Source organism: Shewanella sp. GXUN23E, from assembly GCF_050865035.1.
Taxonomy (GTDB): Bacteria; Pseudomonadota; Gammaproteobacteria; order Enterobacterales; family Shewanellaceae; genus Shewanella.
Window position 1 is genome coordinate 1 of sequence record NZ_JBOZWP010000006.1, and the last position, 57,671, is coordinate 57,671.

At 52.1% G+C, this 57,671-nt stretch carries 51 protein-coding genes and 1 tRNA gene (1 of these 52 running past the window's edge); 38 read left to right on the plus strand and 14 right to left on the minus strand.

Annotated elements, in window-relative coordinates; all coding sequences use genetic code 11:
* Positions 1 to 116 precede the first annotated feature (116 nt).
* The 16 genes from ACRRUX_RS07475 to ACRRUX_RS07550 all read left to right on the plus strand — a co-directional run bounded on the left by ACRRUX_RS07475 (position 117) and on the right by ACRRUX_RS07550 (position 14,871).
* Positions 117 to 192: transfer RNA gene (locus ACRRUX_RS07475), tRNA-Gly, on the plus strand.
* Between the two features lie 177 nt (positions 193 to 369).
* Positions 370 to 819, plus strand: a complete 450-nt coding sequence (locus ACRRUX_RS07480) for a hypothetical protein (protein ID WP_432528778.1) — start codon at positions 370 to 372, stop codon at positions 817 to 819.
* 115 nt (positions 820 to 934) lie between these two features.
* Entirely contained in the window at positions 935 to 2,431 is a 1,497-nt protein-coding gene (locus ACRRUX_RS07485; RefSeq protein ID WP_432528780.1) for an NAD(P)H-hydrate dehydratase, read from the plus strand.
* Between the two features lie 7 nt (positions 2,432 to 2,438).
* On the plus strand, positions 2,439 to 2,897 hold the full coding sequence (gene tsaE / locus ACRRUX_RS07490) for a tRNA (adenosine(37)-N6)-threonylcarbamoyltransferase complex ATPase subunit type 1 TsaE (protein WP_432528782.1): 459 nt from the start codon (positions 2,439 to 2,441) through the stop codon (positions 2,895 to 2,897).
* Positions 2,898 to 2,899: 2 nt separating this feature from the next.
* The gene (locus ACRRUX_RS07495; protein ID WP_432528784.1) at positions 2,900 to 4,228 is read left to right on the plus strand and encodes an N-acetylmuramoyl-L-alanine amidase; all 1,329 of its coding nucleotides are present in this window, start codon (positions 2,900 to 2,902) and stop codon (positions 4,226 to 4,228) included.
* Between the two features lie 11 nt (positions 4,229 to 4,239).
* Positions 4,240 to 6,060 carry a DNA mismatch repair endonuclease MutL gene (mutL, locus tag ACRRUX_RS07500; RefSeq protein WP_432528786.1) on the plus strand — a complete coding sequence of 607 codons (1,821 nt, stop codon included), beginning with the start codon at positions 4,240 to 4,242 and terminating at the stop codon, positions 6,058 to 6,060.
* Positions 6,053 to 6,979, plus strand: coding sequence for a tRNA (adenosine(37)-N6)-dimethylallyltransferase MiaA (gene miaA / locus ACRRUX_RS07505; protein WP_432528788.1), 927 nt, complete (start codon positions 6,053 to 6,055; stop codon positions 6,977 to 6,979). Before mutL ends, miaA begins: the two co-directional genes overlap by 8 nt.
* A 98-nt stretch (positions 6,980 to 7,077) precedes the next feature.
* Positions 7,078 to 7,353, plus strand: coding sequence for an RNA chaperone Hfq (gene hfq, locus ACRRUX_RS07510; RefSeq protein WP_432528790.1), 276 nt, complete (start codon positions 7,078 to 7,080; stop codon positions 7,351 to 7,353).
* 18 nt (positions 7,354 to 7,371) lie between these two features.
* A complete protein-coding gene (hflX, locus tag ACRRUX_RS07515; protein ID WP_432528792.1) occupies positions 7,372 to 8,655 on the plus strand; it encodes a ribosome rescue GTPase HflX in 1,284 nt (427 codons plus the stop codon).
* Positions 8,656 to 8,716: 61 nt separating this feature from the next.
* A complete protein-coding gene (gene hflK / locus ACRRUX_RS07520) occupies positions 8,717 to 9,871 on the plus strand; it encodes an FtsH protease activity modulator HflK (RefSeq protein ID WP_432528794.1) in 1,155 nt (384 codons plus the stop codon).
* A gap of 3 nt (positions 9,872 to 9,874) precedes the next feature.
* The gene (gene hflC, locus ACRRUX_RS07525; RefSeq protein ID WP_432528796.1) at positions 9,875 to 10,756 is read left to right on the plus strand and encodes a protease modulator HflC; all 882 of its coding nucleotides are present in this window, start codon (positions 9,875 to 9,877) and stop codon (positions 10,754 to 10,756) included.
* A 463-nt stretch (positions 10,757 to 11,219) separates the two neighbouring features.
* Positions 11,220 to 11,810, plus strand: coding sequence for a ubiquinol-cytochrome c reductase iron-sulfur subunit (petA, locus tag ACRRUX_RS07530; RefSeq protein ID WP_432528798.1), 591 nt, complete (start codon positions 11,220 to 11,222; stop codon positions 11,808 to 11,810).
* Positions 11,810 to 13,027, plus strand: coding sequence for a cytochrome b (locus ACRRUX_RS07535; protein WP_432528800.1), 1,218 nt, complete (start codon positions 11,810 to 11,812; stop codon positions 13,025 to 13,027). Before petA ends, ACRRUX_RS07535 begins: the two co-directional genes overlap by 1 nt.
* Positions 13,024 to 13,719: a cytochrome c1 gene (locus tag ACRRUX_RS07540; protein WP_432528802.1), complete on the plus strand. Its 696-nt coding sequence runs from the start codon at positions 13,024 to 13,026 to the stop codon at positions 13,717 to 13,719. Before ACRRUX_RS07535 ends, ACRRUX_RS07540 begins: the two co-directional genes overlap by 4 nt.
* A 90-nt stretch (positions 13,720 to 13,809) precedes the next feature.
* Entirely contained in the window at positions 13,810 to 14,439 is a 630-nt protein-coding gene (sspA, locus tag ACRRUX_RS07545) for a stringent starvation protein SspA (protein ID WP_432528804.1), read from the plus strand.
* A complete protein-coding gene (locus ACRRUX_RS07550) occupies positions 14,440 to 14,871 on the plus strand; it encodes a ClpXP protease specificity-enhancing factor (protein ID WP_432528806.1) in 432 nt (143 codons plus the stop codon). It abuts the gene before it with no gap.
* Positions 14,872 to 14,896: 25 nt separating this feature from the next.
* Here the strand turns inward: ACRRUX_RS07550 and ACRRUX_RS07555 are convergent, their stop codons facing one another.
* Positions 14,897 to 15,979 (minus strand): GGDEF domain-containing protein, encoded by a 1,083-nt coding sequence (locus tag ACRRUX_RS07555; RefSeq protein ID WP_432528808.1) that lies wholly within the window; start codon positions 15,977 to 15,979, stop codon positions 14,897 to 14,899.
* Positions 15,980 to 16,171: 192 nt separating this feature from the next.
* Between ACRRUX_RS07555 and ACRRUX_RS07560 the strand changes: the two genes are divergently transcribed.
* Positions 16,172 to 16,771 (plus strand): anthranilate synthase component II, encoded by a 600-nt coding sequence (locus tag ACRRUX_RS07560; RefSeq protein ID WP_432528810.1) that lies wholly within the window; start codon positions 16,172 to 16,174, stop codon positions 16,769 to 16,771.
* Between the two features lie 25 nt (positions 16,772 to 16,796).
* Here the strand turns inward: ACRRUX_RS07560 and ACRRUX_RS07565 are convergent, their stop codons facing one another.
* On the minus strand, positions 16,797 to 19,910 hold the full coding sequence (locus ACRRUX_RS07565; protein WP_432528812.1) for a TonB-dependent receptor: 3,114 nt from the start codon (positions 19,908 to 19,910) through the stop codon (positions 16,797 to 16,799).
* A 13-nt stretch (positions 19,911 to 19,923) separates the two neighbouring features.
* Complete coding sequence (locus ACRRUX_RS07570) at positions 19,924 to 20,802, minus strand: S1/P1 nuclease (RefSeq protein WP_432528814.1); 879 nt, start codon at positions 20,800 to 20,802, stop codon at positions 19,924 to 19,926.
* 209 nt (positions 20,803 to 21,011) lie between these two features.
* Here ACRRUX_RS07570 and ACRRUX_RS07575 point away from each other — a divergent pair, with 209 nt between their 5' ends.
* From ACRRUX_RS07575 to ACRRUX_RS07610, 8 genes are all read left to right on the plus strand, one after another.
* On the plus strand, positions 21,012 to 21,884 hold the full coding sequence (locus ACRRUX_RS07575) for a PhnD/SsuA/transferrin family substrate-binding protein (protein ID WP_432528816.1): 873 nt from the start codon (positions 21,012 to 21,014) through the stop codon (positions 21,882 to 21,884).
* Positions 21,885 to 21,904: 20 nt separating this feature from the next.
* The gene (locus tag ACRRUX_RS07580) at positions 21,905 to 22,798 is read left to right on the plus strand and encodes a hypothetical protein (RefSeq protein ID WP_432528818.1); all 894 of its coding nucleotides are present in this window, start codon (positions 21,905 to 21,907) and stop codon (positions 22,796 to 22,798) included.
* Positions 22,799 to 22,902: 104 nt separating this feature from the next.
* Positions 22,903 to 25,368, plus strand: a complete 2,466-nt coding sequence (locus ACRRUX_RS07585; RefSeq protein WP_432528820.1) for a prolyl oligopeptidase family serine peptidase — start codon at positions 22,903 to 22,905, stop codon at positions 25,366 to 25,368.
* Between the two features lie 118 nt (positions 25,369 to 25,486).
* Positions 25,487 to 26,629, plus strand: coding sequence for an HDOD domain-containing protein (locus tag ACRRUX_RS07590; protein WP_432528822.1), 1,143 nt, complete (start codon positions 25,487 to 25,489; stop codon positions 26,627 to 26,629).
* 352 nt (positions 26,630 to 26,981) lie between these two features.
* The gene (locus ACRRUX_RS07595; protein ID WP_432528824.1) at positions 26,982 to 28,199 is read left to right on the plus strand and encodes an aspartate aminotransferase family protein; all 1,218 of its coding nucleotides are present in this window, start codon (positions 26,982 to 26,984) and stop codon (positions 28,197 to 28,199) included.
* A 51-nt stretch (positions 28,200 to 28,250) separates the two neighbouring features.
* Positions 28,251 to 29,270 carry an arginine N-succinyltransferase gene (gene astA, locus ACRRUX_RS07600; RefSeq protein WP_432528826.1) on the plus strand — a complete coding sequence of 340 codons (1,020 nt, stop codon included), beginning with the start codon at positions 28,251 to 28,253 and terminating at the stop codon, positions 29,268 to 29,270.
* A gap of 10 nt (positions 29,271 to 29,280) precedes the next feature.
* On the plus strand, positions 29,281 to 30,741 hold the full coding sequence (gene astD, locus ACRRUX_RS07605; protein ID WP_432528828.1) for a succinylglutamate-semialdehyde dehydrogenase: 1,461 nt from the start codon (positions 29,281 to 29,283) through the stop codon (positions 30,739 to 30,741).
* An 85-nt stretch (positions 30,742 to 30,826) separates the two neighbouring features.
* A complete protein-coding gene (locus ACRRUX_RS07610; protein ID WP_432528830.1) occupies positions 30,827 to 31,627 on the plus strand; it encodes a DUF1338 domain-containing protein in 801 nt (266 codons plus the stop codon).
* Positions 31,628 to 31,664: 37 nt separating this feature from the next.
* Here the strand turns inward: ACRRUX_RS07610 and ACRRUX_RS07615 are convergent, their stop codons facing one another.
* The 4 genes from ACRRUX_RS07615 to crp form a co-directional block, all read right to left on the minus strand.
* Positions 31,665 to 32,996, minus strand: a complete 1,332-nt coding sequence (locus ACRRUX_RS07615; RefSeq protein ID WP_432528832.1) for an ATP-binding protein — start codon at positions 32,994 to 32,996, stop codon at positions 31,665 to 31,667.
* The gene (locus ACRRUX_RS07620) at positions 32,993 to 33,667 is read right to left on the minus strand and encodes a response regulator transcription factor (RefSeq protein WP_432528834.1); all 675 of its coding nucleotides are present in this window, start codon (positions 33,665 to 33,667) and stop codon (positions 32,993 to 32,995) included. The genes ACRRUX_RS07615 and ACRRUX_RS07620 overlap by 4 nt, the downstream gene beginning before the upstream one ends.
* Entirely contained in the window at positions 33,648 to 33,995 is a 348-nt protein-coding gene (locus ACRRUX_RS07625) for a PepSY domain-containing protein (protein ID WP_432528836.1), read from the minus strand. The genes ACRRUX_RS07620 and ACRRUX_RS07625 overlap by 20 nt, the downstream gene beginning before the upstream one ends.
* Positions 33,996 to 34,102: 107 nt before the next feature.
* Positions 34,103 to 34,738, minus strand: a complete 636-nt coding sequence (gene crp, locus ACRRUX_RS07630; RefSeq protein WP_261922849.1) for a cAMP-activated global transcriptional regulator CRP — start codon at positions 34,736 to 34,738, stop codon at positions 34,103 to 34,105.
* Between the two features lie 372 nt (positions 34,739 to 35,110).
* Between crp and ACRRUX_RS07635 the strand changes: the two genes are divergently transcribed.
* Entirely contained in the window at positions 35,111 to 35,884 is a 774-nt protein-coding gene (locus tag ACRRUX_RS07635) for a sel1 repeat family protein (protein ID WP_432528838.1), read from the plus strand.
* A gap of 203 nt (positions 35,885 to 36,087) precedes the next feature.
* Here the strand turns inward: ACRRUX_RS07635 and ACRRUX_RS07640 are convergent, their stop codons facing one another.
* The 3 genes from ACRRUX_RS07640 to ACRRUX_RS07650 all read right to left on the minus strand — a co-directional run bounded on the left by ACRRUX_RS07640 (position 36,088) and on the right by ACRRUX_RS07650 (position 38,263).
* Entirely contained in the window at positions 36,088 to 36,975 is an 888-nt protein-coding gene (locus ACRRUX_RS07640) for a phosphoribulokinase (protein WP_432528840.1), read from the minus strand.
* A 68-nt stretch (positions 36,976 to 37,043) separates the two neighbouring features.
* Positions 37,044 to 37,292, minus strand: coding sequence for a YheU family protein (locus tag ACRRUX_RS07645; RefSeq protein ID WP_432528842.1), 249 nt, complete (start codon positions 37,290 to 37,292; stop codon positions 37,044 to 37,046).
* Positions 37,286 to 38,263, minus strand: a complete 978-nt coding sequence (locus tag ACRRUX_RS07650; RefSeq protein ID WP_432528844.1) for a hydrolase — start codon at positions 38,261 to 38,263, stop codon at positions 37,286 to 37,288. Before ACRRUX_RS07650 ends, ACRRUX_RS07645 begins: the two co-directional genes overlap by 7 nt.
* A 165-nt stretch (positions 38,264 to 38,428) precedes the next feature.
* On the opposite strand from ACRRUX_RS07650, the gene ACRRUX_RS07655 reads away from it, so the two are divergent.
* Positions 38,429 to 38,923 (plus strand): TAT leader-containing periplasmic protein, encoded by a 495-nt coding sequence (locus tag ACRRUX_RS07655; RefSeq protein ID WP_432528846.1) that lies wholly within the window; start codon positions 38,429 to 38,431, stop codon positions 38,921 to 38,923.
* A 13-nt stretch (positions 38,924 to 38,936) separates the two neighbouring features.
* Positions 38,937 to 40,559 carry a GMC family oxidoreductase N-terminal domain-containing protein gene (locus tag ACRRUX_RS07660; RefSeq protein ID WP_432528848.1) on the plus strand — a complete coding sequence of 541 codons (1,623 nt, stop codon included), beginning with the start codon at positions 38,937 to 38,939 and terminating at the stop codon, positions 40,557 to 40,559.
* Here the strand turns inward: ACRRUX_RS07660 and ACRRUX_RS07665 are convergent.
* On the minus strand, positions 40,538 to 40,984 hold the full coding sequence (locus ACRRUX_RS07665) for a TIGR02444 family protein (RefSeq protein ID WP_432528850.1): 447 nt from the start codon (positions 40,982 to 40,984) through the stop codon (positions 40,538 to 40,540). The two genes, ACRRUX_RS07660 and ACRRUX_RS07665, sit on opposite strands and share 22 nt — an antisense overlap.
* A 40-nt stretch (positions 40,985 to 41,024) precedes the next feature.
* Positions 41,025 to 42,947, minus strand: a complete 1,923-nt coding sequence (locus ACRRUX_RS07670) for an ABC transporter ATP-binding protein (protein WP_432528852.1) — start codon at positions 42,945 to 42,947, stop codon at positions 41,025 to 41,027.
* A gap of 219 nt (positions 42,948 to 43,166) precedes the next feature.
* Between ACRRUX_RS07670 and ACRRUX_RS07675 the strand changes: the two genes are divergently transcribed.
* From ACRRUX_RS07675 to ACRRUX_RS07695, 5 genes are all read left to right on the plus strand, one after another.
* Positions 43,167 to 43,361, plus strand: coding sequence for a YheV family putative zinc ribbon protein (locus tag ACRRUX_RS07675; RefSeq protein WP_432528854.1), 195 nt, complete (start codon positions 43,167 to 43,169; stop codon positions 43,359 to 43,361).
* A 792-nt stretch (positions 43,362 to 44,153) separates the two neighbouring features.
* Positions 44,154 to 45,677, plus strand: coding sequence for a hypothetical protein (locus ACRRUX_RS07680; RefSeq protein WP_432528856.1), 1,524 nt, complete (start codon positions 44,154 to 44,156; stop codon positions 45,675 to 45,677).
* Between the two features lie 165 nt (positions 45,678 to 45,842).
* Positions 45,843 to 46,985, plus strand: coding sequence for a membrane-bound lytic murein transglycosylase MltC (gene mltC, locus ACRRUX_RS07685; RefSeq protein WP_432528858.1), 1,143 nt, complete (start codon positions 45,843 to 45,845; stop codon positions 46,983 to 46,985).
* A gap of 488 nt (positions 46,986 to 47,473) precedes the next feature.
* Complete coding sequence (locus tag ACRRUX_RS07690) at positions 47,474 to 48,004, plus strand: YbhB/YbcL family Raf kinase inhibitor-like protein (protein WP_432528860.1); 531 nt, start codon at positions 47,474 to 47,476, stop codon at positions 48,002 to 48,004.
* A gap of 40 nt (positions 48,005 to 48,044) precedes the next feature.
* A complete protein-coding gene (locus ACRRUX_RS07695; RefSeq protein WP_432528862.1) occupies positions 48,045 to 48,803 on the plus strand; it encodes a helix-turn-helix domain-containing protein in 759 nt (252 codons plus the stop codon).
* 249 nt (positions 48,804 to 49,052) lie between these two features.
* Here the strand turns inward: ACRRUX_RS07695 and ACRRUX_RS07700 are convergent, their stop codons facing one another.
* Positions 49,053 to 51,176 (minus strand): FUSC family membrane protein, encoded by a 2,124-nt coding sequence (locus tag ACRRUX_RS07700; protein ID WP_432528864.1) that lies wholly within the window; start codon positions 51,174 to 51,176, stop codon positions 49,053 to 49,055.
* A 361-nt stretch (positions 51,177 to 51,537) separates the two neighbouring features.
* Here ACRRUX_RS07700 and codB point away from each other — a divergent pair, with 361 nt between their 5' ends.
* The 5 genes from codB (at position 51,538) to ACRRUX_RS07725 (ending at position 56,718) form a co-directional block, all read left to right on the plus strand.
* On the plus strand, positions 51,538 to 52,776 hold the full coding sequence (codB, locus tag ACRRUX_RS07705; protein WP_432528866.1) for a cytosine permease: 1,239 nt from the start codon (positions 51,538 to 51,540) through the stop codon (positions 52,774 to 52,776).
* 8 nt (positions 52,777 to 52,784) lie between these two features.
* Positions 52,785 to 54,062: a cytosine deaminase gene (locus tag ACRRUX_RS07710; protein ID WP_432528868.1), complete on the plus strand. Its 1,278-nt coding sequence runs from the start codon at positions 52,785 to 52,787 to the stop codon at positions 54,060 to 54,062.
* 404 nt (positions 54,063 to 54,466) lie between these two features.
* A complete protein-coding gene (bufA2, locus tag ACRRUX_RS07715) occupies positions 54,467 to 54,928 on the plus strand; it encodes a BufA2 family periplasmic bufferin-type metallophore (RefSeq protein WP_432528870.1) in 462 nt (153 codons plus the stop codon).
* A gap of 120 nt (positions 54,929 to 55,048) precedes the next feature.
* Positions 55,049 to 55,939 (plus strand): MNIO family bufferin maturase, encoded by an 891-nt coding sequence (bufB, locus tag ACRRUX_RS07720; protein ID WP_432528872.1) that lies wholly within the window; start codon positions 55,049 to 55,051, stop codon positions 55,937 to 55,939.
* Positions 55,927 to 56,718 (plus strand): HvfC/BufC family peptide modification chaperone, encoded by a 792-nt coding sequence (locus ACRRUX_RS07725; RefSeq protein WP_432528874.1) that lies wholly within the window; start codon positions 55,927 to 55,929, stop codon positions 56,716 to 56,718. Before bufB ends, ACRRUX_RS07725 begins: the two co-directional genes overlap by 13 nt.
* A 133-nt stretch (positions 56,719 to 56,851) precedes the next feature.
* Here the strand turns inward: ACRRUX_RS07725 and ACRRUX_RS07730 are convergent, their stop codons facing one another.
* Positions 56,852 to 57,671 carry the 3' end of a PilC/PilY family type IV pilus protein gene (locus ACRRUX_RS07730; RefSeq protein WP_432528876.1) on the minus strand. It continues 2,723 nt past the right edge of the window, so the window shows 820 of its 3,543 coding nt (coding positions 2,724-3,543); its start codon lies beyond the right edge, outside the window; the stop codon is at positions 56,852 to 56,854.

Genomic DNA, 57,671 nt, shown 5'->3' on the forward strand with positions numbered 1-57,671 from the left:
CCCGATATGTCGCTCCAAATTCTGCTGAAAAGCACTGCGACATTAGCTCGGTTGGCAGGGTGAAGAGACGATACCTCACATCTAATCCACTCGGTGAAGTCTTTAAAAACTGCGATGCGACATTAGCTCAGTTGGTAGAGCGATACCTTGCCAAGGTATAGGTCATCGGTTCGAACCCGATATGTCGCTCCAAACTCCCGCGCAGACCAACTTCCGTTTTCTTCTTGGTTACATTCAAGTTATTCATGTTTTAGCATTTTGCACGATTCCTGTACTGAATATGATGTTGCTCATATTTTTGCGCTGGAAATCGACCGATAATGACGTTAGGCGACGACTTGACCAATTATCGGAGGGAATCATATGCGGATGCAGCAACTGAGGGATGTGCTTGAACGAATTGCCGAATGTCACCTGGAGATGCAGGCTCTGTATCGCCGCTTGCACAATAATTGCGACTCAGCACGAACCCGACTTATGCTGGAATATTTGCAACAGCACCAGAAACATATTGCCGACACAATCGAATCCTATATCGATGATGCTCCCAGACGGATGATGGATACCTGGTATGAAAACCTGGAGATGGGCGGATTCAAGCAGGCCTGTGAAGCCATCGTTCCGGTAGCTGGTATGACCGAAGAAGAGTTGATGGACCTGCATCTCAAGCTGGATAACCGTGTGCTTGGCTATCTTGAACGTCTGGTTGAAATGGCCCCCACCGGTGAGATTGAAAGTGCGATGTCTGATTTGCTGCGGGTCAGCAAAACACAGCAGCAAAGGCTGGTTCACTCCGCAGCCAGAATGGAAGACATTTGAGTCGTTAACACTGTCAGTGTTGACAAAAACCGTGCCGGACGAGTGTACAATTCGCCCGGCACATTTGTATGCTGGCTGTGCATTTTGATCGGCTGTCATGATCCAAGGAGCTTCTATGTCGCTATCAGCACTTCCCTCACAGCTATATCTTTGCTCGCAAATTCGTCAGGCTGAGTTGGCGATGGTGCAGTCGACCGATGTTAGCCTGTTACAACTGGTTGAACGTGCGGCGCACTGCGCTGCAACAACTCTCAGTGCCTTGTGTTCATTGGATAAGGTGTTGTTGTTGGCTGGCAGTGGCAATAATGGCAGTGATGCACTGCTGATGGCATCTTTGCTGACCCGCCGGAATATCGATTGTCTGGTGCTCAGAGTGCAGGCCAATCGCTACAGTGATGAACACCTCGCTGTGATGGACATGTTGAGCAAAACCCAAGTCAGGGTCGATGAGCTCAACGAATCGACACTGACCAAGGCTCTGGGCGAATATGACATAGTGGTTGATGGTTTGCTCGGCAGTGGTATTCAGGGTATTCCCAGAAAAGACATGATGACCTATATCGATATGGTCAATCGCGCCGGGCGTTTTGTTTTCAGTTTGGATATTCCTTCCGGTATCGACGCTGATACAGGGCGAATTGTCGGCCGTGCAATTGCTGCTGATGCCACTCTGTGTCTGGGGGCGGTCAAACGTGGATTGCTGACCTGTGACGCCAGGGATTGCTGTGGTCAGTTGTATTTTGGTGATATTGGTCTTGCGCCATTTCTGCCGGATGCGGCGGCAGTGTCATGTGATTTGAATTTGCTGACGGAGAAGTTGCCGCCACGCCGCCGCAACTCCCATAAAGGCAGCCATGGCAAAGTCTGTGTGGTTGGCGGCGATCGTGGCATGGTTGGTGCCGTGCGGCTTGCCTCTGAAGCCTGTCTTCGCGCGGGTGCCGGATTGGTTTGCGTGATCAGTCGTCAGGAACATTTGCCTCTTGTTTGTGCAAGCAGACCTGAGCTGATGTTCCATGGCTGTGAGCTTGTGGATATGGAAGCCTATCACAAACTGGGGTGGGCCGACGTACTGGTGGTTGGGCCGGGGTTAGGGACTGACGACTGGGGATATAACCTGATGAAAGCAGTCGCGTTGGCCAATAAGCCCATACTGCTGGATGCGGATGGACTCAATCTGTTGGCATCTGAGGCTGATTATAGCGATATGAGGGTGATAACTCCTCATCCTGCCGAAGCGGCAAGGTTGCTTGACTGCTCGACTGCAGAGGTGCAGAACGACAGATTTGCCGCTGCTCAAAAACTGCAACAGATCTATGGTGGAGTTGTCGTGCTGAAAGGGGCGGGGACCATTATTTATGATGGCAACACGCTGTGCGTGGCACCGGTCGGTAATCCCGGACTTGCCAGTGGTGGTTGTGGTGATGTGCTTTCGGGTATTATAGGCGCGCTGATGGCACAGGGGCTTGATCTTATGTCTGCTGCCGTGGCAGGGGTTATTATTCATGGCGGTGCGGCAGATCTGGCTGCCGCCTCAGGAGAGCGGGGAATGCTGGCGACAGATCTGATGACTGGCATTCGTAAACTGGTTAATCCCTGCATGATCCAGGACTAAGGAATATATGAAAGAAGTATCTTTTTTTCTTGAGAATGAAAATGAAACCGTGGCGCTGGGACGACGTCTGGCAGAAGTTGTCCGCGCACCGCTGGTGATTTACCTGACCGGTGAGTTGGGGGCCGGAAAAACTACATTCAGCCGTGGACTGATTCAAAGCCTGGGGCATCAGGGCGCGGTAAAAAGTCCGACTTACACCCTGGTGGAACCTTATGAAATCAACGGTGTCGAAGTATATCATTTTGATTTATATCGCCTGGCAGATCCCGAAGAGTTGGAATTTATGGGGATTCGCGATTATTTTAGCGATAACAGTCTGTGTATTGTGGAATGGCCGGACCGTGGCCATGGATTATTGCCAGACGCCGATCTGCATTTGCATTTGAGTTATCAGGACAATGCGCGAAACCTGAAAATTTGCGCCCTTTCCACGCAAGGTGAAGCACTGCTTTCAAAACTAAAATAACGATGGCAAGTACTCGACATGGTTTACAATTTTGGCTGACAATCGGATGTTTATTGGTCAGCCTGGGCGTTGTCAGTCAGGCAATGGCCGCTGGCAACTCGCTGAATGGAGTGAGAATTTGGGCTGCGCCGGATTCAACCCGGGTCGTTTTTGATCTGACCAATTCTCCTGACTACAGCTATTTCACGCTGACCAAGCCGGAGCGGCTGGTCGTGGATTTCTCTTCGTCAACCACCAAGCTTGATCTGGCTAAAGTCGCCAACAACAGCAAACTGGTCAAGCGGGTGCGTCTCAGTAAGCCACCCCAAAAAGGTATTCTGCGGGTGGTTATAGACCTTAACCGGCCGGTTTCAGCCAATTTATTTGCGCTCAAGCCCACCGCTCCTTATGGGGACAGGCTGGTGGTGGACCTTACTGACACCCAGACACCATCAAAAACAGTTACGGCACCGGTTGAAGCAATGCGTGACGTGGTGGTAGCAATCGATGCCGGACATGGTGGTGATGACCCGGGCTCGATCGGTCCCAGCGGCATGTATGAGAAGAAAATTACCCTGGAGATTGCCAAAAGGGTGGCGGATAAAATCAATGCTACTCCCGGCATGCGGGCAGTCATGACCCGCAGTGGTGACTATTTCGTGAATTTAAATCGCCGTTCAGATCTGGCGCGCAAAAGTAAGGCGGACCTGCTGATTTCCATTCACGCTGATGCATTTACCTCTCCGCAGCCCTATGGCGCATCGGTTTGGGTGTTGTCCCGTCGTCGTGCCAACAGTGAAATCGGTCGCTGGCTGGAGCAGAAAGAGAAGCACTCGGAATTGCTTGGCGGCGCCGGTGAGATCATCCAGAGCGCCGACAGTGAACAGTATCTGGCGATGACCTTGCTCGATATGTCCATGGACAGATCCATGGCGATCAGTCACTCCATTGCCAATGATGTACTGTCGGATTTGGGGCGCATTACCAAGTTGCACAAGCCTCAGCCGGAGTCGGCCAGCTTTGCCGTGCTTAAATCGCCGGATATTCCATCCATTCTGGTTGAAACCGGTTTTATCTCCAATCCGGGGGAAGAGCGGTTGCTGAAAAATGCAACTCATCAGGATAAACTGGCCAAGGCGATTCATCGCGGAGTTATGCGCTATTTTGAAGCCAATCCGCCCGAAAATACGCTGCTGGCTTCCAAAGGCGCGCTGAAGCATAAGGTGCGCAGTGGAGAGTCTCTGTCGGTGATCGCTCAGCGATACGGCGTATCGGTAGCCAGTATCCGCAAGGCCAACAACCTCAGCTCGGATATGCTGCGTGTCGGTCAGCAGTTAACTATTCCCAGATAACAGGATATTCCATGGCAATCAGAATATTGCCTCCTCAGCTGGCAAACCAGATTGCGGCCGGTGAGGTAGTCGAACGGCCAGCGTCAGTGGTCAAAGAGCTGGTGGAAAACAGTATTGATGCCGGCGCCCGTCGTATTGACATTGAAATAGAAAAGGGTGGCGCCAAGCTCATCCGTATCCGCGACAATGGCTGCGGCATCCCTCAGCAAGAGTTGGCCCTGGCCCTGTCGCGCCATGCGACATCTAAGGTGGAAACCCTGGATGATCTGGAGGCGATTCTCAGCTTTGGCTTTCGGGGTGAGGCGTTGGCCAGTATTAGTTCGGTTTCCAGACTGACCTTGACGTCCCGTATAGCGTCACAGTCTGAAGCCTGGGCCGCTTATGCCGAAGGCAGTGAAATGGCGGTGCGGGTTATTCCTGCGGCTCATCCTGTCGGCACTACGATCGACGTGGTGGATCTGTTTTTCAATACGCCGGCCAGACGCCGTTTTTTAAAGAGTGACAAGACTGAGTTTGGCCATATCGATGAGTGGCTGAAGCGTATTGCACTGGTGCGCAGTGATGTGCATTTTACCTTGTCCCATAATGGCAAGACGGTTCGCAATTATCGTCCGGCAACCAATGAGCCACAGTATCTGCAACGGCTGGCGCAGATCAGTGGTAAAGCCTTTGCTGACAGTGCCCTGAAAGTTGATTGTCGCCATGACGATATGGCGCTGAGCGGTTATTTGCAATCGCCTGCGCAACCATCTCCGGCTGACGTTCACTATTTTTATGTCAATGGCCGTCTGGTCAGGGATCGTCTGGTGAATCATGCGGTCAGGCAGGCATTTGCTGAGCTCAGTGAGATGGAACAGCCAGGATATGTGCTGATGCTGGAGCTTGACCCCCATCAGGTTGATGTCAACGTACACCCAGCCAAGCATGAGGTGAGATTCCATCAAAGCCGTTATGTTCATGACTTTATCCTGCAGGCACTGCAGTCTGCGTTGTCGCAGGCCCGAGAGCTGGCTTTTGCGGATGAGGTTGATGAGCCGCTGGTACGTCAGGTTCGGGGAACCTATCAGGTTGCTGATGACTTTGTCTCTGAGCCGGAGTATTCAGCATCGCGCACGGCTGCGTTCGATGGCATGGTTGGAAGCAGTCAGTATTCGGGCAACTATCCTGTATCGGCAGGACGCGGCGCCTCCACTTCGCCTTGGGGGGCTGCCCGTGGTGGACAACAGACACCGGACAGAGCTGCAGTACACGCATATGGTCAGCTGATGCAAACGCCCGGGCAAGATAAGGTTTCACTGCCACAACCCGCGACAGATATGCCGCCGGTGCTGGGCGGACATTACTGGGTGATGTGCAGTGGCGATGCTCTGTCGCTGATTGATATCCGTTATGCTGCCCGAGCCTGCCACAAGCATGAGTTAATTGACAAGTTGGCTACCGGGCTCATTGGTCAACCTCTGCTGATGCCAGTTTCAGTTACGGCGGACAGCCAGTGGAATGAGCTGCTTGAGCTGCGTGAAAGCCTACTGCGGCGTTTGGGGATTGAACTGGCAATTCGTTACGGCCAGTTGATTATCAAGAAAGTGCCCCCATATCTCAGAGACTGTCAATTGGCGGTGATTATTCCTGAGTTGTTGCAGTGGATAACGATTGAAGAGCCGGCCTATGAAGCGTTGGCAGCATGGCTTGTCAAACAAACTAAAACGACTTTTGAATCGGCCATGACAGTTTGGCAACTGTTAGCGCAATATCCTGATTTAAAACAAGAGATTCTCGCCAAGGGACAATTGCTTCCCTGGCAAAAATGGTTGGAAGAACAATCGAGTGAGTAAACAACAACAGCCTGAAGTCATAATGCTGATGGGGCCGACAGCCTCAGGGAAAACTCAGCTCGCAATTGATCTGGCTACCCAACACAATTGTGAAATCGTCTCAGTGGATTCGGCACTGATCTATAAAAGCATGGATATCGGTACTGCCAAGCCTTCGGCTGCAGAGCTGGCATTGGCACCGCACCGGCTGATCGATATTCTTGACCCGGCAGAAAGTTATTCTGCCGCGGATTTTCGTGCTGATGCTATTGCCGCTATCGAGAATATTCTGGCCAGGGGTAAGACCCCTGTGCTGGTTGGTGGCACTATGATGTATTTCAAAACGCTGTTGGAAGGGCTTTCACCTTTACCCAGTGCCGATGAGACTGTACGGGCAGATATATTATCTGAAGCCGCCACTCTTGGTTGGGCTGCTCTGCATGAGCAATTAGCCGTTGTGGATCCTGTCTCTGCCGCGCGTATTCATCCCAATGATCCCCAACGATTATCACGGGCGCTGGAAGTATATCGGATAAGTGGTAAAACATTGACCGAATTAACGCAAACCAAAGCACCCGCTTTGCCTTTTGCTGTGGCACAATACGCGATTGCCCCGAAAGAGCGAAAAGTCCTGCATGACCTTATCGCCAAACGATTTGAGATCATGTTGCAACAGGGGTTTGTTGAAGAAGTGGCTCGTCTTCGGGACAGGGGAGACCTGAATCTTGAGATGCCGTCCATGCGCTGTGTAGGATATCGTCAATGCTGGCAATATCTGGATGGCGAATTTGACTATCAGACAATGGTCGAAAAAGCTGTCGCCGCAACTAGGCAATTGGCCAAGCGTCAATTAACATGGCTACGCGGTTGGCCAAATTTGGAATGGCTCGAAAGTGGCAATGAAGGAAATTTAAAGATAATTATGAGTCACAGTCACTAGATTATTGAACTGTGCTATATAATACTGAGCTCGAGATACAGTGTGATACAACTGTAATTCTTGATTTTGAAGATAAATTAAAAAAAGGAAAATACGAAATGGCTAAGGGGCAATCTTTACAAGACCCGTTTTTGAACGCACTGCGCCGCGAGCGCGTTCCAGTTTCTATTTATTTGGTTAACGGCATTAAACTGCAGGGCCAGGTAGAGTCTTTCGACCAGTTTGTTATTTTGCTGAAAAATACTGTCAGCCAAATGGTCTATAAGCATGCCATTTCTACTGTTGTTCCATCTCGCCCATTTAATGTTGGTAGTCACCAGCAAAATCAGGGTGGCTATGGTCACCAACAGGATGATGCCAATCACGGCGAATAATCTTTAGGGGTTTGTTCTTTGTTTGATCGTTATGAGGCGGGAGAGACAGCGGTACTTGTCCATATCGATTTTTCTGACGAAAACAGTCGGGAAGATCTTGTCGAACTTCAGTTATTGGTTGAATCGGCAGGTGCACGCTCTGTAGGCGTGATTACAGGTAGCCGCAGGGCGCCTGACCGCAAGTTTTTTGTTGGGTCCGGAAAAGCAGAAGAATTGGCCGCCATGGTGGCTGCGACTGATGCTAACGTGGTTATTTTCAACCATGCATTGTCACCTGCTCAGGAAAGAAACCTGGAAATGCTGTGTCAATGTCGGGTGCTGGATCGTACCACACTGATTCTGGATATTTTTGCCCAGCGAGCCCGTACCCATGAGGGTAAGTTGCAAGTGGAGCTAGCGCAGTTGCGCCACATGTCTACTCGACTGGTACGGGGCTGGACACACCTTGAACGTCAGAAAGGCGGGATTGGTCTGCGTGGGCCGGGGGAAACCCAGTTGGAAACCGACAGACGCCTGCTTCGCGGACGTATTAAGGCGATTAACCGCCGTCTGGAAAAAGTCGACAAACAGCGTGAGCAAAGTCGTCGAGCCAGACAGCGCAGTGATATGCCCACGGTGTCTCTTGTCGGCTACACCAACGCCGGAAAATCCACTCTGTTTAATGCGTTGACCAGTGCTGAAGTGTACGCTGCTGATCAATTGTTTGCGACTTTGGATCCAACGCTGCGCAAATTGTCTCTGGCTGATGGTGCGGTGTTTTTGGCAGACACTGTAGGCTTTATTCGTCATCTGCCACACGATTTGGTGGCCGCCTTTAAAGCAACCCTGCAGGAAACCCGTGAAGCAGATTTGCTGCTGCACGTGGTGGATTGTGCTGATGAAAACATGGCAGATAACTTTGAGCAGGTGCAAACTGTCCTCAAAGAAATCGGCGCTCATGAAATCCCGCAATTAATCATCTGTAACAAAATAGACCTGCTTGAAGAGGTTGAGCCTCGTATAGATTACAACGGCGAAGGTATACCAACCCGTGTATGGGTGTCAGCCCGACAACCGCTGGGGCTGGAGTTAATTATCCAGGCCATTGGCGAATTGGTTGGCAAGACTATTCACGAGGTCACCCTTAAAATCCCCGCTGCGTCAGGACACTACCTGGGACAGCTATATCGGCTGGAAGCGATCCAGGGACAGGAGTACGATGATGACGGAAACTGTATACTGAACGTTCGTTTATCCGATGCCGACTGGCGCCGTTTGCTCAAGCAAAGCCAGGGTGAATTGGAAACCTTGGTTGTCCATTAAGGAACAAATAAGGTATTTTTGGTAGTAATCTCTTTTATTTTATCCTCTTATGGAGTGCTAAATGGCTTGGAATGAGCCCGGAAACAAGGGGAATGACCCTTGGGGAAATAAAGGCAGCAATGACAAAGGGCCACCGGATATGGACGAGGTGATTCGTAATATCACCAAACGTTTCGGGGGCAAAGGTTCTGGCAACTCAGGATCAGGTATCGGCAGCTACGGCATCATTATTGTTCTGGTTATTGCCGCTGTAGTCTGGTTCCTGTCTGGTCTGTATTCCGTGAAAGAAGCGGAGCGTGGTGTTGCACTGCGCTTTGGGGAATATGTTGGACTGGTTGAGCCCGGCCTGCAGTGGAAGCCGACCTTTATTGAGGAAGTGTTTCCTGTTGACGTGGAAACTGTCCGCTCAATTCCGGCAGCCGGTAGCATGCTTACCGCTGACGAGAACGTGGTACAGGTTGAAATGGATGTGCAGTATCGGGTCACAGATCCATACAAATATCTGTTCAGCGTTGTGGATGCCAATGCCAGTCTGCGTGAAGCCACTGACAGTGCGCTGCGTTATGTTATCGGTCACAACAAGATGGACGATATTCTGACGACAGGCCGTGAGGGCATTCGTAACGATACCTGGAAAGAGCTTGAGCGCATTATTAAGCCATACAATCTGGGTCTGACAGTCGTGGATGTTAACTTCCTGCCTGCCCGTCCGCCGGAAGAGGTAAAAGACGCTTTTGATGACGCCATTGCGGCCCAGGAAGATGAGCAGCGTTTCATTCGTGAAGCCGAAGCTTATTCCCGTGAGGTTGAACCCAAGGCGCGAGGTGTTGTTGAGCGTATGGCTCAGCAGGCAGAAGCTTATAAGCAGCGTGTCAGCCTGGAAGCCCAGGGTAAGGTTGCCAGCTTTGAAAAGCTGTTGCCTGAATATAAGGCTGCGCCAGAAGTGACTCGTCAACGCCTGTATCTGGATACCATGCAGGATGTGATGTCCGGTAACAACAAGGTGATCATTGATGCCAAAAACAGCGGCAATATGATGTACCTGCCTTTGGATAAAATGATGGAACGCAAGCCTTCCGGCAAGGTCTCCGAATCTGCATCACCTAAGGTAACAACGCCTTCGGCAGATAGCAGCGCGGTAAACAGTGTACAAACTTCTATGCCGGTCAATGGACGTCTGACCCGCGAAGAACGAATCCGACTGGGGAGGGAATAACAGATGGGACGTTTTGGTCTGATTATTGCCGCAATACTGGTTGTTGTGGGTATCTCCTCGGTATTTGTGGTTAATGAAGGTGAGCGGGCAATCGTTTCCCGTTTTGGCAAAGTGATTAAGTCTGACAATACTCAGGCGAAAGTGTTTGAGCCGGGTATTCATCTGAAATTACCGGTTTTTGACAAGATCCGTTATCTGGATGCCCGTATCCAGACTCTGGATGGTGCTGCTGACCGCTTTGTGACTTCCGAGAAGAAAGACCTGATGGTTGACTCTTATGTGAAGTGGCGCATCAATGACTTTGCCAAGTACTATCTGTCCACCAATGGTGGTATCAAAGCTAATGCTGAAAGTCTGTTGCAACGCAAAATCAACAACGATTTGCGGACTGAATTTGGTCGTCGCACTATCAAAGAAATCGTATCCGGCAGCCGCGATGAGTTGCAGACTGATGCGCTGAAAAACGCTGCTGAAAGTGCCAAAGATCTGGGTATTGAAGTCGTGGATGTCAGGGTGAAACAAATCAACCTGCCTGCCAACGTCAGTAACAGTATTTATCAGCGTATGCGTGCCGAGCGTCAGGCAGTCGCCAAGGAACATCGTGCCCAGGGTCGTGAGCAGGCAGAAATCATTCGTGCCACTACCGATGCCAATGTTGAAATTCAGATTGCTGAAGCCCAGCGTAAGGCCCTCAAGGTTCGCGGTGAGGGGGACGCTCAGGCGGCTAAGATTTACGCCGATGCCTATTCCAAGGATCCTGAGTTTTATGCCTTCCTGCGCAGTCTTGAGGCTTACCGTGAGAGTTTCAACAATAACTCTGACGTGATGGTACTGGAGCCTGACAGCGAGTTCTTCCGTTATATGAAGAGTGAAACTGGTAAGTAATTTGTGCAAAATACCAAAGCCCGGCCTAGGCCGGGTTTTTTGTGTCTGCATTTCAGGTCATCATTTTCGGTGATATTTGTACCGGCTCTGACAAGAGCCGCCGCAGCGTGACCTCAATTCAGTGCAGATATTTTAAACAGGAATGGGAAACATAATCACTTGAACGCGGAATAGTCCGGCAAGACAAATATCAGAGCTAACTTATTCATTGAAAAAGGTCTTTGAGAGCGAAACTGATATTTGTACTGTCTGGTAAGTGGAATGTTGGCATTGTTATCTTGGGATTTGGCCGGTTTTTCACAAAAATGACAAAGTTACATCGATTGTTATCTGTTTTCGCTATGATCTGCTTCTAAATTTTCGTTATAATGAGTCGCGTCTCAAATTTCTGGCAGGAACGCAGAAAATTTTATGACGACTATTATTAGAACGAACATTCCTACACCCTCTTGGAGATAAGTGGATGAGCAATGCGCCAGTCGATACCGGACGTCGCAGATTCCTGACCGCCGCAACCGCTGTAATTGGTGGTGCTGGTGCCGTCGCTGTAGCGGTTCCCTTCATTAAGTCATGGAATCCGAGTGCCAAGGCAAAAGCTGCGGGCGCGCCGGTAGAAGTCAATATCAGTAAGGTTGAGCCGGGTCAGTTGATCCGGGTGGAGTGGCGGGGCAAGCCCGTTTGGGTGGTTCGCCGTACTCAGGAAGTACTGTCTGTGCTGCCAACTCTGGATGATCAGCTTCGTGATCCCAATTCCGATGAACCTCAGCAACCTGAGTATGCCAAAAACCCAACCCGGGCTATCAAGCCTGAGTATTTTATTGCGGTTGGTCTGTGTACTCACCTCGGATGCTCACCAACTTATTTGCCGGACTCCTTTGGTGAACAGGTAGAAGGTGTTGCCTCAGGTTTCTTCTGCCCCTGTCATGGTTCCAAGTTTGACATGGCCGGACGTGTGTTCCAGGGCGTTCCTGCGCCACTGAACCTGGTAATCCCGCCACATCAGTATCTGGATGACAGCACCGTGATTATCGGTGTCAGCGAAGGAGCTGCGTAATGGCTAACAAGATTATTGACTGGATTGATGCGCGCATACCCATGACAGCGACTTATAATCGCCATGTTGGTCAGTATGCCACTCCCAAAAACTTTAACTTCTGGTATTTCTTCGGCTCGCTGGCGCTGCTGGTACTGGTTAACCAATTGCTGACCGGTATTTGGCTGACCATGAATTATGTGCCGACAGCTGAAGGCGCTTTTGCCTCTATCGAATACATCATGCGTGATGTTGAGTACGGTTGGTTGCTGCGTTATATGCACTCCACAGGTGCTTCAGCATTCTTCGTGGTGATTTACCTGCATATGTTCCGCGGCCTGATTTACGGCTCTTATCAGAAGCCCCGTGAATTGTTGTGGCTGTTCGGTATGCTGATTTTCCTGGTATTGATGGCAGAAGCCTTTATGGGTTATCTGTTGCCTTGGGGGCAGATGTCATACTGGGGAGCTCAGGTCATTATCTCTCTGTTTGGTGCCATTCCGGTTATCGGTGATGACCTGACACTGTGGATCCGTGGCGACTATGTCGTATCGGGCGCGACGTTAAACCGTTTCTTTGCACTGCACGTTATTGCATTGCCACTGGTGCTGGTTGTACTGGTGTTCCTGCATTTGATTGCGCTGCATGAAGTTGGTTCAAACAACCCAGATGGTATCGAAATCAAGAAGAATAAAGATGAGAATGGCTGGCCGGTCGACGGCATTCCTTTCCACCCTTATTACACGGTGAAAGATATTGTCGGTGTCGCTGGCTTCCTGATCCTGTTCTGCTATGTACTGTTCTTTATGCCTGAAGGCGGTGGTTACTTCCTGGAGAAACCAAACTTCGAGGCGGCTAACCCAATGAAGACTCCCGAGCACATTGCGCCGGTTTGGTACTTCACACCTTTCTACGCCATTCTGCGTGCCGTGCCCGATAAGCTCGGCGGCGTCATCATGATGGGACTGTCGATTCTGGTGCTGTTTGTGCTGCCATGGCTGGATCGGTGCAAGGTGAAATCTGTTCGCTACCGCAGCCTTATTCATAAGCTGAATATTGCCCAGTTCTCAGTTTCCTTTGTTGTTCTGGGTTATCTGGGGGCTGTACCTGCATCACCGGCTTTGACCATCGCAGCGCGTGTTTTCACCATCACTTACTTTGGTTTCTTTATCGCACTGTGGATTTACAGCAAGAACGAGAAGACTAAGCCTGTGCCAGAGAGGGTGACATTCAAATGAAAAAAATACTGATTGCATTGTTTGCTCTGGTGCCTTCACTGGTGCTGGCTGCAGGACCTAAGGTTCATCTGGAAAGCGCCAATCTTGATCTGAATGATCAGGCGTCGTTGCAGCGTGGTCTGGGGTATTTCCAACAATACTGTGCAGCCTGTCACAGCACCCAGTACCAGCGTTATGGCCGGGTTGCTGATGATCTGGGGATCTCTGTTGATGATATGCGCGCCAATTACATTCCTACCGATGCCAAAATCGGTGAGTTGATGGAAAATGCGATTCCTGAAAAGGATGCTGCAGCCTGGTTTGGTGCTGCACCACCGGACTTGACCTTGGTTTCGCGGGTTCGTGGACCGGATTGGGTATATACCTACCTGAAGAGTTTTTATCAGGACCCTGCCAGACCTTTCGGTGTAAACAATAAAGTTTTCCCTGCTGTGGGTATGCCTCATGTGCTAGAAGAACTGCAGGGCCTGCCGGTACTGCAGGACGATGGTACATTTGTGGCAACAGGCGGTAAGCTGACTCCAGAAGAGTATGATCAGGTTGTCCGAGATATTGCTGGTTTCCTGGCATATTCCGCCGAACCTGTTCGTATGGAACGTGAGCGAATTGGATACTGGGTGCTGGGCTTCTTGTTCATCTTCTTCATCGTGGCGTTGCTGCTGAAGAAAGAGTACTGGAAAGATGTACACTAGGCCTGTTTAACGGGTAGAATATAGTATCCGCATAGTGTAAACGGGGGGCTTGGCCCCTCGTTTCGTTGTTTTTGATTCTGGAGGGTATCAATGGCTCTTGCTGCCAATAAACGCTCTGTCATGACCCTGTTCTCCGGGGCCGATGACCTGTATAGCCATCAAGTTCGTATTGTGTTGGCAGAAAAAGGTGTCACTGTTGATGTGTTACAGGTAAACCCGAGTGATATGCCAGAGGACTTGTTGGAGGTAAATCCATACAACACAGTACCTACTCTGGTAGACCGCGAACTGGTGTTGTACGAGTCTCGCATCATTATGGAATATCTGGATGAGCGCTTCCCTCACCCGCCTTTGATGCCGGTTTATCCTGTATCCCGTGGTCAGACCCGTCTGATGATGCACAGAATCGAAAGCGACTGGTATGCGCTGGTAGATCGCATCAAGAAGGGTGACCGTGCTGATGCTGCCCGTAAAGAGTTGCAGGAAAGTCTGCTGGCAGTGGCACCTGTATTTGCTGAAATGCCTTACTTCATGAGCGAAGAGTTTGGTCTGGCTGATTGCTATTTAGGCCCACTGTTATGGCGTTTGCCTGCGCTGGGTATTGAGCTGGATAGCCGTATTGCCAAAGATATCAACGCATACATGACCCGCATTTTTGAGCGTGATTCATTCAAAGCTTCACTGACTGAAGCTGAGCGTGAACTTCGCATGGGACTGTAAATGGCTAATATGACTCCACATCGTCCTTATTTGCTGAGAGCATACTACGAGTGGTTGCTGGATAATGATTTGACTCCTCACCTGGTGGTGGATGCACATATTGAAGGTACTTTGGTGCCACAGCAGTATGTCAAAGATGGTCAAATTGTGCTTAATCTGGCACCGTCGGCAGTCAGCAATCTGCAGATGGGGAACGATTTTGTCGAGTTTAATGCCAGATTTGGCGGAGTGCCTCAACAGATCATGTTGCCTCTGGCGTCCATTATCGCCATCTATGCCCGTGAAAATGGTGCGGGTGTGGTGTTTGAGATGGAAGAAGCCTATATGACCGCTCAGACGAACGAAGCTGAGTTGGAATTAGTTCCTGAGGTTGAAGAGCCTCCGGTACATGAGGCTGCCAAGAGAAGGCCTCATTTGACAGTGGTCAAATAGTTCCTGAAAGACAAAAACCAGCTACTCAGCTGGTTTTTTTGTATGCCGAGGTCTGGGTGGTGATCACTTTGTCGCGACCTGTGGCCTTAGCCTGATACAGCGCGTTGTCAGCGCCCCGCATAATATCTTCTTCTGAGTCATTTTCGCGGCTTTCGTGAACCCCAATAGAGATTGTCAGGTTGATTTTATTTGTCTGGAAAAACAGTGGGGTATGAGCCACTGCCTGGCGAATTTGTTCAGCCCTTATAACCGCTTCATGTGCCGGCAATAAAATGGCAAACTCCTCCCCGCCGATTCTGGCAAACATTTCATCAGGTCGCAGATAGGCAGAAATCGTGTCTGCCAGATGAATAAGCGCCTGATCCCCGGCTGCATGACCATAGTTGTCGTTGACCTGCTTAAAGTGGTCGACATCCAGTAACAACAGACAGAGACGTTCTCTAATCAGTTTACTTTGCAGCTGTATTGAAAAATAGCGCCGGTTATAGAGGCCGGTAAGGCCATCGGTAAATGCTTGGCGTTGCAGGGATTGTTCCGCTTGCTCTGCATAAACCTCATTAATGGATTGCAGGATCATTAGGCAGCTGATACAGGATGCTGCCACCATGATCTGCAAAAACATCACCTGAGTTTCAGTCAGCAGATCCATCGCAGCATCATGAGGCCAGCCAAACACTTCCAGGTAGATATAGAACACCATATTGACGGAAGTCATCATGGCTTTACTGCGCCATTCATCATTTTTGAACAGTGCAATAGGCAGAATGGCGAACAGCATAAAGTAGAAGTGAGTATTAAACACTGTTCCCTGCCCAGAGGTAATTGCTATCAGGACACTGCTGATGCTGGTAATAAACAGGCTCCACCTTGCAAAGGTAAATCGTCCTGAGTAATTGGCGGCCAGCACCAGCGCAAATAGGGGTAAGGTCAGCATTTGGGCGCCACCTGAGTACAACAGAGTGGGGTTATCAAATACCAGATAGATTGCATAGTAGATGGCAGTGGTGAGTGATGCCATCAGCGCAGCAATGTTCACCAGAATAATTTTCCGTTCCAGTGTTTTGGTTTCTGAGTATTGGCATCCCAGTGAGATCAGTCGACGCAGCATAGTGTGCTCTGGGCCATCCTCTTTAGGTCCAGTGAAATCTGTTGCTATTGGCTGAGATACCCAAGAACGAAAAGGGTAGGGCCAATATTTTTTAAGCGTAGTTCAAGATTGGCCCGGATGAATGTGGTTAAAGGGTGTGTTAGCATTCGTCGCCACATCGAGTCGAACATTTGATTTTGCGGATCCCTTCTTATGCTGCTGATGATAGATAACTATGATTCTTTCACTTTCAATCTGGTGCAGTATTTTCAGCAGCTGGGGCAGGAGATCCTGGTCAGGCGCAATGATGACATCAGTATCGCAGAAATACGGCGGCTGAATCCTTCTCATCTGGTGATCTCTCCCGGTCCCTGTAGCCCTGATCAGGCCGGTTTATCACTTGAAGCCATCAATACCTTTGCCGGAGAAATACCTTTGCTTGGTGTGTGTCTTGGACACCAGGCCATAGGTCAGGTATTTGGCTCGCGGGTCATTCGGGCAAAGCGGGTCATGCATGGCAAAACCAGCGCCATTAACCATAATAGTCAGGGGGTATTTCATGGTCTTGCCAATCCTTTGACCGTGACCCGGTACCATTCATTATTGCTGGATGAGGTACCCGATGGGTTCAGTCTGGATGCCTGGTATGATGATCCAGTCCATGGCAGGGAAATCATGGGAATACGTCATCGGCAGATGCCGGTCTACGGGGTGCAGTTTCATCCTGAATCCATATTGACCGTGCAGGGGCATGAACTGTTGAAGAACTTTCTGGATATCGGCAGCGCACACAGAAAAAAGGGCATCAAATGATGCCCTTTGCCGTTAGTTAAACCGATTAGAACTTATAGCTGATACCAACGTTCATCTGCCACAGAGAGGCTTCGTTCTGTACGTTCAGTGCATCATTACCTGAGTAGCGGCTGTAAACATACTGACCCTGATCGTTGATACTGGCTTCAACCATGGCGTTACCCACGAAAGCACCTTCTTTCAATACACCCCAGTCGTCATTCAACAGGTTGCCCAGATTCTTGATGGTCATATAAATTTGACCTTTGTGACCATCCCAGAACCCAGGAATATCCTGAGACACTTTCAGGTCAAACTTAACCCACCAATCGGCATTCTGACTGTTACGGCCAACGATGGCACCACGGGTCAGACCGTTGTCAGCAATGAACTGATCAAAGGCATCTTTATTGAAATCACTGCCGTACACCACGTTGGGATCGTCAATCAGCGGGATATACAGCAACTGGCGATTGCCCGGGGCAGAGCCGTTGGAGTAGAACATGCCGTCGCTGTCGTCGAAGGTGTAGCTGTATGGACGACCTTCACTGGCCTGACCGAGCAGGAAGAAGTTGGTGGCATAGCCCGGGAAGAACTCAACTTCGTAGCCTAGCTGCAGGGTGAAGCGATGTGGCACTTCATAGTTTGAGGTGGCCACTGCTGGATTGATTTCATCAAAAGAAGCCAGGTTGACGTAGTTGGAGTACGCCACTGAGCTGGTCATTGGGTTAACGTCTTTAGCATCCGTGTAGGCATAGCCCAGAGTCGCAGTAATACCGTTATCCCACTCTTTAAAGGCATAAGTAGAGATGATGGTAGACTCACCGTCTTCGCCATCCACATTGGTCAACACGAAGTCGTTATTAAAACCACGATTGTGCAGCTTTTCGAACATTGGACGGCCATCCGGCGCCACTTTATTTTCTGCGTAGGCGATCGAATAGTCTTTCACGATGGCTGAATTACGCTTTTGGCTGTGCAGTACATCCAGGGAGAAGATGTAGTTGTCTTCAGTGGTATAGCTTCCACCCAGTGCAAATTTCCACTCAGATGGAATTTCGAAGTTAGGGTCAATGGCATTCACGCTGCCGTCACCGCTGCCAATCGGGGTATTGGCCACTTCGTCAAACATTTCCTGTGGTACACCAAAACCAGGCTTTTGACCATCGGTCATCGGGTTGTTGAACAGGTTGAAGTTACGACGTTGGGTTGCAATCTGGGTCACACCGTCGTTGGAGTAAGAGTTGGATACCCAAACGTTCGGGTTGCCGCCTGAGTACAAACCGAAGCCACCACGAACTTCCAGTGCATCGGTTGCCTGCCAGTTGAAGCCAACGCGTGGTTGCAGCAGGTCGATACCATCCAGATTCTTCTGGTTGGAGAAGCCGTAACGCTCCTCAAACAGCGGGTTGTAGTTTGGCTTGTCATCGCTGGTGTAGTAATCGTATCGCAGACCGAAGGTCAGCGTGAGATCCACATCGGTGAACTCATACTCGTCCTGCACATAGAAAGTATGCTGAGCGAAACTGAAGTTGGCAGCGACATCATTGGGATTGTTGGTGCCGGCGGCGTTGTTGTAATAAACACGGGAAGCCAGACCGTTTTCAAAATCCTCGATGGAGTTGAAGCGGAATTCACCCTGAGTGTGTTGCATGAACAGATTGAATACGTTCAGTTTCTCATATTCGTAACCGGCGGTAATGGTATGTGCATCCAGATAATAGGTACCGGCCAGCTTGAAGTTGAAGCTGTCGTAGTCCAGATCGTTGGACTGACGTGAGTCATCAGGTCCCAGGTAGACGGTGGCACCGTTGTGGCGGATTTGCACTTCACCGAAGCTGCTGGCAGCATCCAGTGATTGCTGGCGCATATCCACCTCTTGTTTGCTGATACGAACTTCGGTGCTGAAGCTGTCAGTCCAGTCTGAGTACAAAGAACCCACCAAAGACTTAAGTTCGACACCACGCTCATAGAAGTGAGAGTCGAGCGTGACAGCATCATCAGACTGGCTGATTTCAAACCCGTCAGTGTAGTTATAGATGATGTTGGCGCGGTGATTGTCGTTAATATTCCAGTCGAGTTTGAGCAACAGCTTTTCATCGTCAACCGGCATACTGCCAGGCAGACCACCGATATCATAGCCGTACTTCTCTTTGGCAATCTGACGGATACGGTCGATATCAGTGTTGGTGACTTTGTCACCATAACCTGGGTATTCGAAGATTTGAGTGCCTTCGAGTTTTTCATAGGAGCCAAAGAAGAACAGAGTATCTTCAATGATAGGAGCCCCCAGGTTTACGCCGTAGCGCTTGGTGGCAAAGTCACCCAGATCAACTTTGTGACCTTCAATCTTGTCACCTGTCATGCTGTCGTTGGTGTAATCATAGAAAACGCCACCGGCGATATCGTTGCCGCCTGATTTGGTCACCGCGTTGAAGTTACAGGAGGTAAAGCCGCCATACTGCACATCAAACGGAGCCAGTTCGACAGTGACCTGATCCAGTACATCGTATGAGAATGGGGTACGAATGGTTGGATAGCCGTTCTCGTTCAAACCAAAGTTGTCGTTCATGCGAACGCCATCCAGAGTCAGGCTGTTGAAACGTGGGTTGCCCCCGGCACACTGAATTGCATCATTGCCACGGCTTTCATCAATATAGATGCGTGGGTCAGAACGAACGATATCTTTCAGGTCACGGTTGATTGCTGGACGGCGCTCCAGATCGCGTTCAGTGAAGGTCACTGAAGGACCCACACCACCGGACAGCGCGCTGATAACACGCCCTGTGACTTCGATGCGTTCAAGGTCATTTTTGGCTTCCAACTGCACGTTCACCGGATAGGTGTGACCCAGCAACAGATTGATGTCATTGACGATAGTGTCGTCAAATTCATCTGAGTCGAGTACTACCTGGTAAGGACCACCAACACGCAGGCCCTGAGTAGTGAACAGACCTGCCTCGTTGACCACGGCTTCTTTTGAAGAGCCTGTTGGTACGTGGATAATGGTCACCTTGGTGCCTACCGCAGGCTGACCATTAGGACCTGTAATAAAGCCCTTGATGGCTGAAGTGGTTTCGGTCGCGAAAACGGCGCCACTCATGCCCAGACCAGCGACTATCGCCAGCGCAAGAGCGTTTTTCTTCAGTGCGTTGCTCATTTCAACATTTCCCTTAACGGTTGTTTTTGTGGGTACTGAGGTTTGACTGCCCGGTATCTTCTGTCTTATGGCTGACAGCTTGGCTGTCCGGGCTATCGAAAATTTGATTCAGCAAACCGGCCAGACGAATGCCTGCCTTTAGCAGTTGTTCGTTGGCAACCGGCATATAGTCGTAGACATAGCGGTAAGAGAGGCTGGTTCTGGGCTGTTGGTAAATATTTTGAGCCAGCTGATAAGACTCCAGCACCCATTCGGCTGGGGAGTTGCTCTGGGACTTTTCAATAAACTGATGATTGCGGGTATCAATAAATTCAGCCATTTCGGTGAATGACAGATTTTGTGATTGCAGTAACTTGGTATCCCACAGTGAATGCAGATTGGTAAGCTCGCCAAAGAACTCCACATTAACATCGTTACCGCCTTTATCATGGCGATGACCGGCATGCATAGGCTGGTGGATATCTCCAACCATATGGGTTAACAACTTCAGATGGAAAGCTTGCTGTTGCTGACTGCTTTGGGGCGATTTTAATATCGCAATGGATTTCAGCACCGCAGCATAAACGTCAGTTATCTGTGAATCTGGGGTCAGAGTATTAATCTGATAGGTTGACGGCACAAACTCACCGGCTTTTTCTATGTTGATATAGTGCCAGTGGTTCATGTTCTGCCACATCTCGTCTTGACTTGAACGCATCTCATCGGCCCAGGTTGATACTTCTGCCAGAGTATCCTCGCCTAGCAAACGGCTGACCGCAGATTGAGTCGTTGGTGTCAAATGATGGGCAGCGATTTTCCCAATAACTCTGTGGCCATTTTGCCCCCAGGCCCACAGGTCACCACTTATGCAGCATAAAGCGGTTGCCAATGCCCCGAATAATATGTGTCTCATTGGTTGCTTTGTTGTTATTTGATTAACGGTTTAGGCGCATATTGTCCACTAAGAGCAGGCCTTATTAAAAGGCTTTGTTGTCATTCATAATTTCTTGTTAACAATTGTTTGTAAACAATGGGTTGCGCATAACCAGTAAATTAACCTGTTGTAACGGGTAAATTTTTTTGTTTGAATTGCCGTGGTTGCAACGGAGCGCAGGACAGTACATGACGAGACTGATAGATTTCAGAGCTTCACATCGAACAATTGTTGTGTTTATGTTGCTTTTTGCTGCAATGAGTTTGGGGTGGGGGTTGTGGCAGGGTCATCAGGTAGATTTGTCCGGTCAATCACTGGTGAAATTGTCTGAGCGGTGCTCCGTGGCTGATGCACTCAATCATGATGCTTTTGTTGTGTATATTCCGGATGAGCAACTGGCAGACGTATTGCTCACAAAACTGTGTTCGAACACTGTTATCGCCAAGCAATTTGGTGCTGTAGAGGTTGTGTGGGGCTATAAAGTCAGTGACGCGCTGGAGTTCCTCGGTAAAGGGCTGGCTGATTTGGTGTTGACCAATGACAATATCATGCAGGCGCTGATGGGCGAGCCCACTCACAACTATCACGCGATTCTGCAATATCCCGCCTATTCTGCCTATCTTATTGCCAATAAGGAAAAGCCAAGATTGGAGAAGGCTTACTTTATTGATAAATCCCTGGGATTATTGTCTTCTCCTACCAGCCGTTCAGGGCACATTCTGCCAAAGCGTTTGCTCAATTCACTGGGGTTGAATCTGGATACTCTGGATATCCGTTATGCCAGCTCGCACGCAGAGCTCAGAACTCTGTTGGCCAGTGGCGATGTGGATATTATTTCAACTTTCTGGGAGGAGCAGGATAACCAGCGGTTTTCCCGTAATTACACAACCCGGATTCGGGAGGAGATCAGTGGCGGTCGCTGGTACATCAAGTTGTCTCAACAGAACACCGATCTGGTCTGCTCATTGCAGCATGAACTGACAGGATTGAGTCAGGCATTAAGTGGTTATTACCGGGATATCCAGCCAGTAGGCGATTGTCAGTTACAGGTGGGATTATGAGATCCGGATTCAGGCTGCTTATGGCATTTGCAGGATTCTGGTTGGTACTGCAACTGGTGTTCGCCACAGGGGTTGAGTGGTCAAGGTATTATCACCAACAACGGGCGCTGGATGAGGTGTCGCAAAGGGTTTCCCTGGATATGGGCAGACTGCCGCTGGCCAGCATTGCTGATTATCAGGTTGAGTCAGGTGAGGTCATTGCCCGCTACATTCAAAGGGTGAATCAGGAGTTGGCGCAGCAGCAGGCTTCTATTCGTCTGCTTGAATTGGTGACGGGGCCATTCACAGATACCGGGTTGATTCATCAAGTTCTGATCACTCCCAGCAGCCACCTGATTTTGACTTTTGCCGACATGCCCAGAGAATCCGCGCAGTATTTCTCAGTATTGACGCTGCTGCTGTCACTCATATTGACCTGGTTGTATTACCTCGCCGGTCAGCCTGTTGATAAAGAGGGGAAAACCGAAAGCCTGGAGTCACTGGATGCCCCAAGACTAATCATCGATTTACAACAGCGGACTTTGCGTAACTCAAGTGGTGGGCCGGATGTGGTCATGGCCAATAAACCATTGTGTTTCTATGTGGCGTTGCTCGAGTTTTGTGCCCGCGATCGGGAGACGCTTTTAAGTCAGAACAAGGAGATGCCGGAAGCCTTGCAGCTGTTGGCAGACAAGTATTTCCTCAGATTGGTGGCGCTGGGGCATACCGTCAGAAAGCGTCCCAATTTTAAAAACAGTCTGGAGAAAACCCTCAGCGATATTCGCGCAGTATTGGATGAGGTTTATTCCGCGCACCCTGAGCTGAAATTGACTTTCTATCCTCCCAAGGCCCATGGCGAAGGTTCCCGTTCCAAATTGCACCACTATGGATTGCGGCAGCTGTCGGGCAGTGACTATGAAATCCTCGGGCGTTGAGGCGGTCAATGCATTGTCTCCGCGCTGGTAACTTGTGGTATAAGTGAACGCTACTGCCTGATTGGGAAGAAAATTCGGGCAGCAATAATAAGAAAGGAAGGAATATGATTAAACATCTTGCAGTCAGTGCGCTGTCACTGGCGCTGCTCTCTGCCTGCGCTACGACTCAGACACCGGTTTCACCTGCTGCATCTGAGGCGGTGAATGTTCAGCTAAAGGCGCCGTTAGCCGCCGCTGACGCGTTGACCCTGGAGCAGATCATGGCGGACCCGGATTGGATGGGGATCCGCGCTCAGGGGGCTTATTTCAGTGATGATGGGCAGCGTATTTATTACAACCGTCAGCCCAGCGCCAGCGTATTAAAAGACCTTTATCAACTGGATCTGGCCAGTGGAGCAAAACAGCTGCTGCCATTGGAACAATGGCACACGGCCGATCAACAGCAGGGTATTGTTAACCTGGCAGGGACTCAAAAAGCCTATCTGTATCAGGGGAACCTGTTTGTTAAGGAGCTGCAGACCGGAGCAGTCAAGCAGTTGACCCGCAGTCTGCAACAGATTGACGACCTGCGTTTTCTGACTTCTGGTGATATTGCCTATTGGTTTGAAGGCAAGGTGTTTGCCGTTAATCCGGAAACGGGGATGACACGTCAGCTGGCTCAGATTGAAAGCCGTAATGCACCGGGGAATGTCGCTGAGCCTGAATCTTATCTGGCAAAGCAGCAGCACAGGCTGATTGAGTACGTCGCGCTGCAACACCAGAATGCCAGGGCGAAGGAGGCTAGACAGCAGGCATTGGCCTCTGTTGACCCAACTATGGCCGGCAAACCATTTTATGTGGGGGATGATAAACGCATTGTCGAACTCAGCGTGTCACCGGATGGACGTTATATCTTTCTGGCGCTGGCTGATAAAACCGAAAAATGGCGCGAAGAACATGACATCATGCCCAACTATCTGGGTAAAGACGGCTATGTTGATGCCGTGCCGGTTCGGGCCCGAGTGGCAGAAGCGCCTGCTGGAGGGCAAACATTTCTGGTGCTGGACAGCAAAACCGGCAAACAAACCCCGGTAACCATCGAGGGACTTATCGGGTTTGATGACGACGTACTGGTAAATGAAAAAGCGGAGAACGCCAAGGCTAAAGGCGAAACTTATCTCAGCCGCAAAGCCCCCAGAGAAATCGCCCTGATGATGGACTGGGGCTGGGACCAGAGTGCTGTGCAGTGGCATCCGCAGGAAAATAAACTGGCGGTAATGCTGGAGGCCAGGGACAACAAAGACCGCTGGATCGCCACCGTTGACCTGCAGAAGGGGAGTTTCAGTACTCAGCACAGACTGCATGATGATGCCTGGGTCAACTACACCCACAATCAATATGGCTGGTTACCCGGGACCGATACCCTCTACTTCCTGTCGGAAGAAAGCGGTTATTCTCAGCTGTACCTGAAACCTTTTGGACAGAAGCCAAAGGCACTGACGCAAGGTAAGTTCGTGGTCAGTGATGTCACCCTGAGTCCGGACGCCAGGTATCTGTATTACAAAGCCAACAAGCAGCATCCCGGGATCTATAACGTCTATCGGGTTGATATCGCCAGCGGACGTGATGAGCAACTGACACAATGGCAGGGAAATCTGGACTATCAGCTGAGCCCTATGGGGGATGCGCTGTTGCTGAATGCATCCACCCGTACTGAGCCTGCTGAACTTTACCTGCAGCCCATCGGCGGTGAGCTGAAAAAGCTGACTGATTACACCAGTGACGCATTTAAAGCCTATCCCTGGCAGGCTCCTGAAGTTGTGGCTGTGCCGTCTTCTCACGGTGCCGGAGACATATACGCCAGGGTGTATTTGCCTGAAGGATTTTCCCGGGACAATGCTGATAAATACCCGGCGGTGATTTTCAATCACGGTGCCGGTTATTTGCAGAATGCCGACTATGGATTTTCCGGATACTTCCGCGAATTTATGTTCCACAATATGTTGGCACAACAGGGCTATGTCGTGATGGATATGGACTATCGCGGCTCCAAAGGTTATGGGCGTGACTGGCGTACCGCCATTTACCGCAACATGGGACATCCTGAAGTGGAGGATTTGCAGGATGGTGTGAGCTGGATGGCTGAGCACGCCAATGTTGATCCCGGTCGGGTGGGCACTTATGGCGGCTCTTACGGTGGCTTCCTGACCTTTATGGCGCTGTTTACCCAGCCAGAGCTGTTCCAGAGCGGCGCAGCATTGAGACCGGTTACTGACTGGGCTCACTATAACGCACCTTACACATCCAATATTCTGAATACGCCGGATGTTGATCCTATTGCCTATGAGCGAAGCTCGCCCATAGAGCATGCTCAGGGCTTGCAAAAGCCGTTGCTGATCATGAGCGGCGTGCTGGATGATAATGTGTTCTTCCAGGACAGTGTGCGTCTGGTACAGCGCTTAATTGAACTTGAAAAACCTATGTTTGAAACAGCCATTTATCCGGTCGAGCCCCATGGCTTTAAGCAACCTTCGAGTTGGTTGGATGAATATCGCCGTATATACAAGCTGTTCGAGCAAACACTGAAGTAAGCAGAAAGCGGGCTCTTGTTGCTTTTGGAGTGGCGCAGGCGAAAGTGCTGCGCCATATTTTAAAGAGTGCTGAGAGCCGGCTGGTCGGCAAACCCCAGGACTAAGGAAGGATTACAGGGTGGTTGTTTCTATTGCGGGTGGAGTCAAATCCGGAAAACTGTTGGAAATTGAGGCCAAGCTGTATCGGCTGCTGATCGTTGGCAAACAAAAAAGCAGCGCCATGCTGGAGGGCGTTGATGATGAACTCGAGGCTCATGCCAATAAGCTGGATGTTGAACGTGAAGCCGTAATGAGCCGCTTGGAAAAGCAGTTACAAAGCCGGGAAATTTTTGAAGCTGTATCGGTTCAGCTGTCAGAGTCTGTTCGCCGCAGTATAGACTTCAGACTGGCCGAGCCTGCTGATGTACTGCGCCATACCAACATCAGTGAACAACAGGTGATGTTGCTGGAACTGCTGCAATCCAATGCTCCTGATTTGAATCAGGTCTATCTGTATGTGAACGATCTTTCCTGGCTGGTGTTGGATTTAACCAATCTGGTGAACAGTGCTTCGTTCCGCAATAAACGCCCCAGTCGCTCAGAGGTCAAAGTGTCAGATCTCAAGCTGGTATTGAGTTTTATCGGGCTTGAAAACCTGCAGACACTTATTCCCTATTTCTGCGTTCGCCGCTGGTTACCCAGTGGCCATGCCAATCTGTTATGGACTACCCGTAAACTCTGGCGTCACAACATAGTGACGGCGATAGCCAGTCAGGCGCTGGCCAGAGCATCCGGTAACGATGAAGCCTTCATCTATATCTGTGCCCTGCTGTATCAGCTGGGAACCTCTGCCATTCTCAACAATAGCGCCGGGATTTACGAACAAATCTGGGGCTCCTGGTTGCGGGAGGCCGAAGCCAGTAAAGAGCGTGAAGTCTATGATGCCGTGCTGGCGACTGATTTCCCGGCGACTCAGGTATATGAAAAGGTTATGGAATATGGTCAGGAACTGAACTGGCAGCTGCTGGAGTTGCTGGGGTTTGCAGACAGCCGTATTACCGATGTGCTCAAGGAACTCAGTTACACGATGCGCTATGCGGATCTGTCCGCAGAGGCTGCATTGATTGCCCGTGGCAGTGCATTTGCGCAAATCCTGTTTCTGGAGGAGCAGCGTAAACTGTATCCCCATGAGCGGGATCTGATTGTGGATTATTATCAATTTACGCCCGAAGAAATTGAGATGCTGCGAGCTCAGAATTACCGCAAGCTGGACCTGGTATAAGTGGTTTTGGAAGCCTGTCGAAAAACAATCTGATAGTTGTTTAAATATTCATAATCAATGCATATAACTTGTGTTGCATGCCTGCGGGGAATTTTTGTGACTAAATATGCTGAGACCCCCCATTCAAAACGCCTGAACAATTCTTAAACTACAATCTTTATGCAATATATCCTCAAGCCTTAACTGACTTCAGTGTTAAAAACTGGCTTTTAGGTCACATTTTCGCTAATAATGTCCCACAAGTAACAAAAATCTTTCCGATCGCATTCATATACAAATAACAAACCGGTCGGGTAAAGTGAGGTGCACTGTCGAAGCAGTTCACCCTATAACAACAAAGGACGAAAGCATTATGAGCAATACGATGAATCTGACCCGTGCCCAATTCGATGAGGTTATGGTGCCTAACTATGCACCTGCGGCGGTTATTCCAGTCCGCGGTGAGGGCAGTCATGTTTGGGATCAGCAAGGGCGTGAATATATCGATTTTGCGGGCGGTATTGCGGTGAATTGTTTGGGACACTGCCACCCTGCACTGGTCAATGCGCTGATGACTCAGGGACAGAAACTGTGGCATTTATCCAACGTGATGACGAATGAGCCTGCGCTTGCACTGGCTACACGCCTGGTTGACGGCACCTTTGCCGACCGTGTGTATTTTGCCAACTCCGGCGCCGAAGCCAACGAAGCGGCACTCAAGTTGGCCCGCCGCTACGCACTGGATAAGTTTGGTGCAGACAAAACTGAAATCATTGCATTCAATCAGGGCTTTCATGGCCGGACTTTCTTCACCGTCAGCGTCGGCGGTCAAGCGGCTTATTCTGATGGTTTCGGGCCCAAGCCGCAGGGGATCACTCATCTTCCATACAACGATGTTGCTGCGCTGGAAGCCGCGGTTTCCGACAAAACCTGCGCCATTATGCTTGAGCCATTGCAGGGTGAAGGCGGGATTTTACCGGCTTCTGCTGAGTTTTTGCAGGCGGTACGCCGCCTGGCAGACAAGCACAACGCGTTGGTGATTTTCGATGAAGTGCAAACCGGTGTCGGCCGTACCGGTCACCTGTATGCCTATATGGGAACCGGGATTGTGCCGGATATTCTGACCAGCGCCAAAGCGTTGGGAGGTGGCTTCCCGATAGCCGCTATGCTGACCCGCTCTGAAATTGCCGAGCACCTGAAGGTCGGGACTCACGGTTCTACCTATGGTGGCAATCCGCTGGCCTGTGCAGTCGGCAATGCAGTATTGGATGTCGTCAACACGCCGCAAGTACTGGATGGTGTGAAGCGTAAGGAGCAACTGTTCCGGGAAGGACTGGCTCACATCAACGCCAAATATAATGTGTTTGCTGAAGTGCGTGGCAAAGGGTTGCTGCTTGGCGCTGTATTGAATGAACAATATCAGGGACGCAGCCGTGATTTCCTGATGGCTGCAATCGATGAAGGTTTGATGGCGCTGGTGGCCGGTGCCAACGTGGTGCGTTTTGCACCATCTCTTGTTATCCCAGATCAGGACATCACAGAAGGTCTGCAACGATTCGAGAAGGCTGTTGCCAGGGTTGTTGCCGGTTGATGAGTGCCAGTTGCCGTCGTGTTGGCGACGGCACAGTTCAGGAGACAAGTGATGTTAATCATACGTCCAATCCGGGCCACGGATTTCAGTGCACTGTTGCAGATTGCCCATGAATCGGGACACGGTTTTACTTCGTTACCGGTTAACGAAGATCTGTTGCGCCGTAAGATTGCCCGTGCTGAAGCCTCGGTCAATAAACAAGTTGAGAAGCCTTTCGATGAAGGCTATCTGATGGTGATGGAAGACAGCACTACAGGTGAGGTTGTCGGCACCTGCGGTATCGAAGCTGCGGTGGGGATGGAAGATGCCTTCTACCACTACCGCATTGGTACTGAGGTTTATCATTCCGAGCAAATCGATGTCCGCAATGAGGTCGAAACCCTTACTCTGTGTCATGACTATACCGGCGCTGCCGAGTTATGCACCCTGTTCCTGCGGGAAGGTCACCGTCAGGGAAACAACGGACGTTTTCTGTCCAGAAGCCGTTTTTTGTTTTTGGCTGAGCACCCCCAACGTTTCGGTGAAACAGTGATTGCCGAGATGCGCGGTGTCTGTGATGACGAAGGCCATTCGCCATTTTACGGCTGGTTGCAGGCCCATTTCCTGGGCATTGATTTTGTCTACGCCGACTATCTTTCCGGTCTGGGTCAAAAAGCCTTTATGGGCGAGATGATGCCCCGTAATCCTATTTATGTGCCATTACTTCCCCAGGAGGCCCAGGAAGTGATTGGCGAAGTGCATGCAAACACCCGCCCGGCATTGCGATTGCTGCATGCCGAAGGTTTTCGTCATCGTGGGTATGTGGATATTTTTGATGGTGGGCCAACGGTTGAATGTAACCTCAGTGATATTCGTTCGGTGCAAAGCAGTCGTCGGTTAACCGCGGTGATTGGTGATAAACAGAGGGCCGCTGAGGTCTATATGATTGCCAATACCTCTGTGTCAGGTTATCGGGCGATCATGACCGAAATCCAGATAGATGAACAACAGCAGACACTGACACTGTCTCCTCAGGAAGCGCAGGCGCTGATGATCAGTGCCGGTGATCCAGTACGAATTTTGGCGATTTAGGAAGTATGGCATGACTCAGTTTATCAATGGAAAGTGGCTGGCCGGGGAAGGTCAGCAAATGCAATCGTTCAATCCCGCTAATGGTGAGTCTATATGGGAGGGCCAGAGTGCGACCGAGTCTCAGGTTAATGCGGCCGTTGTTGCCGCCAGAACGGCGCAGTTTGACTGGTTTATGCTGGGATTTGACGGGCGTTTGCAAATTGTAGAAGCCTATCGGGATCAACTGCAGTTGCATAAAGAACATCTGGCCGAAGTCATTGCCCAGGAAACCGGTAAACCAAGGTGGGAGACGGCGACCGAAGTGGCCGCCATGATAGGCAAAATTGGTCTGTCTGCGACGGCGTTCAACAAGCGCACCGGTGCAAGTGAGTCGGACACTCCTGCGGGGAAGGCGGTGTTGCGGCATAAGCCTCATGGCGTGGTGGCGGTATTCGGGCCTTATAACTTCCCCGGACATCTGCCCAATGGACATATTGTTCCGGCACTGCTGGCGGGCAACACTGTTATCTTCAAACCATCTGAACTGACGCCCAAAGTGGCTGAGGAAACGTTGAAGTTATGGCAGCAGGCGGGTTTACCTGCCGGTGTTATCAATCTGGTTCAGGGTGAGGTGGAAACCGGTAAGGCGCTGGCATCCCATCCACAGCTGGATGGCCTGTTCTTTACCGGCAGCTCCCGGACCGGGCATTTGCTGCATCAACAATATGCCGGGCATCCGGGCAAGATCCTGGCGCTGGAAATGGGCGGCAATAACCCGCTGATCGTCCGCGATGTTGCCGATACCAAAGCGGCTGTACATGACATTATCCAATCTGCCTATATTTCGTCAGGACAAAGATGTACCTGCGCCCGCCGACTTTATGTTCAGTTGGGTGAAGCCGGTGATGCGCTGTTATCCCGTTTGGTTGAGGCGGTGGGCCAGATTAGGGTCGGTGCATGGAATGACGAGCCACAGCCCTTTATGGGCTCGATGATCTCCGAAACTGCTGCCAAGGGCATGGTAAAGGCGCAGCAGCAGCTGCTGGCGCTGGGGGGAAAATCATTGGTTGAGCTTAAACAGCTCAAGGCCGGAACCGGTTTGGTCTCGCCCGGGCTGATTGATGTGACCGACATTGATGCACTGCCGGATGAAGAATATTTCGGCCCGCTGTTGCAGGTGGTGCGCTACTCGGATTTTGACGAGGCTATCCGCCTTGCCAACAGCACCCGTTATGGCCTGTCGGCTGGATTGCTGGCTGACAGTCGTGCTGACTATGACTATTTCCTGGCCCGTATCCGAGCCGGTATTGTCAACTGGAACAAGCAGATTACCGGCGCGTCCGGCTCGGCGCCTTTCGGCGGTGTTGGTGCGTCTGGCAATCACAGGGCATCGGCTTTCTATGCGGCAGATTACTGTGCCTACCCGGTGGCGTCTATGGAGGCGGATGTGGTCAGTCTGCCTGCCACACTGAGTCCAGGCCTTACCTTATAGTTCAGCGCCCGCAGTGCGGGCGTTTTTATAGCAACACACTGTACCCAAGCCAACTTACTCAAATACTCAGGCTTAAGGAGACCTCATGCATACCGACGTTAACCAGATGTTTGCTGCCCTATGGCAGGATTACATCCAAATGACCCCCTCTGCTGCACGCGTTCATGAACTGCTAGGCAAGGGCCAGCCCATTATTAATGACCATATCGCTCTGAGGACGTTTAATCTGCCCAAGGTTAATGTCGGTGTACTGGCTGCGCACTTTGAAGCGCTGGGCTATAAAGCTTGTGGTGACTATCACTTTGAGTCTAAAAAGCTGAATGCAAAGCATTTTGAGCATCCGGACCCGACTCAGCCAAAGGTGTTTATTTCTGAATTGATTGTCGAGGAGTTCAGTCCCCGGTTACAAGCTATCGTTGCCGATTTGGTTGCCCAAATCGATGACGCCGCGCTGAGCGCAGACAACTTTCTGTACTCGGGTCGTCACTGGCAACTGGACAGTGCGACGTATCGTCAGTTGCTGGAAGAGAGTGAATATGCTGCCTGGGTAGCCGCCATCGGTTATCGCGCCAATCACTTTACTGTTTCCATTAATCACTTGCCGGATTTTAACAGCATTGAGGCGGTCAATCAGGCGCTCAAGGATGGTGGCTTTGTGCTCAACTCGTCCGGCGGTGAAATCAAAGGTTCGCCAGAGGTGTTGCTGGAGCAATCCTCCACCATGGCAGATCAGATTGACGTCGCTTTTACTGACACCAGTCTGACCATCCCCAGCTGCTTCTATGAGTTTGCGCTGCGTTATCCCAAGCCTGATGGTGAGCTGTACACCGGCTTTGTGGCGGCATCGGCAGACAAGATTTTTGAAAGCACCTATGTTGCCAGGTAACAGGCAAAAAACGTAAAAGCGGCCGCTGGCCGCTTTTTTATTGGGCAAACTCCAGTTGAATACACAGGCCACCGAGTTGTTCACTGCGACAAAACTGCAGCCTGATATCGTATTGTTCGCAGATCTCCTTGACGATTGACAGTCCCAGACCATGACCCATGACTGATTCATCCAGCCGGGTTCCCCGCTGAGTCAGCAGGCTCAGTTCATGGTCAGCAACGCCAGCGCCATCATCATGGATATCGACCTTAACCCCCTCAATGGTCTGACGTACGCTGATGAGCACCTGACTGCTGGCCCATTTGTAGGCATTGTCCAGCAGGTTCCCCAGCAGCTCCATGCCATCTTCCCGGTGAATGGGCAGGCGACTGACCTGAGTGTCCAGATCCAGATGACAGTGAACCTGCTTGTGCCGGTAGACCTTGCTCAGCGTATTGGTCAGGCCTTCCAGATCGTCCGGCAAGGCCATGCGAGCCGCCGGCAGCATGGTACCGGTAATACGTGCCGCGGTGAGCTTGCGCTCAATCATCCGGCAGATCTGATCCAGCTGCTGTTGCATGGCCTCTGCCAGCAGTGGATCTTTCAGTCCCAGCACTTCAACCTGTTGTTGCATCACTGCCAGCGGCGTTTTCAGGCCATGACTCAGATTGCCCAGATTGTTGCGGCTGCGTTTAATCTGATTGGCGGTGTAGTCAAGCAGTTCGTTGTGAGTCCGTGCCAGTGGCACTATCTCAGGCGGCAGATCATCCAGCTCCAGCTTGGTAATGTCACCGTCCCGCAGTTGTGACAGCGACAGCGTCATCTTGCGCAATGGCTTAAAAGACTGACGAAGTACCAGAAAAATACCGGCTATCATGGCGGCCAGCATCCCCAGGTTGACCAGCAGCTTGGTGCCGTAGATTTCGCTGAATACCCGTCTGCCGATGCTGAGATCCTGGGCAACTGTCAGGGTTGCTGTCTGGTGACTGGCATTGGAGCTCAGACCTACCGACAGCAGCTGCATGTCATGATTTTTAGGGCCTTTGGCCTGCCATACCCGGGTTTCGCCTTTTCCCAGTGGCTCGATATCCAGCGTCTGATCCCACAATGAACGGGAGCGGATAACGTCATGGGGTAGATTCAGCTGAAAGTAACGCCCCGAATAGGCCGGTTTATAGAAGATCGACAGCTGTGACTCATCAATACTGATTTCACCATCGTGGAAGTGGGTCGCCATGATCACATGTTCAAGGTCTTCTTCCAGACGATTGATGATGGAGTCGTGAAAGGCCTGCCTGAGCATGGACTCAAACAGCAACATACCAACAATGGTGCCCAGTACCACCAAAGCGGTCAGCCACAGGCTGAGCTTGGTGCGAATCGACATCATAGCTGTTGGCCGTGAAAGATATAGCCCTGCCCGCGGCGGGTTTCAATTGCGGTTTTGCCCAGTTTTTTACGCAGATGAGTCACGTACACCTCTACCACGTTGCTCTCTTTTTCGTCGTCAAACTGATACAGCTTGTCGGTCAGCTGCGCTTTGGACAGCAGTTTCTTGGGTGACAGCAGGAAGATTTTCAACAGCCTGAATTCCATGGCCGTCAGCTCAGAGGTGACGCCATCGACTGTCACCGTCTGTTGTGATTCATCCAGAGTGACACCACCAAAACTCAGGGTCTTGGATGGGGTATTCATTCGTCCGGAAGCCCGGTGGATCAGGGCCTGAATACGGGCCAGCAACTCCTGGGCGTGAAATGGCTTACCCAGGTAATCATCGGCACCGGCGTTGAAGCCCTCGACTTTTTCATGCCACTGACTGCGGGCCGTCAGCATGATAACCGGAGTATTGACGCCACGGTTGCGCCAACGGGTCAGCAGTTCCAGACCATTACCGTCGGGCAGACCTATGTCAAGGATGACGCAATCGTATTGGGTTTCGCTGATGAGGTAATCGGCTTCTGAGGCTTTGTCCGTCACATCGGTGACATAACCTGCCTGTTTGAGTTGTTTTTGCAGCTCCTGAACCAGCAGGGCATTATCTTCAACGAGCAGTAATTTCATTTTGCTGACATTCACTGGGTAGGGGGATTGCTGGTACCGGTTTGCCACTGCGGGCGTCAACGCTCAGTTGCAGCAATTGCCCCTTGTCGACTTTGAGTTCCAAATCATAACGCCATTTGTCACCTTCCTGATAGAGGTGAGCATCCATTAATTTGCCTTTGCAATAATGGCTTACGATTGCGAGAGTGTCGGTTAACGAGAGGATTTGGCCACTGGCGACCAGGGTGACGGCCTGATTGTGGTGCAGTTCAGTAGAGGAGGCGGCCACCCTGACCCAGGGCTGAAGAGCAAGTAGGCTGAAAAAGCAAATGAAAACCAGCCTTGACATAGACACTCCCCAACACCCAAAAGAAAAAGTGGCCCAGAAATTATTCTGTGCCACTTTACTGTTTGAGGCTTAAATCAAGCTGAACCTTGATATTAGGGCATCAGGGCTTAGCGGGTGCCGTAAACCACGATGGTTTTGCCGTGAGCCTGGATCAGGTTTTGCTCTTCCAGCATCTTCAGAATACGGCCTACAGTTTCGCGGGAGCAGCCCACGATCTGACCGATTTCCTGACGGGTAATCTTGATCTGCATGCCATCTGGATGAGTCATGGCGTCTGGCTGCTTGGCCAGGTGCAGCAGAGTCTGGGCGATACGGCCTGCAACGTCCAGGAACGCCAGGTTGCCCACTTTTTGACTGGTGCTCTGCAGACGATGTGCCATCTGAGAAGCCAGCTTCATCAGGATCTCAGGGTTAACCTGGATCAACTGCTTGAATTTCTTGTAAGAGATTTCTGCGATTTCGCAGGCTTGCTTGGCGCGAACCCAAGCAGTACGTTCAGCCTGTTCTTCGAACAGACCCAATTCACCGATGAAGTCACCCTGATTCAAATAAGACAGGATCATTTCCTTGCCTTCTTCATCCTTGATCAAAACGGCGACAGAACCCTTAACAATGTAGTACAGGGTATCTGAGTCTTCACCAGCATGGATCAGTGTGCTCTTGGCTGGATACTTGTGAATGTGACAGTGAGATAAAAACCATTCCAAAGTCGGATCCGGTTTTGGTTTACCAATCAGAGCCATGCCTATGTTCCTCTACTGATAAAAACGAAAGTTAGAATATTCTAAACAAGCATTTTACGTCAATTAAACCTGTCAAACCTTGACAGGCTTCTTACTCTGCTTTGCTGTAATGTGTGCTGAAATCGACAAGTCGATTGACATTCGCGGTATTCTGCTACTTTAGTGATATTAGTCAACTCGACAGACCACTTACACCACAGGATTCGGTGAACTCTGCAGGGTGTATCACATCTTAACCTTTGCTGGGACTTTATGACCCGGTGCGTTAGACAAATTGTATTTTAGCTGGCAGGGAAGGGCTCGACTTGCCCGATGAATTCTGGCTAACTTGTTACGGAAGTATCATACCGCATGAGCATCAGAGGTAATGACATGGCGAAACGATGGAAAGTAGCGGCTGCAGTAACCGCACTGCTGTCGGTCAGTCAATGGGCCTGGGGATTTGCAATACCCCAGCCAGAGGCTGAAAAAGTGGCGACCAAGGTGGCCTTTATCGAATTGAATGCGCAGTCCGGCGATGCTGAAGCTGAGTATCTGTTGGGGCTCATGTATTTGTCTGGCCGCTATGTACAGCAGGATGCCGGAAAGGGACTGGAGTGGGTCGAAAAGGCCGCGTCTGCCAATCATGTGAAAGCGATGCAAACCCTGGCAGACCTATACTATGACGGCAAGGTGGTGCCCCGCAATCTGGCCCGGGCTGTGACCTGGTATCAGGCGCTGGCACAGGCTGGTCAACCCCATGCCTATTTTCGCCTGGGATTGATATTCGGAGCCGGGGGCGATGGTATTGCGCGTAACTGTGGTCAGGCGGTAGAGCATTTTAATCATGCCGGCGATCAGGTTTCACTGGGCAATGTCGCCTGGATTCTGGCGACCTGTCCTGAAGGTCAGTATCGTGATGGTGCCCGGGCGGTGGAGTTGTCACTGGCGCTGTTGCAGAAGGATCAGCATGATCCCTCAGTGCTGGATAATCTGGCGGCGGCCTATGCAGAAACCGGCGATTTTGCCGCCGCCGTATCTACCCAGCAAAAAGCGATTGATGCACTGAGACAAAGACCGGAAGTGGCGGATATTGCAGAGTTTCAGCAGCGACTGCAGTTTTACCTGCAAAAGCGCGCTTACCGTGAGGTTATCCCACTGTTGTGAGAACCCTGGACATAAAAAATGCGCTCAATGAGCGCATTTTTTTGTTGTATCGGGAGTGTTGGCAAAACTTTGGAGGCGAACAGATCAAGATGGGGGAAATCCGTCCTCAGAGTAAGCCAACTATCAGTATTTCTACTGAAATCCCGATGACATGAAGCTTAATTCAGCCCCCTTAAATCAATCTTAATCTGATATAGCTGGATTTACTCGCTGGTGGGGCTGAGCAGTTGCCGGCGCTTTTCGAGCAAGTCGCGGATCAACGGAGTCAGGATCAGTTCCATCGCCAGCGGCATTTTGCCACCCGGTACCACCATGGTATTGATGCGGGACATAAACGAGCCCTCAATCATGGTCAGATAATAGGGAAAGTCGACATTCTCTATGCCGCGGAAACGGATCACCACAAAGCTCTCATCCAGGCTGGGGATCCCCTTGGCACTGAATGGGTTGGAGGTGTCCACGGTCGGCACCCGTTGAAAGTTGATATGAGTACGGGAAAATTGCGGCGTGATGTGATTGATATAGTCATCCATGCTGCGCACGATGGAGTTCATCACCTTTTCCCGGGTGTGCCCGCGATCCTCAGTGTCCCGTACGATTTTCTGGATCCACTCGAGGTTGACGATCGGGACCATGCCAATCAACAGATCCACATGTTGGGCCACATCGACATCATCGGTTACCACGCCACCATGCAGACCTTCGTAGTACAGCATGTCGGTGTGTTCCGGCAGTGGTTTCCACTGGGTAAAGGTGCCGGGCATCTGGTTAAAGGGAACAGCTTCATCAAAGGTATGCAGATAGGCGCGGGTTTCTCCTGTGCCTTTGCTGCCATAGTCACTGAAGCATCGTTCCAGTCTGGCAAAGTCGTTGGCTTCAGGACCGAAATAGCTGATATGACGATTCTCTGCCTGAGCTTTACGGATCATCACTTCCATTTCTGCCCGGGTGTAATGATGGAAGCTGTCGCCTTCAACAAATGCGGCGTTTATCCCCAGCTGTCTGAAGATATGGGTAAAGGCGGTGGTGGTGGTAGTGGTTCCTGCGCCCGAAGAACCTGTCACCGCGATAATAGGGTGTTTCGCTGACATTCCTATTGCCTGCTTTTTTATTTATGAGTTATGGATTGTTATACGGCAGCGGTGACGTAAAGGTCAATTCATCCCGGTTGCTGACCAACCACCCGGTCGCGGCTGCGGATTGCGATGGACTCGTCTTCTTCGCCATATTCGACGACCAGTTCACCTTTCCTGAGGGCGTCACGGCAGCGGGCTATTGCGGTTTGCAACATATCATCAGACAGGGCATCAAAGCCGCCATCTTCGACCTGAGTCAGCAAATATTCACGGATCAGATTGTTCAGGGTATCTGCAGGTAATTGCTGTAAGGCGCTGTATGGGATCAGCATGGAGAGTCTCCGGTCAAAAAGCTCAAAATTCTGGGTTCGAGATAATACCTTGGATGCCAGGGAAGGCCACCATTGATAAAGCCGACGTGCCCGCCCCGGGGATGTAATTCGTAGGTAATCGCATCAGACAGCACTTCGGGGGATGGGATAACCGCATCGGTCATAAAAGGATCGTCACAGGCGTGAATGATCAGGGTCGGGGTTGTGATATTCCCCAGAAACGGCATGCCACTGGCCCGTCGATAATAATCTTCGACATCACTGAAACCATGCAAAGGCGCGGTGACTGCATTGTCAAACTGATGGAAACTGGTCAGGCGGCCAACGATATCGGCGGTAATCGGCATTTGGCGACTCAGCCGCGGATGATTAATCTTGGCCAGGGTTTTGGCCTGCAGCTGGCGGATAAGATAGGACTGGTATACCCGGGAAAAGCCGCTTTGCAATCGTTGCGCGCAGGCATCCAATCGTAACGGCGCCGAGACGACCACCGCTTTGCTCAGCAGGCTGCGCTGACCCTGCTCTCCCAGATATTTGGTCAGTACATTGCCGCCCAGGCTGTAGCCACAGGCATAAAGAGGGGAATCGGGGAAGCGACTGCGCAAGGTGTTTAATGTCATCGCCACATCTGCGGTGTCGCCGCTGTGATAGCTGCGGGCCAGCCGATTGGGCTCCCCCGAGCAGCTGCGATGGTGATGTACTGTGGCGGTCAGGCCATGGTGCTGGCAGCGCTGCAGCAAACGTCTGGCGTAATGGGAGTCAGAGTTGCCTTCAAGGCCATGAATGAGCACCACAATGGCGTCACCGTTTTGCGCAGTGCCACACCAGTCCAGATCGATAAAGTCGCCATCATCCAGCTCCAGCCGCTCTCTGCGTAATGCGGGGCGCGGCACTTTGGTCAGTACAGGTAAAATGGTCTGAATATGAGGACTTCTGGCCCACCACGGAGGAGAAAACGGTCTTGAACTCATAAGCTTGTCTGTATCACTTCTGATTGTTGACTGGTTGCACTATACCTGACTCACGGCGTCACAACAGCATGTCAATCTGATGGCGCGCACTTCACTGCAGGCTCTTGCCGGATATTAAAACGTGTGTTTAATTGGGTAATTGTTTTTCGGCCACAGGATGAGGCGATGAAAAGAAGAACCTTTCTGACCGGGGCGTTTGCCGTCACCACAGCGCTGGCTGTGGGAATGGTAATCTATGAGCCGGCACTTGAGGGTGCTGCGCCCGCTGATGATCACCGCGAGCTGTTTGCCGTGGTCATCCCGGTGCTGCTTGATGGCGCTCTGCCATTAATGCCAGTTCCCCGTGAGGCGGCCATTAACCGCACGCTGGATGCCATTGCGCAGACGTTGTCGGTCCTGCCGTCAGAGCAGCAACAGGAACTGGAGGTGCTGTTGTCTGCGCTGGAAAATCGTCTCGGCGCTCTGGTGCTTACCGGCAGCATGACACCTTTGCTGATGCGCACGCCAGAGCAGCTTGGGAGCATGCTTGAAGGGTGGCGGGATGCCTTTTTGCAGCTGCAGCAACAGGCGTATTACGGGCTGCGTGAGCTGGTGATGGCCAGTTTCTATGCCTGCCCTGAGCACTGGCCTTTGCTACATTACGCCAAACCCGCAATCTAACAAGGACGCAAGGATGGCAATAGCAGATCCGATTGAACAAGGCCTGAGTCAGGGCTGGCGACATCTCGATGGCAGCAGTATTGCCCAGTCGCAGACGCTGGAAGCTGATGTGGTGATTATTGGTTCCGGCGCAGGTGGCGGAACCGCTGCAGACATATTGTCTGAAGCCGGGCTTGATGTGATTCTGGTTGAAGCCGGGCCGCTGAAATCCTCCAGAGATTTCAATATGGAGGAGCGCAGCGCTTATCCCAATCTGTATCAGCAGGCGGCGTCGATGAAAACCGCCGATAAGGCGATTGGGATTTTTCAGGGACGGGCGGTCGGCGGGTCGACCACCATCAACTGGACCACTTCTATTCGAACCCCGGAGCCCACACTGGAGTATTGGGCAACATACAAGTCCGTGACTGGTCTGAGCCGCGAATCGCTGGCACCCTGGTTTGATGCCATGGAAGCCCGGCTGTCGATCCGGGAGTGGGCATTGCCGCCCAATCCCAACAACGACAAACTCAAACAGGGCTGTCAGCAGCTGGGCTGGGATTATACCGTTATCAAACGCAATGTGGCGGCCTGCTGGAATACCGGTTATTGCGGCATGGGATGTCCGGTTAATGCCAAACAGTCAATGCTGGTGACCACAGTACCCGCCATGCTGGCCCGCGGCGGTCGCTTGCTCAGTCGGGTTAAAGCGGTGCAGATTGAGCATCACAAGGACCAGGTCTATGGGATCAGGGCGCAGGCATTGAACGAAGCGCTGCAGCCAACCGGTATCGAGCTGATGCTCAAGGCCCGGCATTACATTCTGGCCGGTGGCGCCATTCACACCCCAACCCTGATGATGCGCTCAGGCGTTGCTGATCCCTATGAGCTGCTGGGTAAGCGTACTTTCCTGCATCCGACTCTGCTCAGTGGCGCCCTGTTTGATGAAACCATCAGTGCCCACAGTGGCGCACCTCAATCCATTTACTCAGATCAATTTGTCTGGCGCGATGGCGCTGGTGGAATGCCCGGCTACAAACTGGAGGTTCCGCCACTGCACCCTGTATTGCTGGCCTCGAAGACTCTGGGATACGGCAGTTCTCACGCAGAGCTGATGAAGCAGTTTAATCAGCTGCAGGTGACTATTGCGCTGGTGCGCGATGGCTTCCATCCTGAGCTTTGCGGCGGTCAGCTGTCGGTAAAAGCCGATGGCAGTTTCTCGCTGGACTATCCGTTGACCCGGACGTTCTGGGATACCGCGCGCTCGGCATTTGCCTCGATGGCGGAGCTGCAATTTGCTGCCGGAGCCAAACAGGTACTGCCGATTTCAGAAGGGATGACATTTGCCAGTTCCTGGCGGCAGGCCAAGCAGGCGATAGCTGATATGTCGCTGGCACCGCTGCGCACTGTGGTGGCCTCAGCTCATGTGATGGGCGGCTGTCCCTTTGGGGAAGACAAGCAGCAGGCGATGGTGGGCAGTGATGGCCGCAGTCACTATCTGGAAAATCTGTCGGTGATGGATGGCTCGCTGTTCCCCACCAGTTTGGGGGCCAATCCACAGCTGACTATCTATGGTATTATCGCGCGCAATGCCACCCGCCTGGCAGCAGAGCTGACGGCGGGTGGTGGCAGGCCTCAGGCGACGGCGTCTTCCTGATGCTGAAAATCAGCGACGGCCAGCAGATCGAGGTCATATTGCTGCAGAAAGTGCTCAAGATTGCTGTGATGGGGCGTCAGTGATTGGCGCCCCAGCCATTTGAGGATCAGATTCTGGCCCTTGCGCTCCAGTGATAACTCAACATCCAGCATTTTGTGATATTCAGCCGTTGGCAGCCTGGCTTTTCCCAGTTGCCGCAGCCGGCGGTAAGGCACCAGCAGGCGGCCCTCCCAGCGGTTTATGAGTTGGGTCACTTCCTGCCACTGCGAGCTGTCCAGCCCCAGTCGCCGGCCATCCAGATACCAGGCCAGCAGCAGTAAGTTGACATTGACCTGATGCTGGTTTTGCAGACTCAGGCAAAGCTCCCGGTGTTTGGCGTAATGAAGATCACACTGTTGCCAGAGGCGCTGATCCAAAGGTGTCACGAGCTCTCCTTGACGTTACTTTGATTGATCTGAAGCTGGCTTACTGCAGCACGGCAGTGGCCGCTTCCTGCTCCATCATATCAATAGTTTCCTGCAGTTCAAGCCAGGCCATTTCACTCTCTTCCAGTGTGTTGGTCAGCTCCGCCCGCTCTTTCAGCACGTCAGTCAGTCTGGCTTTGTTGTCGGCGTCATACAGCGAGGTATCTGCCAGCATGGCTTCCAGCTCGGCCAGGCGGTCATTGCAGCTTTGCTGCTGGGACTCCAGCTTAGCCTGCTGCTTTTTCATGGGTGACAGTTTCTGGCGCAGTTCCGCTTCCAGACGCTTTTGCAGCTTTTTATCCACAGTCGGCGCAGCCGAAGTCTTTGCGGGCGCTGCGTCGGCTTTGGCCGCCTTGGCCGCATCGAGCAGCCACTGATGATAGTCTTCCAGCGTACCGCTGAAGGAAGTAACCTCGCCGCCATCCACCAGATAGTAATCATCACAGGACAGGCGCAGCAGGTGTCTGTCGTGGGAGACGATCACCATGGCCCCTTCAAATCCCTGCAGCGCCATGGTCAGCGCGTGGCGCATTTCCAAGTCCAGGTGGTTGGTGGGTTCGTCGAGCAGCAACAGATTGGGTTTTTGCCACACCAGCAACGCCAGTACCAGGCGCGCCTTTTCGCCGCCGGAGAACGGCTTAACCGGTTGCAGCGCCATATCGCCCTGGAAGCCGAAGCTGCCGAGAAAATCACGCAGCTCCTGCTCGCGGGTATCCGGTGCCAGACGCATCAGATGTTGCAATGGGCTGTCGTCCATCCGCAGATAGTCAATCTGGTGCTGGGCAAAATAGCCAATGTTCAGCCCGGCATTGGTTTCATACTGACCTGTCATCGGCTGCAGCTCGCTGGCCAGCAGCTTGATTAAGGTGGATTTACCGGCGCCGTTGCGACCCAGCAGACCAATACGCGCACCCGGAACCAGGTTCAGGTGCACCTTTTTCAGCACTTCTTTGTCACCATAGCCGACGGATACCTGCTCCATGCTCACCAGCGGATTGGGCAGAGCGTCCGGCTCGCGAAATGCCATAGTGAACTGTGAGTCAGCCTTGGCTGGCAGCAGTTCGGTCATGCGCTCCAGGGCTTTTACCCGGCTTTGAGCCTGTTTGGCTTTACTGGCTTTGGCCTTGAAGCGGTCGATAAAGGATTGCATATGGGCACGTTCGCGCTGCTGACGCTCATAAGCCACCTGCTGCTGCGCCATACGCTCGGCGCGGATACGTTCAAAGGCGGAGTAATTGCCTTTGTAGAAATTCAGCTTCTGGTGCTCAAGATGCACAATTTCATCCACAATGCCGTCGATAAAATCGCGGTCGTGACTGATCAGCACCAGGGTACCCTGATAGGCTTTGATCCAGCCTTCCAGCCAGTACATGGTATCCAGATCCAGGTGGTTTGTGGGCTCGTCGAGCAGCAACAGATCGGAACGGCACAGCAGTGCCTGCGCCAGGTTCAGACGCATACGCCAGCCACCGGAGAAGCTTTTGACCGGCTGCCCCTGTTCGGCTTCGGAAAATCCCAGGCCCGCCAGCAGGGCGCCGGCGCGGGCGCGAATGCTGTAACCACCAATAGCGTCCAGTTTGCCGTGCAGCGTGGCAATGGCGTTGCCATCGTTGATTTGCTCAGCATGGGCAAGCTGAGCCTGCAGCTGGCGAAATTCTTTGTCCCCGTCCAGTACATATTCCAGCGCGGAGACTTCCAGCGCCGGTGTATGCTGGGCAACCGATGCCATAGCCCAGCCGGAGGGCACGCGGATGTCGCCTTTGTCCAGACTGATGTCGCCCTGGATCAGCGCCAGCAACGAAGATTTGCCGGTGCCATTGGCGCCAACCAGGCCGATCTTGTGGCCTGGATAGATGGTCAGCGAAGTGTCTGACAAAAGCGTTTTGTTGCCGCGGATCAGTTCGGCATCGGTAATAGTGATCATGGGTCGGTATTCTTGCCGGGGGGAACATGGTTGGGCGGCATAATAGCTTAAAGCCCGGGGAGCGGCAAAGCCGGCGGTTATAAGTGTGTCTGTTGCCGCTGCGCGTTTTATGGTGACAACTGGATGGGCAGATCTCATGCCGTCTGTGTCGATGAGATAACGTATTGCTTTTAGTCTGCTTATGGCAAAATTGCCGGAAAAATATCAGGGATTGTATATATGACCAGAATCAAGAAGCGATTTGTCGCCGCTGCCCGTTGCCCCAAGTGCCAGGCATTGGACAGCATTATGTTGTTCAAGGAAAACGGGGTGGAAACTGTCGAGTGTACCGAGTGTGACTACCGTGAAACTCAGGCGCCTGAAGAGGTCAGCCGTAAAGCCGGTGGAGATGTTATTGGGGTTTTCAAACCCTGAGCCGGTGGACGCCTGAGCACATTTGCGCAGGCCTTATCAGATCCGGGCGGCTTGTTCGCCGGGTGCCTGAATATTCTGAGTCTGAAAATCCGGGGGCCTGAATATCAATACCTGAGTATCCGCAGCCCAGAGTCTGCTGGTTTTCAGGTGTCTGAGCTCCGGTGAACATCGGGCTTTGTGTCTCCGTGCCGGTTTCTCAATGGCTGCCGGTTGATGCTCTTGTTTGAGGCCACTTTTGATTCTTTTACCGGGGCGGGCAATCCGCCTGAGTCGAACCTGTTAACTTTGCCGGTTTCGAACTTTCTCAGTCGTTAATTACTTCTGTCCTGCATGTTATTTGCCCGGAGCTTCCCGGCACCGCATCTGCACCCTGGCGATTTTTATGGCAACCCTGGCCATTGGTTTATATCGCGTTTTATGACGGACAGCCTGAACTTACATTGTTGGTTAAATGTTTCTTAAATGTTGCGTAAACAGGATTTAATCCTGTATGTTAGCGGCATCGCAGGTTCATTCGTTTGCGTGAGCCATTCAAATATCCGATTTCCCTGACATTTCAGAAAAGTCTGTTGCTCCTGTCCCGGCAATGGACAGGGGAGATTCTGTGTCTGTGGCCGGATATTGCTGTTGAAGATGCTTACCCTGTGGCGACGAAATTTAGGCTGTCTGGTTTTGGCCGGTTTCTTACGAGTGAAGCTGAAGTCGCGATCGCTTGGGATCGTATAATAAAAGCAGCTTAACTATCGGACGATAGGGAAGTCCCGTCAGCTGCATGTAAAAAGGTTATGTGGCATGCAAGACGAACAGCAGAACATTCAGTACTACTCCAGGTTTTTGATCCGTTTGGCCTGGACGGTGGAAGTGATTGCCGTATTTATCGGTTTTACCATCTCCATCCTGATGTCGGTTTCGGCATTTAATTCAGTCTCTTCCTACGAAAATGTCAGTTTTATCGACAGCAGCTCAGCCGTGCTGATAGCCGGTTTGCCCTTTTTGCTGGTGGCGGCAGTCGAGCTGTGTAAAATCCCGCTGGTGTTCGCCTTTATGGCCACCAAAAGCCTGTGGTGGCGCAGCATCTTCCTGTTTTTCGTGTTTTTCCTGTGTTTGATTACCTTTGAAACCATGCTCAATGGTTTTGAACGTAACTTCTCCAATCTCAGTCGCGCCATCGACAATCGCAAGAACGAAATCCTCAACGTTGACACCCAGATTGAACTGCTGGAGAAACGTCGTGCCCATGTGCAGAAATTTACCGAGGAAGAGTTGGTTGCCGAGGTCGCTGCCGAGGATGCCCAGGCGCAGCAGGTGCTGAATGACAATATGGCGCGCATTGAGTCCAGCAAGAATCAACAGCTGGCCGCTATCAATGCCAACTTTGAACCCAAGCTGAAACAGGAAATCGCCGAGCTGATGGCGGTGCGTGACGGTTACTACAAAGATTGGAATGAAGAAAAAGTGCTGATAGAAGAGCGTTTTACCAGCACTGTGGTCAGCAACGTCTCCGGCAGTAAAGAAGAGCGTGATCGTTTGCTGGCGGAGTTGGAATCCCTCAAGGCCGAGATGAAGCGGGAGATGGATGATGCCAGCTTCCTGACCGAGGCGTCGGTTGAGAAAAAATATCGTCAGCTGATTAAGGACAAAGAGCAGATGCTGGCGACTATTACCACCGGCTATCTGGGTGGCGGTGCGCTGGAGAAACAATCTTTGATGGAAGATCAGCTGCGTCAGCAAATTGAATTTGTGAACGGCAAATACGACCGCCGCATCAAGGATATCAACGAGCGCATCGACGAGAAAAAGGCTGAAATTCAGAGTCGCTACAACCAGAATGCCAAGTTGAGAAACAATATCGTGGCCAAGGCGCGCTCCGAGCAGAAGGAATTTATGAATCTGCATGAGAGCAGTCTGGCGGAAATTGCCGAATATGAAGCGGGCAAGCGGGTTGAGCTGGAGCGTATCAGTCAGCAGGTGTTCAAGTTTGATGAAGAGATTTTCAAACTGCGTAATGAACAGCGCTTGCTGAATACCCAGATCAATCATCTGATCAACCAGAATCAGGTATACCGCATTGCCATGTACGCAACCGGCAAGGAGAACGCCAACGAAGTCAGCCGCAGTACAGTCGGGCTGGTGGCGCTTATCTGGTTTGGTTCTCTGGCGCTGATTGCCGCCGTGACCGGGGTGATGCTGGCGCTGGCCAGTTTCTATCTGCGCCGGGAATTGCGCCGACTGATTGCCGAGAAGGGAGCCACTGCTGTGGTGTCTGAAACTGCTGTTGATGCAGCAGACACTGCTGGCGTCAGCGGACAGGCATGATACTGCGGACCTTGGCCGATGAGCTGGGTATTGGCCAACAGCTTTTTACCTGAGGTCACGGGTAATCTCACATTTTATCGGTTTCATAATATTCAGCAGCGGGTCGCATATGGATAATTGCGACCCGTTTTTGTTTGCACTCCCCGGCTTTATTTTTTGCAAGAGATGACCAACGTTTTGAATAAGTTCTGGCTGTTACTGCTGCCGCTGTTGTTGTCTGCCTGTGCGCAGCAACCTGTAACCTGTGTGTGCGAGCATCCGCAGGTGAATCAACCACCTTCCAGCTCCCGCCCTGCCGTGACAGTGCCACCGGCGAAAGACAGAGAAGCCTTTGAAAAACTGATTAAATACTTCGCTACTCAGGTGAAAAAAGAGTGGGGCGAAGATGACTATCTGGTGGCCAGCAAGCACCAGTACGTGAAGTACATTGATGGCTATCGCACCCGCGCCCATATCGACTTTGACAAGGGCAAAATCTGGGTCAGTACGGTTGCTCAGTATCAGCCCAAAGCCAGGCTGAAAAATGCGATTGTCGAGACGCTGCTGATGCCCGCCGATCCCAGCAAAGTCGATCTGTTCAGCGATAAAAAGGTGGTGATGTCCGGCAAACCGTTTTTGCTTGGGCAGGTTGTTGATCAGGATGGCAAAGCGGTAGAGTGGCAATGGCGCGCCAATCGCTTTGCCGAGTATCTGCTGAACAACCGACTGACCATGAAACGGCTGAAAAAGGGGCACGCCTATTATGTGGAAATCGACATGGTGCAGGATCACCTGAGTCAGCGTGAATACCAGTACGCCCACTTGATCCGCGAGGCCTCGCGCCGCTATCAAATCGATGAAGATCTGATTTACGCCATCATCAAGACGGAATCCAGTTTCAATCCTTATGCAGTCAGTCATGCCGGTGCCTATGGGCTGATGCAGGTGATCCCCAAAACGGCCGGTGCTGATGTATTCAAGCTGGTGAAAAATCGCAACGACATCCCCACCCGGGATTACCTGTTCGATCCGGCCAACAATATCGATACCGGCGCAGCGTATTTTCATATCCTCAAGAATCGTTATTTGCGGGAGGTGGTGAACCCCACCACCAGGCATTACTCCATGATATCTGCCTATAACGGCGGCACCGGCGGCGTGTTGTCGACCTTTGACCGTGACCGTAAACAGGCAATGCGTGAGCTCAATGCCCTGTCACCGACCCAGGTCTATCAGGCGCTCACTACTGAGCATCCCAAGGCGGAGGCGCGGCGGTATTTGCAGAAGGTGTTGTATTTTCAGAAAGAGTTTAACGCCGGCAACCTTTAGTCTTCCTGCTGCCAGCCCAGCGTTCTGACTGCATTGCTATCACCTGTCCAGCCAATCATTTAGCGCTGCTACACTCATGGACTGAACAGCTTCAGCGGCTTTGTCAGCGCCTCGGGCAGATTGCAGGAGGGGGGGGAACTGAGAAATTTAAATGCTCTGAGTCTCATGGGCTGAAAGCATTTGACGGCTTTGCCGTCAGCGCGATCACTGTGAATCCCGGATTCTGAGGAGGTCATCTGTACAGCGGCTTTGTCAGAGCCTCGGGCAGATTGCAGGGGATGAGCCGGGGAGTTTGAATGATGCCTGTCTCATGGGCACAAAGCACTTGGCGGCTTGGTCACAAATGTACTGTGAATCATGGTCTCTGCAGTCTTGTTGCAGAAAGTCTCATTAACTGTTTAAATTCAGCTGCTATTGAGCTTTTGTGTTTGGCTTGTCCCTGTCGATAAGTCCTAGACTGTGTCCATCAACGATTGGAGGACACCAGGATGAAAGCCCGATACTTACTGCCGTTACTGACATTTACCGCATTTGCGGCCCAAGCCATGACTATTTCGAGTCAGGATATTCAGGAAGGCTCTCCCATGGCCAACACCTTTGCCTACAAAGGTTTTGGCTGCAGTGGCGGCAATCAGTCGCCACAGTTGAGCTGGCAGGGGGCGCCCGCCGGCACCGGCAGTTACGCCATAACGGCTTATGATCCGGATGCGCCGACCGGCAGCGGATGGTGGCACTGGCAGGTCGTTAATATTCCAGCCAGTGTTCATAGTCTGAAGCGCGATGCTTCGGGTCATATTCAGGGCGCAGACGAGCTGACCAACGATTACGGTAATAAGGGGTTTGGCGGTGTATGCCCACCATCGGGTGACGGCATGCACAGATACCAGTTTACGGTCTGGGCACTGCCAGATGCCAGGCTGGAATTGCCGGCCAATGCGTCAGCAGCGCTGGTGGGGTATCTGCTCAATGCCAAAGCGCTGGACAAGGCGACCCTGACCGCGACTTATGTTACCCCCTGATTGCCGTTTTTAATCAATCCACAGGAGGCAGCCTGACAACATGAGTCAGAAACTCATTCAAACCAGCGTGTTTGCCGGTGTTCAGCGTCAGCCACTGCGCAATGTGCTGATGCATATGCCGACTATCATCTGGGTCGAGAAGGGACAAAAGCTGTTGTGGTGGCATGAGCAGCAGCTGGTTTTCTCCCGCCGGCAGTGGCTGCTGATCCCCGCCGGGCAATATCTGACATTCGTCAATCAACCCACAGAGCGCGAGTTTTACTCCCGTTGTCTGGGGTTGTTGGCACCGCCTCCGGCAGACTGGCTGACGCCATCGCAGCAATCCTTGCCACCACAGGTTGCGGTCAGTGACAATCTCGCCTGGTGTTTTAATACCTTGTTTTCCATGCCTGCCCTGTGCCATTCGGCCCAGAAGCACTTGCTCTTCAGTTTGTATGCCGAGCTTCGACAGCAGGGGGCACTTGGTTTGTTGTACCCCAGCGCCAATGAAACGCTCAGAGATCGGCTGAGCCGGTATCTTGCCATTGAGCCGGCCCGGGAGCATAAGCTCGAACTGGTTTGTCAGCATTTTCATATGAGCCGCGCCACCATGATCCGCAAGTTAGCCAGCGAAGGCACTGGATTCCGGGAGCTGTTGGCTGAGGTGCGCATGGTGCATGCGCTGTCGTTACTGCAGCAATTCCGCAGTCAACTGGATGTGGCACTGGCCTGTGGTTACCAGTCAGAATCCCGCTTTGCTGCGCGATTCAGACAGACATTTGGTCTGAGTCCAAGAGAATATCAGCAGACTCTGGCGTGAATCATTGTGCTGGTCGTTGCAGTTCTTTGCGTCTTTGAGGGCTGCAGCTATCATTCCGGGCCACCTGGCTCCCATATCTCCCAGCTTTCAAATCCCTGTTGTCTGGCAAGTTCAATGGCCCGCTGTTGCAGCGCCGTTGCCTGGCTGAGGCTTTGAAGCGTCACTCAGACGAAAGGGTTAATAGCCAGACATGCCGGTTGGGCATGCCTGGCTCAGATCCTAGAAAGGTCTTTGGTTTGATGAGGCGGATCAAACCAGCGCTTCGACCTCTTTGCGCAGCAGACTGAGGATATTGGCGGTATCCAGTTGCTCGCCCTGCTGCTCAATTTCCTGCAGACGGGTGCGAATATCATTCTGATGCTGGCGCATGACCTCGAAGAAATAGGGTGAGTTGGCATCTTTTTGCAGCCGGCTTTGCCAGTGCTCAAACACTGCTATGGTGGCATTGAGCTCGGTCAACAGCGCTTCATCGGCGCTAAGGTCCCGCGACTGCCAGTTGAGCAGGGTAAACAGACGCAGGATGATATTTGAGCCATGGCAGCAAAGCAGGATCACCTCGGCGATATCATTTTTGGGTCTGGGCTCCGCCAGATAGCCAAGCCAATGGTCGAACAGGTTGGTGTCGTTACGCACGCATTGCTTGAAGCTGTCATCCAGTCCTTTGGGCTCGGCGGCCGCATCACTGAGTGATTGCCGCAGTGCGGTGAGATAACTCAGGTAGCCGCTGACGGTGGCCAGCAATTGAGTGGGAAACGCGCGTTTTTGCCACTCAGGCGCGATAAACAATACGCACAGCACCGGCAGCGCCACACCCAGCAGAGTGTTTTCCAGACGGGGCAGCAAAATACCATCGCCATGACCGCTAAGGGCAAAGCCGGAGAACACAAACAGGGTGACGCAAAATACCCCTACGCCATAGATGCGGTTGGCGGTGTGGAAAAAGCCGATGGCTGCCAGGGTAAAGGTGACTACCAGCCAGGGATCGCTGATGTGCCAGTGTTGCATCAGTGCCACCACCGCCAGGCCACCTATAGTGCCACTCAGACGTTGCAGCAGTCTGGGCCAGGTCAGTGCCAGGTTGGGCTTGAGCACCAGCAGGCTGGTCATCAGGGTCCAGAAGCCGAACTCCAGATGCAGGGCCGTGACCAGTACCCAGCCCAGGGTCAGGCTGAATACGGCCCTTACCGCATGGCGGAAATGGTTGGATCTCAACGTCAGCTGACTGCTGAATTTCTGCCACAGCACGGCAATTGATGACTGTGCCAATGCATTGCTGCGGGTTGTGGTACCGGCTGGCGCATGATAGCCCGACTCCAGCTGGCTCAGGGCGATGTTGATCAGCTCCAGCTTGTCGATGACCGCCAGGGTCTGGAGGTATTCGTGGCGAAACTCCCTGCCCAGCTCAGTGGTGTCCAGAGTGATGCTCTGGCGCAATGCATCAAACTTTTCCATTGGCAGGCTGAGGTTTTTGGCCTTGGGTTTGGCAATGCGCAAACGCTGCGCCAGTTCTCCGGACAGCTCATGGATTGAGGCCAGCCAGCTTTCATGCTGTTTCTGGAAGGCGGCGCCGGGGGCAAAGTGCAGCAGGCGGGTCAACTCGGCAATACGGTCGGCGGTGTTGAGGCTGCCCAGCAACCAGCCCAGCTCTTCGCTTTGTTCGCCTGCCGTCAGGCGCTGCTGAATTTTCTGTTGCAGCGAGTTGTACTTGCCAGCGTACAGCGCACGGAGCTTGGCGGTGACCACGAAGGTCTCCCGGTAACTGCCGGGCAGCAGCGGGCGGGTGTGGGAAATCAGTTTCTGTGCCAGTTCCTGATACAGCTCGTGCTGCAAATCCCGGTCTTCGCGGCCCGGCCAGCGCCACAGTGCAAAGCACTGCCACAGCCCATACCAGACTGCGCCGGCGGTCAGCGCCACCGGCAAGTGCCAGTCTTCAAGGCCCGGCTGATAGATCAGCATGGTGTAAATGCCGGCCAGTACAGTGGCGAAACCCACGGCACCGAGGCGGGGTGAGAAGACGGACAGCATCAGCAGAATAAAGCTGCTGCCCGCCAGATACAGGCCATAAACCCAGGGCAGGGGATAGAGCACTATGGTCAGGTAACTGTGCAGCAAAAACAGCAGGGTGCACAGCACAAAGTCCTGCAGCCTGTGTCGGGTAACGCTGGCACTGTCTCCCAAATGGCAGGCGATACTGCCCAGAGACAGGGCGATACCTGTGGTGTAGTGGCCGAGAAAAAACAGTGGCAGGGCGCAGCTCAAAAAACTCAGAGCGGCAATATTAGCCCTTAAATTTAACAGGTTACGAATGGTTGGCTGGAGGTTTTTCAGGGTAAACCGGGCGCGGTTGCCGCCGGGAAAAGCTGCCTGGGTCATGGTGTTGCTTATCGGGACAAAGATAGCGCTACTTTAGCACTGATTGTGCAGTGTTTTCAGCGTCAAAGGTGTGAACCCCGGACAGATTTAACCAATTTAATTTGCCGCTATGCTGTACCACGCTACAGCCCCTGTTACAGGTCAAATCCTGAGTGCGGCGTCCTGTGAGCTGTCAGCCTGTATTAGGCTTTGCTTTTGTGAACTTCATCCGGTTTAGGTAAATTAACTTCTGTTCACATTGACTCTGGGTGGGAAGTCCATAGAATGCCGCACCGTTTGCCCGTATATCGGGCGGGAGGCTTGTCAGGGGAACCTGGGCGAGCAGTCCCGGACACAATTTTTACTACTATAAAGGTGTACTATGGCGGCTGATAACAACTACAGCCTGGGGCCTGTTCCCCATGCTGCGCGCAAAGGAGTGCTGTCCCTGACGATGGTGATGTTGGGGTTAACCTTTTTCTCGGCGAGCATGTGGACCGGGGGGACATTGGGGACAGGGCTCCCGTTTGATGATTTCTTCCTCGCTGTTCTCATTGGTAATCTGCTCCTCGGTATCTACACTTCTTTCCTCGGTTACATCGGCGCCTCTTCTGGCCTTTCTACTCATCTCCTGGCTCGTTTCTCCTTCGGCCTCAAAGGCTCCTGGCTTCCTTCTCTTATTCTTGGTGGCACTCAAGTCGGTTGGTTTGGTGTGGGCGTGGCCATGTTCGCCCTGCCGGTTCAAAAAGCCACAGGCATTGACCCCTACATTCTGATTGCCGTTGCCGGTGTGGCGATGACGGCGACTGTGTACTTTGGTATTGGCGCTTTGATGATACTGTCAGCCATTGCCGTGCCGGCGATTGCGCTGCTGGGTGGTTACTCAGTGCTGCAGGCGGTGGACAGTGTGGGTGGCATCGAAGGTATTAAGGCGATTACCCCGGCTGAGCCACTGGATTTCTCTGTGGCGCTGGCGCTGGTGGTGGGCTCGTTTATTTCAGCCGGCACCCTGACTGCTGACTTTGTGCGCTTTGGTCGCAGCCCGAAAGCGGCCGTGGTCATTACCATGGTGGCCTTCTTTATCGGTAACAGTCTGATGTTTATCTTTGGCGCGGCAGGCAGCGCGGCCACCGGCCAGTCAGATATCTCTGAAGTGATGATGATGCAGGGATTGCTGATCCCGGCCATTATCGTGCTGGGGCTGAATATCTGGACGACTAACGATAACGCCCTGTACGCCTCGGGTCTGGGGTTTGCCAATATCACCGGCCTGCCCAGCAAATATCTGTCGGTGGCCAATGGCATTATCGGCACCCTGTGCGCCCTGTGGCTGTACAACAACTTTGTTGGCTGGCTGACTTTCCTGTCCGCCGCCATTCCACCCATTGGTGGTATCATCATCGCCGACTTCTTGCGCCATCGTGAGCGTTATAAAGACTTTGCCAATGCGCAGTTTGCCACGGTGAACTGGGCAGCGATTGCCGGTGTCGCCATCGGTATTGCGGCTGGACACCTGCTGCCGGGCATAGTGCCCTTGAATGCGGTGATTGGCGGCGCATTAAGTTATTTGGTACTGGATTCATTGCAGGTGCGTCTGCTTAAGACTGCAGCTGCGCAATAGGAAAAGACATGTCAGATTTGCTGATTAAAAACGTGGTGATCCGCGGCCAGGAAGGCAGCAAACAAATTCTGGTCGAGGGCGGCAGGATTGTCGCCATTGCTGACAATGATGTGCAGCTGGATACCTCCGCTCCTGTGCTGGATGGTGAAGGCGGTATGGCGCTCCCACCTTTCTGTGAGCCGCATATCCATCTGGATACTACCCAGACCGCCGGTGAGCCAAGCTGGAACATCTCCGGCACCCTGTTTGAAGGGATTGAGCGCTGGGCTGAGCGCAAAGCCATGCTGTCCATTGAGGATGTGAAGGCCCGTGCCAAACAGACGCTGAAGTGGCAGATTGCCAACGGCGTGCAGCATGTGCGTACCCATGTGGATGTGTCTGACCCAACACTGATTGCACTGAAAGCCATGCTGGAAGTGAAAGAAGAGATGAAGCCGTGGGTCGACCTGCAGATTGTGGCATTCCCGCAGGAAGGTATTCTGTCCTACCCCAACGGCAAAGAGCTGCTGGAAGAGGCGGTGAAGCTGGGCGCCGATGTGATTGGCGCCATTCCACACTTCGAGTTCACCCGTGAATATGGTGTGGAATCACTGCATTATGTATTCGAGCTGGCGCGCAAATATGACCGTCTGATCGACGTGCACTGTGATGAGATTGACGATGAGCAGTCGCGTTTTGTTGAGACTGTGGCCGCGCTGGCGCACAAGTACAACATGGGCGAGAAAGTCACCGCCAGCCACACCACCGCCATGCACTCCTATAACGGTGCGTATGCATCGCGTCTGTTCCGTTTGCTGCGTATGTCCGGCATTAACTTTGTGGCCAACCCGCTGGTGAACATTCACCTGCAGGGCCGCTTCGATGATTACCCCAAGCGCCGCGGTGTGACCCGGGTAAAAGAGATGCTGGCCTCCAACATCAATGTCTGCTTCGGTCACGACGATGTGTTCGATCCCTGGTATCCGCTGGGCACAGCCAACATGCTGCAGGTGCTGCATATGGGGCTGCATGTGTGTCAGATCATGGGGTATGACCAGCTGAATCAGTCACTGGATTTGATCAGCAGCAAATCTGCCCGCACCCTGAATCTGCAGGACACTTACGGTATTGAAGAGGGCAAAGCAGCTAACCTGCTTATTCTGCCTGCGGAGAACGACTTCGACGCCCTGCGCCGTCAGGTGCCGGTACGCTATTCAGTGCGTAACGGTAAGGTGATTGCCCAGACGCAACCGGCTACTACTGTGCTGCATCTGGAGACCACGGAAACCGTGACCTTCAAGCGCTGATATGCATGTCCGGCAGTTAGTTTTAACACTGACTCAAAGGCGCTGAACAATCTCCTTAAAGCCCCGCGCTTTCAACGCTGCGGGGCTTTTTGCCTATTTAAGCTGCAAGCATTGAGATATTTTGCCGGTTAAATATTCTGACGACCGGTTATCCAATAATGTTTTTGTCTTACAGTCATTTCCTTATTCATTCCTATCTCAGCGGTATTTACGGTGTTCATTGGCGGGCTTTTGGCTGGTGGATTATGTTGTATGAGTCAGTGATGGATGAATATTCTGCGGTTATCTGAAAGTTCATCTCACAGCAGACGGTCTGATCATGCGGGTTCATTGTGCGGCAGCGCCAGTCGGGTGGTCGGTACAGCCTCAGAGGAACCGGAATTTCACTATAAACAGGAATTGCGATGATGAATAAGACAAAGACCCTACTGTCTGGTGCGGCGATGGCGGTGGCCATGGCCGGATTGGCCGGGTGTAATGCGACTGCGGAAACCACCTCATCCCCCACGGTTGCCGGTCAGGCGGACCTGGTGCATTGCTATGGTGTGAATGTGTGCAAAGGTCACAACGACTGTAAAACGGCAGACAATGCCTGTGGTGGTCATGCCAGCTGTAAAGGCTCAGGGTTCGTGGCTATGCCATCCAAAAGCTGTAAGGACGTGGGCGGCGCCATTAAAGATGATTGGGTTGGCCAGATTGCCCAATCGGATCTGGTACATTGTTATGGTGTGAATGTCTGCAAGGGGCATAACGACTGTAAAACGGCGGACAACGCCTGTGCCGGTCACGCCAGCTGTAAAGGCAGTGGCTTTGTTGCCACCCCCGCCAAATCCTGCGCGGACATGGGTGGTGAGGTCGGCGCCTGAGTCTGGCCCCGGAGCAACAGGTTGACGCTGTATGTCAGCCTGTTTTTGCCAACCCGGGTTGCCAGCGTTAGGGTGATGAACTGCGCCAAATCATATTTGTTTTTAGTTGGAGGTGTGGGGGTGACACATAACGCAGTACGGGAGTTTCTCGGATTTGGCCTAGGCCTGAGAACCAAACACTTCGACTATATTCTCAAGCATCAACCGGATATCGACTGGTTTGAAATCCTCAGTGAAAACTATATGGTGCCAGGTGGCAAACCCAGATATTACCTGCAGGCCATAGGTGAGCAATACCCGCTGGTGATGCATGGGGTGTCCTTGTCCATTGGCAGCAGCGATCCACTCGATATGAATTATCTCAAGGCACTGAAAACCCTGGCCAATGAAGTCAATCCCAGATGGATTTCAGACCATATCTGCTGGACGGGTATTCATGGTATTAACAGCCATGATCTGCTGCCACTGCCCTACACCATGGAAACGGTAAGGCATGTGGCGCAGCGTATTGCGCAGGTGCAGGACTTTCTGGGGCGGCAGATATTGCTGGAAAATGTCTCCAGTTACCTTTCCTACCAGGACAGCGACATGGATGAATGGACTTTTGTCAGTGAAGTCGCCAGGGCATCTGACAGCCTGATTTTGCTGGATATCAACAATATTTATGTGAGTGCCCGCAACCATGGTTTCGCGCCTGAAACCTATCTGAACCATATCGATCCGGCCAGGGTGCAGCAGTTCCACCTTGCGGGGCATTCAGACTATGGTGACTATGTGATAGACACCCATGACCATGATGTGCCTGACAGTGTCTGGCAACTGTACCGCAGGGCGCTGGAGCGCTTTGGCGCGGTCAGTACCATGATAGAGCGCGATGCCAATATTCCCGAATTTCTACAACTTGCCGCGGAGTTGCAAATCGCCCGGGATATTGCCTGCCAAACGCTGCCACATCAAGCTCTGTCACTGACAGCAATGCCCGTCAATGGAGAGCAACTATGCCGGGTCTGAAGCAAACTCAGGATCACTTGATGCAGTTTCTGCTCAACCCTCAGGGTAAAGCCCGCAAGGCCGCTAAAGCGCTGGTGGCCAAACAGGGGGAGGTCAGTGCCGATACCCGGCTGGATATCTACGCCAACGCCTATCGGATCCGCCTGACAGAGGTGATCGAAAACGATCACGAGCAGCTGGGGTTTTATCTGGGCGACGAGCTGTTTGAACGCCTGGCCACGGATTTTATTGCCGCGCATCCGTCACATCACCGTTCGCTGCGGCATTTTTGCGATCCCCTGCCGGCATTCCTGGCCAGTGACAGCTATTTCAGCCAGTACCCGATAGTGGCCGAGCTTGCCCGTTTTGAGCGATTGTTGCTGGTGGCCTTTGATGCCGCCGATGCTGCCCGAGCTGATTTCAGTGAATTGACTCAGCTTGCCGCAGAGCTCTGGCCGCAGGTGCGTTTGCGCCTGCATCCCAGTGTGCAGTTGTTTCACTGCCACAGTAATGCGGTGGAAACCTGGCAGGCACTCAGGCACGGTACTGAAGTTCCGGCTGCGGACTATAGTGCCGGGCGTGACTGGCTTATCTGGCGCGGCCATTCCCGGCTGACGGAATTTATTTCGCTGGCTCCCTGGCAAACCGATTTGCTGCAAGCCGTTCTCAGTGGTGAAGATTTTGCTGCTTTGTGTGAAGCTATGCTGGCTTATGTCGATGAGCAGCAAGCGCCGGTGCAGGTGCTGGAGTCGCTGAAAGCCTGGTTTGATATGGGGCTGATCAGCAGGTTGGATTATTGACTTGGTATAACCGAGCGGTTGGTGTCAGCTTGCTGTTCCCCCCAGGGCAGTGTGTTTGCCGCAGGAAAGCTCCGTACCGCAGATAAAAAACGGCGACCACAGGTCGCCGTTTGAGTGAATGACTCAGTAGCCTTTATCTGGTGTAGTAGTAAATCCGGTTGGCGCGCATCCCGCCCCCGATACATCTTGGGTCATTCGGATCGCAGCCCTTGGCAGGTTCGACCGGTTGCATATTGTCTCCGGCATTGCCGATACCGATAAAGTACATGTTGTCGCCACCCGGTGGGATGACCAATTGCGGGGTATCCGGTACCTGCTCGCCCATCTCCAGATACTCCTGATTGTAAACCCGGGTGCCACGGTGCAAATCAAAGCCGTAGAAGCGCCCCTGCCCCAACGCCAGACATACATTTTCAGCACTGGTATCGCCGGGAACGTAGGTGCTGAAATACACCCTGCCCAACACAATAGCTGCCGCAGACAAGCTCTTTTCACCTGTGCCACTGTAGTTGTAATACCAGCCTCGCTTGCTGCCAAAGGCGACGTTATCGGTTTGGCTGACCGGCGGCGCGCTGGTGACATTGTACAAATCACTGATGGTTAACGTTTTTGGTGGCGGGGAAGTTGAGGTACCAAATGACTTGGTGACCACGTTTCTGTCCTGCAGGGTAAAGAACATATCCTGTCTGGCGGTATTGGTGGGGCTTGGGCGCATGCCGGTGCCAATGACCACAGCATCATAGGGGACATTCTGGTAACTCAACTGTTTGCTGGTGCCGCCTGTCGGCGAGTTGACCGTGGTTTCTGTGATGCTGCTGAACATGGTTTGTGCGACAACCGGCTCAGCAAAGAAACGCCGGTTGGTATCCAGCGTATTGCCGCCCAGTGAGGCGAATTTGAAGGCGCTCCAGGGGGCTTTGCTGTCGGCTGGATTGACACTTGGCATATCGATG

Coding starts and splice junctions, on each gene's coding strand:
- ACRRUX_RS07480 (WP_432528778.1), top strand. CDS start 370: ATGCAGCAACTGAGGGATGTGCTTGAACGAATTGCCGAATGTCACCTG.
- ACRRUX_RS07485 (WP_432528780.1), top strand. CDS start 935: ATGTCGCTATCAGCACTTCCCTCACAGCTATATCTTTGCTCGCAAATT.
- tsaE (WP_432528782.1), top strand. CDS start 2,439: ATGAAAGAAGTATCTTTTTTTCTTGAGAATGAAAATGAAACCGTGGCG.
- ACRRUX_RS07495 (WP_432528784.1), top strand. CDS start 2,900: ATGGCAAGTACTCGACATGGTTTACAATTTTGGCTGACAATCGGATGT.
- mutL (WP_432528786.1), top strand. CDS start 4,240: ATGGCAATCAGAATATTGCCTCCTCAGCTGGCAAACCAGATTGCGGCC.
- hfq (WP_432528790.1), top strand. CDS start 7,078: ATGGCTAAGGGGCAATCTTTACAAGACCCGTTTTTGAACGCACTGCGC.
- hflK (WP_432528794.1), top strand. CDS start 8,717: ATGGCTTGGAATGAGCCCGGAAACAAGGGGAATGACCCTTGGGGAAAT.
- hflC (WP_432528796.1), top strand. CDS start 9,875: ATGGGACGTTTTGGTCTGATTATTGCCGCAATACTGGTTGTTGTGGGT.
- petA (WP_432528798.1), top strand. CDS start 11,220: ATGAGCAATGCGCCAGTCGATACCGGACGTCGCAGATTCCTGACCGCC.
- ACRRUX_RS07535 (WP_432528800.1), top strand. CDS start 11,810: ATGGCTAACAAGATTATTGACTGGATTGATGCGCGCATACCCATGACA.
- ACRRUX_RS07540 (WP_432528802.1), top strand. CDS start 13,024: ATGAAAAAAATACTGATTGCATTGTTTGCTCTGGTGCCTTCACTGGTG.
- sspA (WP_432528804.1), top strand. CDS start 13,810: ATGGCTCTTGCTGCCAATAAACGCTCTGTCATGACCCTGTTCTCCGGG.
- ACRRUX_RS07550 (WP_432528806.1), top strand. CDS start 14,440: ATGGCTAATATGACTCCACATCGTCCTTATTTGCTGAGAGCATACTAC.
- ACRRUX_RS07555 (WP_432528808.1), bottom strand. CDS start 15,979: ATGCTGCGTCGACTGATCTCACTGGGATGCCAATACTCAGAAACCAAA.
- ACRRUX_RS07560 (WP_432528810.1), top strand. CDS start 16,172: ATGCTGCTGATGATAGATAACTATGATTCTTTCACTTTCAATCTGGTG.
- ACRRUX_RS07565 (WP_432528812.1), bottom strand. CDS start 19,910: ATGAGCAACGCACTGAAGAAAAACGCTCTTGCGCTGGCGATAGTCGCT.
- ACRRUX_RS07570 (WP_432528814.1), bottom strand. CDS start 20,802: ATGAGACACATATTATTCGGGGCATTGGCAACCGCTTTATGCTGCATA.
- ACRRUX_RS07575 (WP_432528816.1), top strand. CDS start 21,012: ATGACGAGACTGATAGATTTCAGAGCTTCACATCGAACAATTGTTGTG.
- ACRRUX_RS07580 (WP_432528818.1), top strand. CDS start 21,905: ATGGCATTTGCAGGATTCTGGTTGGTACTGCAACTGGTGTTCGCCACA.
- ACRRUX_RS07585 (WP_432528820.1), top strand. CDS start 22,903: ATGATTAAACATCTTGCAGTCAGTGCGCTGTCACTGGCGCTGCTCTCT.
- ACRRUX_RS07595 (WP_432528824.1), top strand. CDS start 26,982: ATGAGCAATACGATGAATCTGACCCGTGCCCAATTCGATGAGGTTATG.
- astA (WP_432528826.1), top strand. CDS start 28,251: ATGTTAATCATACGTCCAATCCGGGCCACGGATTTCAGTGCACTGTTG.
- astD (WP_432528828.1), top strand. CDS start 29,281: ATGACTCAGTTTATCAATGGAAAGTGGCTGGCCGGGGAAGGTCAGCAA.
- ACRRUX_RS07610 (WP_432528830.1), top strand. CDS start 30,827: ATGCATACCGACGTTAACCAGATGTTTGCTGCCCTATGGCAGGATTAC.
- ACRRUX_RS07615 (WP_432528832.1), bottom strand. CDS start 32,996: ATGATGTCGATTCGCACCAAGCTCAGCCTGTGGCTGACCGCTTTGGTG.
- ACRRUX_RS07620 (WP_432528834.1), bottom strand. CDS start 33,667: ATGAAATTACTGCTCGTTGAAGATAATGCCCTGCTGGTTCAGGAGCTG.
- ACRRUX_RS07625 (WP_432528836.1), bottom strand. CDS start 33,995: ATGTCAAGGCTGGTTTTCATTTGCTTTTTCAGCCTACTTGCTCTTCAG.
- crp (WP_261922849.1), bottom strand. CDS start 34,738: ATGGCTCTGATTGGTAAACCAAAACCGGATCCGACTTTGGAATGGTTT.
- ACRRUX_RS07635 (WP_432528838.1), top strand. CDS start 35,111: ATGGCGAAACGATGGAAAGTAGCGGCTGCAGTAACCGCACTGCTGTCG.
- ACRRUX_RS07640 (WP_432528840.1), bottom strand. CDS start 36,975: ATGTCAGCGAAACACCCTATTATCGCGGTGACAGGTTCTTCGGGCGCA.
- ACRRUX_RS07645 (WP_432528842.1), bottom strand. CDS start 37,292: ATGCTGATCCCATACAGCGCCTTACAGCAATTACCTGCAGATACCCTG.
- ACRRUX_RS07650 (WP_432528844.1), bottom strand. CDS start 38,263: ATGAGTTCAAGACCGTTTTCTCCTCCGTGGTGGGCCAGAAGTCCTCAT.
- ACRRUX_RS07655 (WP_432528846.1), top strand. CDS start 38,429: ATGAAAAGAAGAACCTTTCTGACCGGGGCGTTTGCCGTCACCACAGCG.
- ACRRUX_RS07660 (WP_432528848.1), top strand. CDS start 38,937: ATGGCAATAGCAGATCCGATTGAACAAGGCCTGAGTCAGGGCTGGCGA.
- ACRRUX_RS07670 (WP_432528852.1), bottom strand. CDS start 42,947: ATGATCACTATTACCGATGCCGAACTGATCCGCGGCAACAAAACGCTT.
- ACRRUX_RS07675 (WP_432528854.1), top strand. CDS start 43,167: ATGACCAGAATCAAGAAGCGATTTGTCGCCGCTGCCCGTTGCCCCAAG.
- ACRRUX_RS07680 (WP_432528856.1), top strand. CDS start 44,154: ATGCAAGACGAACAGCAGAACATTCAGTACTACTCCAGGTTTTTGATC.
- mltC (WP_432528858.1), top strand. CDS start 45,843: ATGACCAACGTTTTGAATAAGTTCTGGCTGTTACTGCTGCCGCTGTTG.
- ACRRUX_RS07690 (WP_432528860.1), top strand. CDS start 47,474: ATGAAAGCCCGATACTTACTGCCGTTACTGACATTTACCGCATTTGCG.
- ACRRUX_RS07695 (WP_432528862.1), top strand. CDS start 48,045: ATGAGTCAGAAACTCATTCAAACCAGCGTGTTTGCCGGTGTTCAGCGT.
- ACRRUX_RS07700 (WP_432528864.1), bottom strand. CDS start 51,176: ATGACCCAGGCAGCTTTTCCCGGCGGCAACCGCGCCCGGTTTACCCTG.
- codB (WP_432528866.1), top strand. CDS start 51,538: ATGGCGGCTGATAACAACTACAGCCTGGGGCCTGTTCCCCATGCTGCG.
- ACRRUX_RS07710 (WP_432528868.1), top strand. CDS start 52,785: ATGTCAGATTTGCTGATTAAAAACGTGGTGATCCGCGGCCAGGAAGGC.
- bufA2 (WP_432528870.1), top strand. CDS start 54,467: ATGATGAATAAGACAAAGACCCTACTGTCTGGTGCGGCGATGGCGGTG.
- ACRRUX_RS07725 (WP_432528874.1), top strand. CDS start 55,927: ATGCCGGGTCTGAAGCAAACTCAGGATCACTTGATGCAGTTTCTGCTC.